We start from the raw sequence: 54,680 nt of genomic DNA on the forward strand, positions 1-54,680 counted from the left end.
CGCCAGTCGGTCGAGCCAGTCGGGCACTTGGGTCACGCATCCTCCAACACGCCGGGACACCGGGGACTTCCCGCGATCACGAGAAGGGGCCGGGCCTGACGAGCTTCTCGGCCTCGGCCGCCGCCGTGGGGCCGGTGCCGTACGACGGGCAGAGCGCGGCCAGCGGGCACACACCGCACGCGGGCCGCCGTGCGTGGCAGATGCGGCGGCCGTGCCAGATCACCCGATGGGAGAAGATCGTCCACTCGCGCTTGGGCAGCAGCTCCCCCACGACGTGCTCGATCTTGACGGGGTCGGTCTCCTCCGTCCAGCCGAACCGCCGCACCAGCCGCTGGAAGTGGGTGTCGACGGTGAGCCCCGGCACGTCGAACGCGTTGCCCAGCACCACGTTGGCGGTCTTGCGGCCCACGCCGGGCAGGGTGACCAGGTCCTTCAGCTTGCCGGGCACCTCGCCGCCGTACTTCTCGCACACCGCCTGCGCCATGCCGATGATGCTGTTGGTCTTCGCGCGGAAGAAGCCGGTCGAGCGGATGATCTCCTCCATCTCGGACCGGTCTGCGGCGGCGTAGTCCTCCACTGTCGGATATTTCGCGAAGAGGACGGGGGTGACCATGTTGACCCGCTTGTCCGTGCACTGGGCGGAGAGGATGGTCGCGACCAGAAGTTCTAACGGGTTGCCGAAGTCGAGCTCGCAGTGGGCCTCTGGATAGGTGTCCGCGAGGATGCGGTTCATCTTGCGGGCCCGCCGTACCAATGCGAGCCGGGTCTCCGGCTTGCGCCCCGCCGCGTTCGTGGCCATGTCGCAAGACTAGAAGCTTCCGCGAACCGTTGAACCCAGGACGGCCCCGCTCGCGTACAAGGGGGCGACACGGGAGGGCGGTGGCCATGAGCGGTCAGGGTGCGGTGCTGTCGGACTTCGTGCGTACATCGGGGCCTTTGCGGGGGCAGGCGCTGCATCGCCTGGCCCTGACCTGCGCCTCCGCGGTGGCCAAGCTGCACGCCCGCGGCAACGTGGGGCTCCGGCTCAGCCACGAGAGCGTCGCGCTCGGCGCCCACGGCCAGGTGCTGATCGGCTGGCAGCCCGGCGTCACGCCGGGCTCGGCGGCCGACGACGTGCTGGCCTGGGCCGACCTGGTGGTCTTCGCGGCCACGGGCCGCACGGACGGCGACCCCGCCGTCCTGCCTCCCGCGCTGCACCTGGCGGTACGGCAGTGCCGCCAGGCCGACCCCACGGCCCGCCCGCGCGCGGCCGACGTGCTCCGCGTGCTGCTCGGCCAGTCGGTGGCGGCCGCGGTGGCCTCCGTGGACGGTCTTCTCGCCTCCTGAGAGGGCGTTGCGCGAGTTGATGTCCTTTTCGTCGTTTGCGCTGGGCAGGGAAGGCTGGTCAGAATCTGCTGGCAGGACTGAAGGCGGCCCCGATGAGGGTCTCGGCGGCGGCGCGGGCGTGGGCAGCCGTGGCGGGGTCCCCGGTGATGGCGGCCGTGGTCTGGGCGCCTTCGGCGAGCAGGGCCAGCTGCGGGGCGAGGTAGCCGGGACCACCCGCCTCGCGGACCAGGTCGGCGACATGGCGCTGGAAAGAGGTCTTCTGCTCCCTGACCGCCTCGGCGACCCGGCTGCTGCCACCGGCCAGCTCGCCGAAGAAGTTGATGAAGGCGCAGCCCCGGAAGTCGTCCTCGCGGAACCATTCCGCCAGAAAGTCGAAGACGGCCAGCATCCGGTCGCGCGGCGTGCGGGCGGCGGCGAGGGCGCGGGCCACGCCGGTGTCCCACTGCTCGGTCCGGTGGCGGAGCACTGCCAGGACGAGGTCGTCCTTGGAGGGAAACAGGGCGTAGATGCGCTTCAGCGAGACACCCGCCTCGGTGCGGACGGCGTCCATGCCGACGGCCTGGACGCCGTGGGCGTAGAACAACCGGTCGGCGGTGGAGACGACCTGGTCACGTGCTGTTTCCTCATCGATCACGAGAGCTCCAGTTGCGCAGAGAACCAGCGTTCTCTACTGTAGTGGACATACGCGGAGAACGATCGTTCTCTAGCGAATGGAGGGAGATTTCTCATGGGCCACATCAAGGTAGGCACCGAGAACAGCACCGACGTCGAGCTGTACTACGAGGACCAGGGATCCGGTCAGCCGGTCGTCCTCATCCACGGCTACCCCCTGAACGGGCACAGCTGGGAGCGTCAGACGCGCGAGCTGCTCGCCGCCGGCTACCGGGTGATCACCTACGACCGCCGCGGCTTCGGCCAGTCGAGCAAGGTCGGGAGCGGGTACGACTACGACACCTTCGCAGCCGACCTGAACACGCTGCTGGAGACGCTCGACCTGCGCGAGGTCATTCTCGTCGGGTTCTCCATGGGCACCGGCGAACTCGCCCGCTACGTCAAGAACCACGGCCACGAGCGCGTCGCCAAGCTGGCCTTCCTGGCGTCGCTGGAGCCGTACCTGGTGGAGGCGGACGACAACCCCGCCGGAGTACCGCAGTCGGTGTTCGACGGCATCGTCGCCACTGCCCGCGCCGACCGATACGCCTGGTTCACGCAGTTCTACAAGGACTTCTACAACCTGGATGAGAATCTCGGCACGAGGATCAGCCAGGAGGTCGTCGCCGCCAACTGGAACACCGCCACGACCTCCGCCCCGGTCGCCGCGTACGCGGTGGTGGCGGCGTGGATCGAGGACTTCCGCCAGGACGTCGCGGCGGTGCGCGCGGCCGGAAAGCCGTCACTCATCCTGCACGGCACCAGGGACAACATCCTCCCGATCGACGCCACCGGGCGTCGTTTCCACGAGGCGTTCCCGGAGGCGCACTACGTCGAGGTCGAGGGCGCCCCGCACGGCCTGCTGTGGACGCACGCCGATGAGGTCAACGAGGCACTGCTGGCCTTCGCCGCCAAGTGACCCCGCCGCCGGGGTGGCACTACCCGCTACCCCGGCGGCTGCCTGGCCACGGCGTGCGGCTCGTCCCGGGTTGTTCGCTCAACCGCAGCCCTAGCCCGCCCGCGAAGTCCCTGACCAGCCTTCCCTGCCCAGCGCAAACGACGAAAAGGACATCAACTCACGCAACGCCCTCTGAGACTCTTCTGCGGCACAGGGGAGGGTCGATAGCCCCTGAAACCAGGGCATCAGGTACCTTTCCCCTGAATACGACTCATCCCAAAAGCGCAGAACACTCCAGCATTCCCATAACCTGTGTGTGCCACGCAGAGTGGGGTGAGTCACAATGGCAGCAGAGGAGGCAGAGTGAACACCGAAGACGTGCTGGGCAAGGCCCCCCTGTTCGCCGCGCTGGACCGCGAGAGCGCCGCGGCGCTGCGTACGAGCATCACGGAGGTCCAGCTCTCCAAGGGACAGACGCTCTTCCACGAGAACGAGACCGGCGACCGGCTCTACGTCGTGCTGGAAGGCAAGATCAAGCTGTCCCGCACCTCGCCCGACGGACGGGAAAACCTGCTGAGCGTGCTCGGGCCGAGCGAGATGTTCGGCGAGCTGTCGCTGTTCGACCCGCGACCGCGTACGGCCTCGGCGACGGCGCTGACCGACGTGCGGCTGGCCGGGCTCGGCCACGACGACCTGCGCCCCTGGCTGACCGGCCGCCCCGAGGTGGCGCTCCACCTGCTGCGCGCGCTCGCCCAGCGGCTGCGCCGCACCAACGACGTGCTGGCCGACCTGGTCTTCACCGACGTGCCCGGGCGCGTGGCCAAGCAGCTGCTCGACCTGGCCGAGCGGTTCGGCACCAAGACGGACGACGGCCTGCGGGTGCACCACGACCTGACGCAGGAAGAGCTGGCGCAGCTCGTCGGCGCCTCGCGCGAGACGGTCAACAAGGCGCTGGCCGACTTCGCCCAGCGCGGCTGGCTGCGGATCGAGGCCAAGGCCGTGGTGATCCTCGACATGGACCGCCTCTACAACCGGTCCAGGTAGTCGAGCTGGGCCACGACCGACATCTCGGCGGCGGCCCAGAGCGAGCGGTCGACGTCGGCGTACACGATCTTGACGATCTCCCGCGGCGTGCGCGCGCCCTGGGCGCGCGCCGCCCTGATCTGGTCGAGGCGCTGCCGCCGGTGCGCGATGTAGCCGTCGAGCGCGGCGATCGGGTCGGGCAGCACGGGACCGTGGCCGGGCAGCAGCGCCCGCGCCTCCAGGCCCTCCGCGGCCGCCCTGAGCCGGTCGAGGCTGCGGAGATAGTCGGCCAGGCCGCCGTCGCGGGCGATGATCGTGGTGCCCCGGCCGAGCACGGTGTCGCCGGTCAGCATCGCGCGGTCCTGCGGCAGCCAGAAGCAGAGCGAGTCGAACGAGTGGCCCGGCGTGCCGTACACGTGGATCTCCAGGCCCGCCACGCTCACCACGTCGCCGTCGGCCAGCCCCTCCTCGCCCAGCCGGTGCCGCGGATCGAGCGCCCGGACGGGGGCGCCCACCATCTCGGCGAAGCGCCTGGCGCCGCCGCTGTGGTCGAAGTGCCCGTGGGTGAGCAGGATCTCGGTGACGCGCCGCTCCCCGAGGTGATCGCGTACGCGGCGCAGATGCGACTCGTCCTCCGGCCCCGGATCGATCACCACCACCTCGTCCCCGCCGATGACCCAGGTGTTGGTGCCGTCGAGCGTCATGGCGGACGGGTTGGGCGCGAGCAGGTTCTCGGCGTGCTCGGTACGGGAGCCGTCGGGCGTCCCTATCGGGATGTGCAGCCCGCTCACCGGGTCACCAGCCGCATCTCGCCCTGGATCTCCACGGCCTTCGGCATGATCGGCACGATCTCCCTGGGCTCGGCCAGGATCCCCGCCATGCCGTCGTGGGCCGCCAGCTCGCTCAGCGTGTGGTACGTCGGCGGCATCAGGAAGATCTCCCCCCGGTGCGCCAGCTCGATCGCCTCCGCGGGGCGCTTCCAGGCCACCTGGTCGGCCTCACCGCCGACGTCACGGGTGCGCTGGCCCTCCGGGAGCACGGCGACGAAGAACCGCGTGTCGAAGCGCCTGTGCTCGATCTCCGGGGTGATCCAGTGGGCCCACGGTTTGAGCAGGTCGGACCGGAGCACCAGGCCGCGCCCGGCGAGGAAGTCGGCGAAGCCCAGGCTCCTGTCGATCAGCGCCAGCCGGTCGGACTCCCAGTCGTCGCCCGTCGTGTCGGCGACCACGGAATCGGGCCCGGGACCCGCCAGCAGCACGCCGGACTCCTCGAACGTCTCGCGTACGGCCGCGCACACCAGCCCGCGCGCGACCTGCTCGCTCGCGTTGAAGACCGTGCCCCACTCGGCCGGTGACGGGCCGGCCCAGGCCACGGCCTGGTCGGTGTCGCGGGCGTCCACCGAGCCGCCGGGGAACACGTACGCGCCCGCCGCGAAGGCCATCGTGGCCTTCCGCCGCAGCAGGTAGACCTCCGGCGAGGCGCTCCCTCGCAGGATCACCACGGTGGCGGCGTCGCGGGTCGGGACCGGCTCGACCCGCCCCTCGAGGAGGTCCCGCGCCCGCGCGGCTAGCTCGGCTGGAAGCGGCAATCCGGTCACATCGGTCATAGTGCCTCAGGGTATGAACTGTTTCTCATATTCGCCATGCAGGTCTGTAGTTCTGCCGCAATCCTTTGCCGCCCTCTTTGAGTCGGCGACGCAGGCGCATGGGGCGCGGTGCGTCGAGAGACGCGTTGGGTGTCCGGCAAATAAGCATCGCTCATACGTTCGACAGCGTACAAACTCTTGGTAGTATTGCGGTCACAAATTGTGGCGATGGGGTGGGTGAGGTGCAGGTCTCGCAATACACAGGTCGGTGCCGCCTCTCAGCCCAAGGAGCGGTGCATGGGTAAGCTCACCGCGACCGCGCCGTGCACCGCTCATACCGCGATGGTGGAGAAGACCGGCGAGGTCGTTGCTCAGCCGCTGCTGGTACGACGAGTGGCCTGGCTGACCTGCCTGGCGCGGGAGTTGGCCGCGCGTCTTGTCGCGGCCCGATGGAACGGGCCGGATCTGGATGCCCTGGCTTGCGGGGTTGGGCTGGACGGGCGGGCATTGCCGGCGAAGGGCTGGATGGCCGTGCGGAGGCTCGGCTGGGCGGTGGCTCCGGCTGTCGGCGTGTACGTCTGCGATCGGGTGCTGCGGTGCGCACAAGAGCAGGCCGCACGGGCGTTGCGGCTGGCGCTGCACCGGCGTCGCCTGGTGGCGGCGATCGTGACCACCTGGCCGCAGGATCCGCCGGAGCGTACCAGCGCCGAATGGGACGCGCTGCGCATGGCGTTGCCTGACGGGGTGAGCGCGGCGGAGGTGCGTAATCGGACCAGGCAGATCCGCGTCTACCACGGCGAGCACGGCGCACTGCCGGCCGATCTCACCGATCTGGAGGAGCCGCCGAAAGTCGCGGCGCAGATCGTGCTCGCCGCGGCCGATCGGCAACTGGTCACCCTGGAACGCGCCGGCAGCCGAGGCGCCCGTTTGCGGGTGCGGCTTCCCCTGGTCGCATCTCCCACTTCCGCCAAGGACTGGGCCTGGCACCTGCTGCCGATCTCTTTTCCACCGACCGTCCCGCCGCAAGGGACGTTGTGCACGCCCACTCTGCGGGTGGTCAAGGGTCGGGTGCGCGTCGATCTGCCGTTCCAGATCCCCGTCGATGTCGCACCCGCCACCGGTCATACGGTCGGCTGCGGGTTCGACTGGGGCGTCAACACGCTGCTGACCGGCACCGCCGCGCGGCTGGCGGACGGCCGGGTCCTGTCCGACGGACGGCCATTGACCTACGACGCAACCGGCATCTCCGCCAAGCTGCACCGGCTGCGGGCCGAACGTGCGCATCTGGCCACCAAACACCAGCACCAGCAGCGGCTCCTGGCCGGGATCACGCTCGCCGACCCCCGCCATGAGAAGCTGGCGGCGGCCTACCGTCGCGTCGAGGTCGAGCACGAGCGGGTGTGCGCACGCATCCGCAATCTGAACCGGGCGCTGGCCTGGTCGGCGGCACGCTGGGCGGTCGACCAGGCCAGAGCCGCCAAAGCTACGGTCATCTACCTGGAAGACCTGGCCACCCTGCAAGCGCGTGGGCGCAGAGGACGAGCGAACGCGAGGCTGTCGGGACAGGTGCGCGGGCAGATCGTTGCAGCGATCCGGCACCTGGCGGCCAAGCACACCATCGCCGTGGTCACCGTCCCAGCCCGCGGCACCTCCAAATACTGCCCCCGGTGCGGGAACGGCTCGTCGGTGCTCCGGCACTGCCCGGCCCCCGACCGGCTCACCGAGAAGGGCTGGACATGGGCGTACTGCCCGGCCTGCGGTCTTTCCTGTGATCGGGATTGGGGGGCGGCTGAGCGGATCGCCTCCCGTGGCCTGCTCGGCCAGCACGCCACCCGCACCCACCGCACCACCGGCGCCCGCACGATCCCCACGGCGGTGGAGGGCAACGTGGCCCGCGCCCGCCGGCCGCGCCGGCCCACTCGGGCGGCCCGGCGCGCCCGCCGCACCCAAACCGATCTGCACCCCCGACCGGCGGCACGCGACAGATCCAAGAACCGTCCCACCCCGAAACGGCCCAGACGCGCCCCGAACAACTCGGGGAACGATGCGATGGCCTCCAGCCGTGTGCCCGACCGGCGCACGGTGCCCGCCCCAACCCCCACAGGGAACGGACAGCGTCCGGCGGGCCGTGCACCTCAGCCGGAACGGCACCAGCCGTACCCGGCAGGGCATGTCAGGAATTCTCACCACCGGACCGGCTTCCACCACACCAAAGCCACCCCTGTGCTCGCACTTGCCGAACACGGGAGCGGCTCATGCTACGCCCGTCCGAGTTGCCTGATTCCTTCAGGGAGCTAAAGGGAATTCAAGACGCTACTTCGGCGATCAGCTCCACTTCCACAGGCGCGTCCAGCGGGAGGACGGCCACGCCCACGGCGCTGCGGGCATGCCTGCCCGGCTCACCCAGCACCTCGGCGAGCAGCTCGCTGGCGCCGTTGCCGACCTTGGGCTGCTCGGTGAAGGACGGATCGCTGGCCACGAACACCACGACCTTGACGATCCGCACGACCTTCTGCAGGTCACCGACCTCGGCCTTCAGGGCGGCAAGCGCGTTGAGCGCGCAGACGCGGGCCTGCTCCGCGCCCTCCTCGGTGGTCAGGTCGGCCCCGAGCTTGCCGGTCCGCAGCAGCTTGCCGTCCACGAACGGCACCTGGCCGGAGGTGTAGACGAGGTTGCCCGTGCGCACGGCCGGCACGTAGGCGCCCGCCGGCGCCGCCACCTCGGGCAGCGTCAGGCCGAGATCCGCGATCTTCTGCTCGGGGGTCACTGCTTCTCCCTCTTGAAGTAGGCGACGAGCTGCTCCGGCGAGGCACCCTGAACGATCTGGACCAGCTCCCAGCCGTCGGCGCCGAAGTTGTCCAGGATCATCTTGGTGTTGTGGATCAACACCGGGGCGGTGAGGTACTCCCATTTCTTCATGAAGGTCAGCTTCTCATAAGAAACCCGCCCGCCGGCCTGCCTTGTGCCTGCTCAAGACCGTGGTCGCCGTCAAGTTCCCGTCTGGGTGTGAGCAATCTCAAACGGTGGTCGTCGGCCTCCGGCAAGTGACCCTTCGGTAGCCTCGAATAGTGGACTCTCCGGACACGGATTGGGCCGGTGTGCGGCTGCACGTCGTCACCGGCAAGGGCGGCACCGGCAAGACGACCGTGGCCGCCGCTCTCGCGCTCGCGCTGGCCGCGGGCGGTCGCAAGGTGCTCCTCGTCGAGGTCGAGGGCAGGCAGGGCATCGCGCAGATCTTCGACCTGCCGCCGCTGCCCTACGAGGAGCGCAAGATCGCCGTGGCGCCCTCCGGCGGCGACGTGTACGCGCTGGCCGTCGATCCCGAGGAGGCCATGCTCGAGTACATGGAGATGTTCTACGGGATGCGCCGCGCGGGCCGGGCGCTGACCAAGATGGGCGTCGTCGACTTCGCCACCACCGTGGCCCCCGGCTTCCGCGACGTGCTCGTCACGGGCAAGACGACCGAGGCCGTGCGCAGGCGGGGCAAGAACGGCCGCAGGATCTACGACGCGGTCGTGCTCGACGCGCCGCCCACGGGCCGCATCACGCGCTTCCTGAACGTCACCCAGGAGGTGGCGGGCCTGGCCAAGGTCGGGCCGATCAAGAACCACTCCGACCTGGTCAACGGGGTCGTGAAATCTCCTGAGACGGCGGTGCACTTCGTGACGCTGCTGGAGGAGATGCCCGTGCAGGAGACGCTCGACGGCATCACCGAATTGCGTTCGGCCGGGCTCCCCGCAGGGGGAATTTTCGTCAATATGGTGCGCGAATCACTGATCCCACAGGCCGCTCTTGACACAGCTGTCAAGGGCCGCTTCGACCCCGGGGAGCTCGTGCTCGGGCTGAAGGCCGCCGGGGTGGCCGACGGGGCGGAGGCCTCGGCGATCGCCGAGGCGCTCGCGGAGGAGATCTCCGAGCACGCCCACCGCACCGAGCTGGAGCGCGCCGAGCGCGAGTCGCTGGGCGAGGCCGGGCTGAAGAGCTACGAGCTGCCGCTGCTGGCCGACGGCGTCGACCTGGCCGGCCTGTACGAGCTGGCAGAGAGCATGCGCACCCAAGGAGCAGCGTGAAGAAGCCCGCCGCACTCGACATCGATGCGATACTCGACGACCCCGGCACCAGGATCATCGTCTGCTGCGGAGCCGGCGGGGTGGGCAAGACCACGACCGCCGCGGCGCTCGGGCTGCGGGCCGCCGAACGCGGCAGGTGCGCCGTCGTGCTCACCGTGGACCCCGCGCGCCGGCTGGCCCAGTCGATGGGGCTGACCGAGCTCGACAACACCCCGCGCCTGGTCAGCTCGCCCGAGGGCGGCGGCCAGCTCTACGCGATGATGCTCGACATGAAGCGCACGTTCGACGAGATCATCGAGGCGCACGCCGATCCCGTGCGGGCCCGCCAGATCCTGTCGAACCCCTTCTACCAGTCCCTCTCCTCCAGCTTCGCCGGCACGCAGGAGTACATGGCCATGGAGAAGCTGGGCCAGCTGCGCCGGTCGGACGAGTGGGACCTGATCATCGTGGACACGCCGCCGTCGCGGTCCGCGCTCGACTTCCTCGACGCGCCCGAGCGGCTCGGGCGCTTCCTCGACGGACGGTTCATCCGGCTGCTGACGGCACCGGCCAAGGCCGGCGGACGCAGCGCCTTCCGGCTCCTCAACGCCGGGTTCGGGTTGATGGCCGGAGCGATGACCAAGCTGCTCGGCGCGCAGGTGATCAAGGATCTGCAGACGTTCGTGTCCGCGCTCGACGCCGTCTTCGGCGGCTTCAGGCAGCGGGCCGAGATGACGTACCAGCTGCTGCAGGCCCCCGGCACGGCCTTCCTCGTGGTGGCCGCGCCCGAGCGGGACGCCATGCGGGAGGCGTCCTACTTCGTCGAAAGGCTCGCCGAAGAGCGCATGCCACTGGCCGGCCTTGTGGTCAACCGTGTGCACATGTCACCCGCCTCGGTCCTCTCGGCCGCCCGTAGCGCCGCGGCCGCCGAAGACCTGGAGGCGCGGGGCGAGCATGAGCTGACCGCCGCCGTGCTGCGGCTGCACGCCGGGCGAATGCAGCTCACCGCTCGCGAGCATCGCGAGCAGGAGCATTTCGTCTCGGCCCACCCCACGGTGCCCGTGGTGCAGGTTCGCGCCATGTCCGAGGACGTCCACGATCTCACTGGTCTGCGGCAGATCGGGGACTTGCTGGCGAGCGCATGAAAGTACGGCCGGCGGACGGCGCCGGCCGTACTACGGCTCGCCGGGCTTGGATCAGCCCGCGATCAGCTCGTTGGTTCGTTCGTACTCTTCCTTGGCCGACTCGAGCAGGTCTCGCCACGAGTCCACGTCAGGCCGCCGTCGAAGCAGCGCACGCCGTTCGCGCTCGGTCATACCGCCCCACACCCCGAACTCGATGCGGTTGTCCAACGCATCGGCGAGGCATTCAGTACGAACCGGGCAACCCCGGCAGATGAGCTTGGCCCTGTTCTGCGCGGCGCCCTGCACGAACAGGGCATCCGGATCCGCACCCTTACAGGCGGCACGGGAGGTCCAATCCGTGATCCACATTGTTCGACCCCACTCCCCTTAGGTGGTCAGTCGTCATTTGGGGCCGACGGGCGCGGGCGCCGAGCCTCCGTATTCAGTTGCCGCAGAGGAGAACGTACGCAACTTCACGTTCGGGCCGACAGACCCCAGAGGACCAATTTCTCGCGGCCATCTTGACCGGGAATGACTAGTCACCCCCATCAGTCAAGGCGAAATGGTGTCGCGCTACCGATTCGGTCAGTCTTTCCACGTACTCTTGGTAGCGTGCAAGCGCAGCGCAAAGATCGCTCCAACCCCGTCCTCGCCATCCTGCGTCTGATCATCGCCGGATCGGTCGCCGGGGTGCTGGCCGCAGCCGTGGCCCTGCCTGCGGTCGGAGGGGCGGGGATCTCCACGAAGAGCGCTGTGGAAAGCCTCAACCTCAAGCCTGAAGAGCTCGACGAACCCCCTCTTCCCGAGCGCACCATCCTGAAGGACGCCAACGGCAAGCAGTTCGCGCAGTTCTACTTTGAAAACCGGCAGTCTGTCCGCCTTGACCAGGTCGCCCCGATCATGCAAACGGCGCTGATCGCGATCGAGGACTTCCGTTTCTACCAGCACGGGCCGATCGATGTTGAGGGAACGGCCAGAGCGCTAGTGAAGAATTTGTCGGGCGGCGGCGTGATGCAGGGCGGCTCGTCGATCACCCAGCAGTACGTCAAGCAGGTGCTGGTCAACGCGGCCGAGACTCCCGAGGAGCAGGCGGCGGCCATCGCCCCGACGCTCTCTCGCAAGCTGTCCGAGTTGCGTAACGCGATGGCGATCGAGAAGAAGTACTCGAAAGACCAGATTCTCGAGAAATATCTGAACATCGCCTACTTCGGCGCGGGCGCCCACGGCATCCAGGCCGCGGCCCGGCGCTTCTTCGACAAGCCCGCATCCGAGCTCAGCCTCGTCGAGAGCGCCACGCTGGCCGGCGCCGTCCAGAACCCCGCCCGCACCGACCCGAGCGTCGGCCCCGAGTCGCGGGCGCGGCTGCTGCAGCGGCGCAACATCGTGCTCGACCGGATGGCCGAGATCGGCAAGGTCTCGCGGCAGGAGGCCGACGAGGCCAAGGCGAAGAAGCTGGGCTGGAAGAACATCAAGGCGCCCGGCGGCTGCGAAGCCAGCAAATATCCGTACTTCTGCCTCTACGTCCAGTACGAGATCCTCAACAACGAGGACTTCGGCAAGAACCAGGACGAGCGCAAGAAGCTGCTCCAGCGGGGCGGTCTGACGATCAAGACCACGATCGACCCGAAGATGCAGGCCGCCGCCGACAAGGCGATCAAGAAGTACGTCTCCAAGAAGGACAAGCCCGTGGCCTCGCAGGCCATGGTCGTTCCCGGCACCGGCGAGATCAAGGCCATGGCCGCCTCGCGGAAGTTCGGCGGGAGCAAGAAGAAGAACGAGATGAGCTACAACATCGTGGCCGACGCGGCGCACGGTGGCGGTCGCGGGTTCCAGCAGGGCTCGACGGCCAAGGTCTACACGCTGGCCGCGGCGCTGGAGGAGGGCCTGAAGTACGGCGACGGCTTCCCGGCGCCGGCGGGCTACCAGGCCGGCGGCTACAGCACGTTCAAGAACTGCAAGGGCGACAACGTCGGCGACCCGTCCCACACCGTGCACAACTCCAGCGAGGGCGGCGGCGGCTTCAAGACGCTGCAGACCGGCACCTGGGGCTCGGTCAACACGTTCTTCCTCAAGCTCGAGGAGAAGGTCGGGCTCTGCAGCGTGGTCAAGATGGCCAAGAAGCTCGGGGTCAAGCGGGCCGACGGGCAGAAGCTGTCGGAGGTGGAGACGTTCACGCTGGGGGTCAACGAGGTCGACCCCGTGACGATCGCCAGCTCGTACGCCGTCTTCGCCTCGCGCGGGCAGTACTGCAAGCCGCTGGCGATCACGGAGATCAAGGACAGGAACGGCAAGGCGAAGCAGTACAAGCCGAAGTGCTCCCAGGTCCTGGAGGAGGAGGTCGCCGACGCGGTCAGCGGCATCCTGTCCGGCGTGTTCACCAAGGGCACGATGACGGAGGTGGGCGGCATCGGGCGCGACGCGGCCGGCAAGACCGGCACGACCGACAACTACGCGTCGGCCTGGTTCGCCGGTTACACCCCCAACATGTCGTCGGCCGTCAGCCTGGGCGACCCGCGCGGCACCAGGGGCAACGAGCTGATCGGGGTCACGATCGGGGGCCGCTACTACTCGTACGTGTATGGGGCCTCCATCTCCGGGCGGATCTGGAAGGACGCGATGCTGACCGCCCTGAAGGGGGTCGAGGCCGCGGAGTTCACGCCGGTGGACCAGTCGCGGTTCGGCGGGTGCACGGAGAACTGCGCGCCGAAGAAGCCCGAGAAGAAGGACAAGGACGAGGAAGGGCCGCCCACCGGGGACGGCGACCCGTTCGACATCTTCGACCCGCCGAACGGGGACCGTGGGGACGGGCCCGGCAACGGTCGCGGCGGCGACGGCCCGGGCAACGGCCGCGGCCGCTGACTCCACCACTTCGGGTCCCCGCCGTGTGACGGGCCTGAGGCTCGCTCCGGGCCCCGCCGCCTACCCGTGCGGCGGGGACCCGCCGCACGGCCCGCTGAGACCGCCTACAGGCCCTTCTGAGGGCCCAGCGGTCCGATGGCCCTCCAGGACCCCACGCAAGCCGCCAAGCCAAGCCCTGAGCCCTCTGGGGCGCCACGGGCCCCGGCGCCGAGCGGCGCGACGCCCGGCGGCGGGCGATGGAACACCCGGGAGGCTGCTCTACCCCGCCAGTCGGGCGCGGACGATGGCGGCCACGCGGCCACCCTCGGCCCGCCCGGCGATCTTCGGGTTGACCACCTTCATGACCTGCCCCATGGCCTGCGGCCCGGCGGCGCCCGTCTCCGCGATGGCGGCGTCGACGATGACGCCCAGCTCCTCGTCGCTGAGCTGCGCCGGCAGGTACTCCTCCAGCACCGCCTGCTCGTCCAGCTCGGCCTGCGCCTGCTCGGCCCGCCCCGCGTTACCGAACGCCTCGGCGGCCTCCTTGCGCTTCTTGGCCTCCTTGGTCAGCACCTTGATGACCTCGTCGTCGGTCAGCTGCCTGGCCTCCTTGCCGGAGACCTCCTCGACGTTCACCGCGGCCAGTGCCATCCGAATCGTCCGGAGACGCAGCTCGTCCCGGCTCTTAAGCGAGGCCGTCAGATCGGCCTTCAGCTTGTCCTTCAATGCGCTCATGCGCTCCATCTTGCCGTCTGCGCGGACTGTCCGGACGCCGCGCACCCGATGTCGGGCATCATGAGTAGGTGAGGAAAGCCGTCGCAGTGCCATTGTCCATGCTCGGTCTCGGCCTGGCCGGGCTGGGTTACGCCTCTGTGGTGGAGCGCAACTGGTTCCGCCTGCGCCGCTTCGACGTGCCGGTGCTGGAGCGCGGTCAGCGTCCCGTACGCATTCTCCATCTGTCGGACCTGCACCTGACGCCGCGCCGTACGATGCTGATCAACTGGGTCCGCTCCCTGGGCTCGCTGAAGCCGGACCTGGTGGTCAACACCGGCGACTCGATCGCGCACCTGGACGCCGTCCCCTCGCTCCTGCACGCCCTGGAGCCCCTGCTGTCCCGCCCGGGCCTGTTCGTCTACGGCTCCAACGACCTGTACGCCCCCAAGCCCAAAAACCCGGCCCGCTACCTCTGGCGCACCTCCAAGAACGACCGCCGCCAGCACGTGCCCTCCCTGCCCTGGGAGGAGCTGGGGGCCGGCATGGCGGCCGAGGGCTGGCTCGACATGAACAACACCACGGCCCGCATCAAGGTGGGCGACCTCGACGTGGCGGTGGCGGGCATCCACGACTCCCACATCAACCGCGACCGCTACGACCTCGTCGCCGGCCCGGCCCCCGCCGACGCCGACCTCCGGCTGGGCGTCATGCACTCCCCCGAGCCCCGCAACATGACGCGCTTCGCCGCGGACGGCTACCAGTTCCTGCTGGCCGGCCACACCCACGGCGGCCAGCTCTGCATCCCGTTCTACGGCGCCCTGGTGACCAACTGCGGCATCGACCGGGCCCGCGTGAAGGGTCTGAGCCGCCACGACAACGCCTGGCTCCACGTCTCGGCCGGCCTCGGCACCTCCCCTTACGCCCCCGCCCGCTTCGCCTGCTTCCCGGAGGCGTCACTGCTTACCCTTGTTCCTCGCCGTTGAGGCGGTCACAACTACCTCTGGAGTCCGCTAGACTTTTCCAAGCACGCGCAAGACCGGCGTGCACCGGGGTGTAGCGCAGCTTGGCAGCGCGCTTCGTTCGGGACGAAGAGGTCGTGGGTTCAAATCCCGCCACCCCGACCCAGGTAGAAGGCCGCTTCCGATTTTCGGAAGCGGCCTTTCTCGTTGGCCGGGTGCCTGGAGAGACATCCGGCCCTTTCTCTGGACGGCCTCGCCGCGACACGGATGTTGGTGAAACATGACCGAAAGCCCCATGTCCGCCGGCGAGCTGCTGGAGATCGCCGACGCCCTCCTCCCCGGCCACTCCCTCGGCTCCGCCCGGGTCACCGAGGGCAATCTCCATCACGTCGTGCTCCTCCCGGGAACCGCGGCCGTACGGGTGAGCAAGCGACCGTCGTCGGCGGAGGCGATGCCGCGCCGCATGGAGGTGTTGCGGGAGATCGCCGGCGCCGGGCTGCCCTTCGCGGTGCCGGAGCCGCTCACACCCGTGACCCGGTTCGGTGAGCGCGCGGCGGTCGCCGTTTCGTGGATCGACGGGGGGGAGCAGCCCGAGGGGCAGGGCGACCCGGATCAGATCGGAACGTTGCTGCGCGCCGTGCGGGAGGTGCCCGTCACGCCGCGGCTGAGGCAACTGCTCTACGCCCCCAGGGAGCAGGGCTGGGCCGAGGTTCTGGCGCAGCAGGTGGTGCCGCGCCTGCCGGACAGGTGGCGGGATGAGTGCCGCAGGCGCCTGGAGGCGGCATCGGCCCTGGAACCCGTACCGGATGCGCTGGTCCACGGCGACCTGGGCGGCGCCAACGTGCACTGGGGCCGGGACGGCAGGTTGGTCGGCGTTCTCGACTGGGACCAGGCCCATCTGTTCGACCCCGCCGTCGACGCGGCCCTGATGGCCTGGCACGGCTGGGACACGATCAGGCTAGCCGTGGACCCCGAGACCTACCGGCGCGCCCGCGCCTACGACGCCCCGTTCGGGGTCGGGCATCTCGTCGGGATCCTTGACGGCCGTCCGCTGGTGAACGTCGACGGGTACGTGCGCAGCATCGTCGCCTGGCTCGAGACGTCATCATAACGTTCTGTTATTTTGCGGTCACCATAGGGTCTCTTGGTACGGTGAGTACGTACAAGTCGTCCCCAAGGAGAACTCAAGTGCCGGCCGGATCCGACCCCCGCGCGTTGTACGAACGCGTCGCGGACACCCTGCGCACGTCGATAGAGCGAGGCGAACTGGCGCCAGGAGACACGGTGCCGCCAGAGCAGGAATTGGCAGAGAGACATGGTGTGTCGCGTCAGACGGTGCGACAGGCGTTGCAGCAGCTCACCAACGAGGGGCTGCTCAGCAGCGGGCGGGGCCGCGGCCGTACCGTGCGCTCGCAGGCGCGCCTGCGCTGGCACCTGTCCCACTTCGAGCACCGGGGAGGCCACAGTGCCGACGCGGACGCGTGGGCGACCGAGGTCCAGGACCAGGGCCGCGTCCCCCTGCAGGAGGTGAGCGTCGGCCTGGAGATCCCGCCGAAAGAGGTGGCCGAACGCCTCAGACTCGACGCCGAGAAGGACATCGTGGTGGTCCGGCGCAGGGTGCGGTACGTGGACGACGTTCCCTTCCAGGTGGCCGACAGCTACTTCCCGGAGGACCTGGCCAGGGGGACGGCGCTGATGCAGCCGAAGAGCGTGAGCGCCCCCGGTGGCCTGCTCGCGTCCATCGGTCACCCTCAGCAGCGGCTGGTGGACGAGATCCAGGTCCGGATGCCCACCAAGGACGAGTCCGCCCGGCTGGGGCTGCCTGCGGGCACGCCGGTGGCCGAGCACATGCGTACCGGCTACGACGCCGAAGGCAGGCCGGTGCGGGTGATGGTCACGGTCGCACCGGGAGACCGGCACACGCTCGTCTACGAACTCGATGCTTCATGACCGTGGCCGAGGCCGTGGACCTTTTCCACAGCGACCCCATGACGCAGCCGCTGACCTACCCGGGACACACCCCCGCCACCTCCGGCGTGCTGGTGGACGACACGTACCTGCAGCTGCGCTTAGAGGAGGCCGCCCCGGCGGACGACTGGCAGGCCGGAGACGAGACGCTGGGCGAGCTCCTGGCGCGCCTCGACCGCTCCCCGATGTCGGAGCGCCATCCGGTCGTCGCCGTGGGCTCCAATGCCTCGCCCGGTCAGATGCGCCGCAAGTTCGCCGGCCATGGGATCCCGCCGGTCATTCCCATGACACTCGCCGAGGTGGACGGCATCGCTCCGGGCTTCTCCGCGCACGTCAACCGGTGGGGTTACGTGCCGGCCGTGCCGGTGGAGGCCCAGGGCGAGACCTCGCGGCTCTTCGTGCTCTGGCTCGACGAACGCGAGCTCGCCGCGCTCGACCTCACCGAACCGAACTACTGGCGCCGCCGCCTGCCCGCCGAGCGCCATCCCGTGACGCTCGAATCCGGAGCTCTGCTCCCGCACTGCTTCGTCTACGTCGGCCGGCACGGGTGCCTGGTGGACGGGACCGGTGCGGCCAGACGGCTCACGGATCAGCGGGCGCTCATCCAGTGCCTTCTGGACGAGTCCCCTGAGCTGCGTCGTCTGTGCGGGAGCACGGCTGAGGAGTTCGTCGCGTCCGTACGGGACGAGGCGCTCCGTGACACGCTCTACCGGCTCTTCCCGGCAGAGCGACGCACGATGTCCCAGCCTGCCCTGGTGGACCTGCCGTCACGTTAGCCAGGAGGTGGTCTGTGCCCGAGCACTGTCGCCGCGACGGAGCCCGCCTTGGACATCGCCCCGGCCGCCACGGCGCTCAATGCCTACGCCGTGGCCGAACTTCGACGTACCCGTTCAGCGGTATGGGGCTCAGTCCTCCGGGGGGACCTCGTCGCGCATGCCGGGCAGGATCATCGGCAGCTGCTGCGTGCCGACGGCGCCAGGGAGTTTCTGGCTTTCTCGGAAGTCGCGCAGTCTGCGCCGGCGACGGTCGCGTTCGTGGGCGAGCCACTCCCTGCCCTCCGCGGACACCGCCTCCAGGATCCTGAGCGCTCCTGTCACGCCCGAGACGTCGAGCGCCAGGGCGTAGAGGTAGTTGATGTTCTCCTGCACGCGGTCGATCAGGCCTTCCTCGTAGTTGTCCACGAGGACCTCGATGGAGGAGGCATTGACAAGCGAGAGCTGGAAAGCCCGTCTGAAGACCAGGTTCGGCTGTTCGTACGGGCGGATCTTGTCTCGGACCAGCACGTGCCGGCGGCCGTGTTCGAAGCGCACGCTCGCCTCTACGACCCTTGCCGAGGCGATCATCTCGTACCTGAACGTGGTGCGCTCCTCGTTGTGCGTGGTGGCCGTGGCGAAGTCAAGTCTGACGGTGACCTGCCGCACGCCGCCCGCGGTAAGCAGGAAGAGCAGCACCTTGTAGGCCGAGTAGCGGGGTGGGCCGTATCGTACTCGAGCGCGCAGGCAGGGGTCGTCGGCCTCGGTCAGTGTGAGGTGCGCGATGACATCGCGGTTGCTCAGACCGTAGTCCTTCAGGGCCTGCGACTTGATCATCATCTTGTCGTAATCCAGCCACGCGGCCATCTCAATGTCGGTGGGCCGGTCGGCGAGCACGCCGGACCAGCGTTCGTACTCCTGCTGCTCGGCGATGAACCGCCGGTGCGACTCCTCGTTGTCACGCGGATGGCGGATGACCGCCGCAAGATAGTCGAACGTGTCGGACCAGGCCGTAGCCGCGGCCAGGCCCAGCAGAAGACCGACTCCGAGCATGCCGAGGAAGCTGGCGGTCGCCGTGCCGACGAGCGCGATCAGCCCGGCGAGCACCAGTGCTGCGTTGCCGGCCACGACGGCGGCCGGTGGGCCGCTGGGAGTCAGCTGGACGCCGGTGCGGAATTGTTGCGCGGCGTTACTGGCGTACCACCTGATGAGCCACCTGATCGGCCCCACCGACTGCTGGTCGCCGCCGTACAGGTGAAGCAGGTCGGCCTTCAGCGCCGCCCGTACCGGTGTGCTGGCCCACTGCCACTGCCGTGCCGCAACAGGATCGGACGGCCCTGACTTGTCGAACCAGTGGTCGACGCTGGCCGAGACCGCCTCGCCGAAGCCTGCGTGCCGCCACGTCGGCTGTGGACGCTGGTCCGTGGAGCGCTGCGGCAGGCCGATCTTGAAGGTGGCGATCAACCAGGCCCCGACCAGCACGAGCACGACGGCCAGGGCGATCGGGCTGTCCGCTGCCATGAGGCCGACCATCCAGAGAGCTCCCAGCCCGCCGAGCACGACGCCGGTGATGACCTTGAACCGCTTGCTGGGATCCAGGACGGGCCTGGGCCGCATGGTCTTCCTGGGCGGCTCGGGGACGGGTTCGAAGAACTTCCAGACACGGTGCCGGCGATTACCGCTGACGCGCATCTCCTTCACATGGTCTCTCTCCAGGGCCTCGATCCGGTCCTGGATCCACCCTCCCATGATCATTTCGAGGTGGCGGTGAATCTCGTCCTGCCGTTCCCTCGGCAGGGCCTGATACGCCTCGATCGCGGCAGCCATGCGCTTGTCGTCGAGCGCCTCGGAATCGTCCTCGGCGATACAGTGGGTGAGTTCCATCACCGCCTCGAACGCCTGCCGCCATGGGTCGCGCGGGAACCTCGCGGCCATCGCACCGGCCGCCGCCAGGTGGGCGAACTCGGTCTCCCCGAGATGGTCGAGCGTGCGATCGCTCAGCGTCGCCAGGACCCAGTAATAGGCCACTTCATTGGACTCGTGGCCGCACATCGCCGCTTCCTCGATCAGCTGCTCTGCCCTCCGGGGCATGTCTCCGTTGAGATACGCGAGCCCGACCTCGTATTTACGCTGTGGAGGATCACTGGAAGCCACGGTATATATGGTGACATTTCCATTTAAATAGCCTATTTGCGCATCAACATGCGCGTCGTCCATGGCGACGTTGGTGGCGCCGTGCCAGCCGCCGTTCATCGGTTCAGCCCCTGACCCGCCGCGAGGACGACGGCGGCGATCGACGCGACGTCGGCGACGTCGCCGAGCAGGCCCCGCACTTTCTTCAGCGCGAGCACCATTTTCCCGCGGCGTTCATCGCCACCGCTCTTGAGATAGGAGTCGACCTCGGCCAATTCGGCCTCCGCCGCTCTGTGGACCTCGGCCTCGAGCGCTCCCGACGCGACCGATCGGCGCATCGCCGCACGCAGCTCGGCCACCCGGGCCCGCAGATCATCCTCACGGGGTGGCGCGGATCCGACGGTGACGTTCCCCACGACCTTGCCGATCTGTGCGCCGACGCGAGCGTTGCCCTCGGCGACATTCTTATACCGCTCCGACATCGGCTACCTCCCAGCCTCGTTCATCGACTCTGTATGTCGATGAACCCATCAAACAAAAGGAGCTGTACGGGGCCTTGCACACTAGTTACGAGGAATCCCAGCCACTTGTTCATGGCGTCAGAGGCACTCGTCGGAGGCCTCAAAGCGCGGCGATGACGGACGACACGTGCGAGGCCAGATGAGACACGTCCGCCAGCAAACCGCGCAGTCTCTTGAGCGCGATCGTTGCTTTTCGCGGGCCGTGTCCGGTGCGCTCTGACAGAAATGCGGTGGCGATGGCGATCTCTTCCTCCGCCGCGGCGAAGGTGACCTCGTCCAACTCGTGGGTCTTCAATGCCCTTCTGAGCTTGTCGCGAAGCTCCATGAGCTGGGCCGCAGGATCGAGAACACCTCCTGACGCCTGCGGTATCAAGATGTCGCCGTAGATGTTCGCTGCCTGCACGCCCACGTGCGCATGGCCGCGGGCGATGATCCGCACGCTCTCGGCCCTCCCGTTCCCCGCCGCATCGGCAGATCGCCCGTGGTGCGGCTCCAGAGCCAATTCCTGCGCGAGGGCGATGGCGAACGCCGCCGCGTTGGCCACCGCCCTCACCTGCCAGTCGGCTCCGTCGCTGGTCACTTTGGTGCCGTCCGCCCGATCACTGATGCCCCGCACCACGACCGTCGGCAGCGACCTGTTGAGGTGGCCGGCCTGCGACACACCGGCGGCTTCCATCTCGATGGCGAGCGCGTCGTTGTACGTCTGGCGAACCCAGTGGGCGTGCGCGGAGATCCTGGAGTCCTGCACGACCTCGCCGGCCGCGATGGGCCCGAAGCGCACCTTCGGCACGGCTGCCCCTTCGGGCAGGCACCGGCTCCAGGATCCGCTCCTGTAGAGATGGCGGGCGATCTGATCCGGCTCGTGGGAGATCTCCCAGACGCGCGGGCGCGCTTTGAACCCGTCGTCCTCGCTGGTGCCACCGTGATAGGCGTACACGTGGGTCGCAACCACCACGTCGCCCAGGCCGATGTCGGGCCAGAGGGCCCCGGCCACGCCCACGAACAGTAGGGCGTACGGGGCAAACTCCGCGATCGCCCGCTCGGCGAGCACCGCGGCGGGATGGTTTCCCTTGCCGACCAGTCCCAAGGCCACCCGGCATCCGCCATCCGCGATCCTGCCGACCTCGAACCGCGTGCCAGCGGAATGGCGATGCGGCCGCGGATCGGCCACGTGCTTCAGGACGGCCTGATACTCCAGGTCCAGTGCGGTGAGGATCACGATGGGACGCTCGTTCATGCCTGCCCGCCTTCCTCGGCTGCGGTCTGAACCGCCGATCCGCTCTGCGGCATGACATGGACCGAACGGACCATGGGGGGATTCAGCATCTGGACCGGACCCGCTCTGAAGAGCCGGGCGGGGCGGCCGTTCGCCGTGCGCCGCATCGGGCCGTCCGCGACGATGAAGCCACGTGAGCCCTGCACCTTGCGGTAGAAGTTCCGGGGATCCAGCCGGACCCCCCACACTGCCTCGTACACCTGCTGGAGCTCCGAGATGGTGAACGTCTCGCCGCAGAACGCGGTGGCGAGCGCGGTGTACTCGAGCTTGGTGCGCGCGCGTTCGACGCCGTCGGCGATGATCCGCCTGTGGTCGAACGCCAGTTCCACGCCGGAGGACAAGGCGTCCTCCACCGGAGTCCAGCAGGCGCCGGCCGCGTCGGTCCCGGCGACGGGCTCCGGCAGGCGCGGCGCGATGGCCAGGTGGGCGACGGACACGACGCGACCTCTGGGATCGCGCCCCGGCTCGCCGTACACCCCCAGCGTCTCCAGATGCACGTCGACCAGCCCGGCCTCCTCGGACAGCTCCCGCCGCGCCGCCGCCTCGATGCCCTCGTGCTCGTCGCGGAGAAATCCTCCCGGCAGGGCGAGCGCGCCCCTGTAGGGCTCGATCCCGCGTTCGACGAGCAGTACATGCAGGCGTGCGTCACGGAGGGTCAAGATCACCAGATCGACCGCGAGCAGGACGGCCGGCGGTTCCCATTGGTCGGCGCGCATGAGGACACCATAGCTTTTTGTCAGATCGACAGGAAGCCTCGCAAACCTCCGGCTCGAACGGGTTCCGGAGTCCGTGAGGGAGCTGACCGGCATCACTCGGCTGCGCTTACCCTTCAATCAGATCGCGGAAGTCCCGGATTGGCTGGGAGAGCTGCGCTCCTTGCGCGAGCTCAACCTGACCGGAAACCGGCTCCGCGACCTTCCCGAACCACTCGCGAGCCTCGCCTCCCTGCGAGAGCTCAGTCTGGCCGGGAACGCCTTCGCATCCGTCCCGCCCTGCCTGCGGAGCTTCGGCTCGCTCAACGTGCTCGACCTGAGCGACAACCACATCACCCTGGTTCCTGAATGGCTCGGCGAGTATCCGTCCCTCACGCTGCTCGACCTCCACGGGAACCTCCTGGAAAGCCTCCCGGCCTCCCTCGGCGGCCTGGCGACGCTGACGCGCCTGGACGTCGCGGACAACGAGCTGGGGGAACTGCCGGAAAGCCTGGCGGGCCTGACTTCGCTGGAGGAGTTGGACGCCTCCGGCAACAACCTGGACGAGGTCCCGGAATGGGCGCTGCACCTGGTCGGGGACGACTGGGACAAGGACGACGAAGAGGAGGACTAGGGAGCGTCGACTCGCCAGGCGAGCACGCGGCCGTAGTGGGACTGGCCGTACACGTGCAGGCTCCCCCGGATGGTCGTCGCCGCGACGGAGCGGACCGGGCGGGCGAACGCGCCCAGGATCGCGAGGCGGCGCTGGGAGGCGGCGTCCCAGAGGGTCACCGTGCCGTCCTCGGTCCCGGTCACCAGCAGGAGCCGGTCCCCATGCTCGGCGAGGCTCAGGCAGGTGACGGTCGAGGTGTGCGATATCCACTCGCGGCGTTCCCAGGCGGTGGTGTCCCACAGGTGCACGTACCTGCCGCTGGCGACGGCGAGCACGTCGCGGTCGGCGATCCGGCCCATGGCCAGCCCCTCGCCGGTGTCGTCCACGTCGAGCACCTGGAGATGGCGGCCGGTCAGCGGATCCCAGAGATCCACCTCGTTGTCGCGCCGGGTGGCCAGCACCGGCTGGTCCCCGGCCCTGCCGAAGGCGCTCTCGCTCAGCGCGAACCCCCACCTGGGCAGCCTGGCCACGCACTCCTGCGTGACCGGGTCCCACACCTCGGCCCCGGCTGCGAGCAGCACGCGGCCGTCGACCTCGCCGAAGGCGAGAGCGGTGGGTGAGGCGTGGCCGCCGGTGCCGAAGGTGACCCGGCCGCCCGTGGCGTCGTCCTTCCGCGCGATCCCGCGGATCTTGCTCAGCGGCTGCCACAGCATGGTGCCGTACGCGGCGCAGCCGCTGCTCGCGAGGTACGGCCGACCGGCCGCGTTCCCGGCCGCGAGCCCTCGGCAGCAGTGGTCGTACGGCGAGAGGTCGCAGTCGTGGCCGCGGCCGCTCTGGCGGCAGCCCACCGAGCCGATCTTCTCTCCGCTCACCGCGTCCACGACGAGCACGGTGTCACTGTGCGTGCCGACGGCCAGGGCGGGCGCGCCCTGCGCCGTGGTGAACAGCGCCAGCCCCGACCCGCCGTAGCCGATCCGCCGGTGCCGGTGCGGCGTCTGCGCGTCCCAGAGCTGCACCGTTCCGTCGAGCCCGGCCGTGGCCAGGCAGAGGCCGCCCTCCAGGCTCCCGAACGCGGCGGCCGTGATCAGGCGGGTGTCGGCGTCCAGATGGACGTCCGTCCCGTCGCCCAGGTACGTGATCACTGCCTTCGCGGGCCGTTCCCACGCCCGGCCGGTGTCGGTGTGGTTCGCCACGAGCATCACGTTCTGCCTGGCGTGGGTCGTCATGGCCACCGGACCCTGGTCGCGGTCGAACCCCCGGCCGCGGGCCCGATCGCCGAGGTTCTCCAGTTTCAGGTAGACCGACTCGCGGCTCTGCACCGTGTAGTCCGGCGGGTGTTCGATCCGGACCACCACGCCGATCTCGGGCCGCCCGTTCCACATGCCCACGAGCAGGGGCGGAGCGAACCCGTCGTTCTCCAGGTCCGGCCAGACATCGTTCAGTCCGGCGGTGCCCAACCGCTCGCCGGTGGCCGGGTCCCACACGTACAGCGTGTCGTAGCCCAGGGAGGCCAGCACCGTACGCTCGCCCAGCTTCGCCACCGCGAGGTCGAGCACCGTTTCGTCCCACTCCGCACGCAGCTCGCGTACGAGCTCGCCGGTGACGGGGTCCAGCAGGTCGACGCGCCCGTCGTGGTCGGCGGCCAGGATCTCGTCATCGTCGTACCCGATCGCCACGGCGAGCAGCACCCGCCCGCTCTCGGCGGCGACGAAGGCCAGGGCCGACGGGTGGCCCGCGGTCGTCTCTCGGGCGAACCCGCGCGCTCCGGTGAGCGGGTCCCACGTACGGATGGTGCCGTCGTGATCGCCACCGGCCAGCACCGGGCGGCCGTTCACCACGCCGAACGCCAAGGCGCGGACGCTCGCCGTAAGGCCCTCCAGGTCCGGCCCCGACTGGTCGAACGCGTCGCGCAGCCGCACCACGTGGTCGTCGCCGCCGCTGGCCACGAACGTACGGCCCCCGAACTCGCCCACCGCCACCGCCCGGACCGGGCCGTCGTGCCGGGCCGGGCACACGTGGAAGGCCGTGGGCCGCTCGCCGGTCTCCCACGCCAGGGCCCACGTCCCCGGCCCTGCCGCGGCCAATGCCGCCAGGGCCTCCGGCTCCTCGGCCGCGGCGGTCGCGCGCAGGAACTCGAGCCGTTCGGGGCCGGGGAGAGCGAGGAGGCGCGGGAGCGCCCGGCGGCAGGCGCGGAGGACGGCCGGTGGCCATGGCCCGCGGAGCGCGCCGCGCAGGAGCTCCGCCTCGTGCAGTGCGGTGAGATCGAGCGGCATCGGGCGCTGTTCCTCTCCTCGCGCTCGGTCAGAAACTAGTGATCGTGATCACTGAGGCGCGGCGCGCTTCGCCAAATCGTGATCTGGCCGGCCGGGAGTGAAGGGGATATTCTAAAATTCCTTAGAACATGAGAAGGAGTGGACATGTCTTACCCCGAGCCCCGATACCTGGCAGAGTCCGGCGAGCACAGTGGTGTCCTGCGCACGGCGGACACCCCGCCCGACCTGTCGATGGCCAGCGGCACGCAGGTGCACTACCTCGGCACGGGCGGCTCGACGAACGGCGCGTTCGGCCTGTACCGGTGGGAGATGGGCCCGCGCCCGTCCGGTCCCGGCGCGCACTTCCACCGCACGATGACCGAGTCGTTCTACGTGTTGTCCGGCACCATCAGGCTCTTCAACGGCGAGAAGTGGGCCGAGGGTAAGACCGGCGACTTCCTGTACGTGCCCGAGGGCGGCGTGCACGCCTTCCGCAACGAATCGGGCGAGCCGGCCTCCATGTTGATCCTCTTCACCCCGGGCGCGCCCCGCGAGGCGTACTTCGAGGAGCTCGCCGACATCTCCAACACCGGCCGCGAGCTCGGCCCCGAGGAGTGGACCGAGCTGTACCTGCGTCACGACCAGTACATGGTCTGATGTCCGAGTCCCCGGAGGAGCCGATCTACCAGCAGCTGGCCCGCATCGGCAAGGCCCTGGCCAGCCCGGTGCGGCTGCGCCTGCTGGACGTGCTCGGCCAGCGCGAGCACACGGTCGAGGAGCTGGCCCAGGCGGCGGGGGTGGCGCTCAAGAACACCTCCGCCCAGCTCCAGCAGCTGCGGGCCGTCCATCTGGTGACCAGCAGGAAGGACGGCCAGCGGGTCTACTACCGGCTGGCGGACGAGCGGGTGTCGCGGTTCCTGGCGGAGTTGCGGGGGTTCGCGGAGGGGCGGCTGGCCGAGCTGCGCGACGCCGTACGGACCCGGCTCGGGCCCCTTGAGGGGGTGACCGCCGACGAGCTGGCCTCCCGCCTGGCCGACCCCGGCACGCTGGTCGTGGACGTGCGCCCGGCCGCCGACTACGCGGCCGGGCACGTGCCGGGGGCGATCTCCCTGCCCATGGCCGAGCTGCGCGAACGCCTGGACGAGCTGCCCAGGGAGAGGGAGATCGTGGCGTACTGCGGCGGGCCGTACTGCGCGGTGTCCTCGGAGGCCGTACGCGTCCTGAGCGAGCACGGCTACGCGGCCCGCGCCCTCGACGGCGGCTACCCCAGCTGGCAATGGCGGTGAGGCGTGGTGAGCGTGTGGTGAGTACGCGGTGAGGCGGTGCCGCCAGGGTTGAGCCATCGCCGGATCCGCACCGAGGACCGGCCGCTGGCAAGGAGCAGAAGATGGGCGTTCTGGCGGGCAAGACGGCGCTGGTCACGGGCGGGTCGCGAGGCATCGGGCGGGCGGTGGCGCTGCGGCTGGCCGCCGAGGGCGCTCTGATCGCCGTCCACTACGGCGGGAACGACGTGGCGGCCAAGGAGACCGTGGGCCGGATCGAGGAGGCGGGCGGCCAGGCGTTCGCCGTCCGCGCCCGGTTCGGCGAGGCGGGCGCGGTGGACGAGCTGTTCGAGGGGCTGGCCGCCGGGCTCGCGGGACGGGGGCTGGACGTCCTGGTCAACAACGCGGGCATCGGCTCGGCCAAGCCGATCTCGCAGACCACCCCGGAGGAGCTGGACCGGGTGCTGGCGATCAACGTCAGCACGCCGTTCTTCGTGATCCAGCGCGCGCTGCCGCTGCTGAACGACGGCGGCCGCATCATCAACATGGGCTCGACGGCCAGCCGCTTCGCGGTCACCACGCAGATCGGCTACACCATCAGCAAGGCGGCGCTCGCGTCGATGGCCCCGACCCTGGCCAACGAGCTCGGCAGGCGCGGGATCACGGTGAACACGGTCGCCCCCGGCGCGGTGCGGACCGACATGACCGCGGGCTACACCTCGATCCCCGAGGTGGTGGCCGGGCTGGAGTCGATCACGGCGCTCGGGCGGCTCGGCGAGCCGGAGGACGTCGCCGACGTCGTCGGCTTCCTGGCGGGGCCGCAGGGCCGGTGGGTGACCGGCCAGACCATCGACGTGTCCGGCGGCACGTACCTCGGCCCTCTCACCTGACCTGGCGTTTCAACCACAGGAGTTCTCATGAGCCAGAACATCACGCCCCCGCTGGGCCGCCGCTACGAGGTCGGAGGCAGGCGGCTGTTCCTCGACCGCGCCGGCGCCGGCGGTCCCGCCGTCGTCATCCTGCCCGGCGCGGCCGCCATGGGCCTGGACTACCTCAACCTCCACCAGCAGGTCGGCACGTTCACCACCAGCGTGATCTACGACCGCGGCGGCACCGGCTGGAGCGACCCCACCCGGCTGCCGCGCACCGCCGCCGAGGCCGCCGACGAGCTGTACGACCTGCTGCGGGTCGCCGGCGTTCCGGGGCCGTACGTGCTGGTGGGGCATTCCCTGGGCGGGCTGCACGCGCGCCGCTTCGCCCAGCTCCACCCCGACGAGGTGGCCGGGCTGGTCGCCCTGGACATCCTTTACGAGGAGTGGGACGCCTACGTGCCCGAGCCGTTCCGGCTCACGCAGGCGCAGGCGCTCGACGAGACCGTCACCGAGATCCCGGCCGAGCTGGTCGAAGGCGCGCGGGCCCTGCTCAACGGCATGTTCGCGAGCTGGCCTTCTGACATCCGCGAGGCCCTCGTCGCCCGGCACCTGGACCCCGCCGCGTTCGCCGACGGCATGCGGGAGCGCGCGAACCTCGCCGAGCTGGCCGAGGAGGTCAGGAACGGCGGCCAGGTGCCCGACGTGCCGCTGATCGCCTTCACCGCCCAGGGCATCGACCCCGGCCAGGAGCTGTACCTGCCGGCCGAGATGCTGCGCCGCCAGAACGAGGCCAAGCGCGCCATGTACACCGACCTGGCCGCCTCGGTCTCCCGCGGCGAGAACCGCGTGCTGGAGAACGCCTCGCACAGCTGGATCCACATCGAAGGGGCCGACGCCGTCCTGAAGGGCATCCAGGACCTGATCGAGAAGGTCTGAACCGTCACTGCGCCTCGTGCGGCAGCTCCTCGGGACGCCCGTGTAATCGCCCGAGGATCACGGGGGCACGACGGAGGTCCGCCCGCATCAGGCGGTGCCGGCGGCGGGCACCGCACACGTATCCCCAGGCGCAGCCCACGAGCGCCACGGCGGTGAACGCGGCCAGCCGGAGCAGGTCGTCGGTTCCGAAGGCCAATTGGCCTTGGGGATGCGCCAGAAAGCCCGTTGCGAAACACCACGACATCGCGCCCGTCGCCAGTGCGGCGAAATAGCGCCGCACCCAGGCGCCGAACACGCCGACCGCCACCGCCATGACGACGATGCGTGCCGTGGCCTCGGAGAAAGCCAGCGCGGCGACGACGCAAGCGCCGACCGCCCACACGAACCCGGCCGGAAGCAGCATCTCCACAGGACGCCCGCGCATCGACCATCCTTTCTGTGGGAGCAATTTCATAAAACCCGCCCGGGCCCGCGGGGGCGATATCTTCTACGGCATTACTTCGCGCACGCCACGGCCGTTGACGCGTTATTCACGCGGTGCGGCGGCCGGTCAGGCACGCGCTTCGCGGGCCTGAACATCGTGCCCGCCGGGTCGATGACGACGCCGATGCCCTCCGCGGGCAGCGCGGTCTTGTACTGCTTGTGCACGGTGCGCCGGGAAGTCTGGTCGGCATGAGCGACGGCTGGGCGCGACTCGCGCGCCGAGTACGTACGCGGGCGCCGCAAGCCGGCGAGTACGTACGCGGGCGCCGCAAGCGAGCCGGCCGTGACGTACCTGGACGAGCTGGCGGACCTGGAGGCCGCCGCCCCATGGTCAGCCCACGTGGACGCGCGGCCGCCGCTCCGGGTCCGGCTCGGCCTGGCGCAGCACCTCCCTGGTCACCGGCGGCACGTCGCCGCCGCCGAAGACCAGGTACCGCAGCATCGCGACGGCCGGATTGCCCTCGGTCCAGTGGAAGTAGATGTGCGGCACGGAGCCGGTCCGGTCGCGCAGATGCAGCAGCAGCGCGGCCAGCGCGTTCGGCACCGCGGAGGTCTCGACCGACAGGATCTTGTGGCCGTACCGCTCCTCCCCCTTGACGTGCAGCTCCGACTCGAACTCGGAGGCGTCCGGCACCGTCGCCTCCACGAACAGGACAGGCTCCGCGGGACGCAGCCGGTGGGTGACCCACGCCTCGCGCAACTTGTCGTTGTACTCGGCCTGGTCCCGCTCGTGCGGCTCGTTGGCGATCACGTGGATCTCGCCGCACGCCGCCTCGTTGACGAACTGCTCGGCCAGCGGGTCCAGGTGGACCGCCGTGACCCGCAGCTCGGTGGAGCGGGTGGCGCGGGAGATCAGCGAGAGGCCGACGATGCTCGCGATGAAGAACGAGGCGATCTTGACGCCGTCCGGCCGCTCGAAGACGTTGTCGATCAGGGTGTAGGCCAGGACGAACGAGATGAGCGCGAACCCGGCCATGGCCCTGCGCTGGCCCTGCTTCCCGGCCGACAGCGTCACCGCGACCGCGGCCGAGAGCATGAGTACGAGCACGCCGGTGGCGTACGCGCCGCCCTGGGCGTCCACGTCGGCGTCGAAGATGATCGTGATGGCGAACGCGATGACCGAGAACACCAGCACCAGCGGCCGGATCGCGCCCGTCCACTCCGGCGCCATGCCGTACCGGGGCAGGTAGCGCGGCACCAGGTTGATCAGCCCGGCCATCGCCGAGGCCCCGGCGAACCACAGGATCGCGATCGTGGAGATGTCGTACACGGTGCCGAACCAGTTGCCCAGATATTCGTGCGCCAGGTAGGCCAGCGCCCGGCCGTTCGCCTTGCCGCCGGGCTCGAACTCCTGGTGCGGGATGAGCACGGTGGTGACGAAGCTGGAGAAGATCAGGAAGACGCTCATGATCAGCGCGGCGGTGGTGAGCATCCGCCTGGTGCCCTTGATCCGCTCCTGGATCTCGCCCTTGACCACCGGCATCACCGCCACACCGGTCTCGAACCCGGACAGGCCCAGCGCCAGCTTCGGCATGACCACGAGAGACAGGCCGATCATGGCCAGCGGGCTGGAGAAGTCCAGGCTCAGCGCGCGTTTCCAGTCGACGACCACCTGAGGGGCCTCCAGCACGTGCACGATGGCCGTCGCGACCACGACCGCGTTCAGGGCCAGGTAGACGAAGACGAGCACCACGGCGATGCCGATCGCCTCGGTGAAGCCCATCAGGAACACGCCGCCGAGCAGGGCCAGCAGCACGAGCGTCACGATGACCCGCTCCCCGGCCAGGAAGCCCGGCACGAACGGGTTCTCCAGGATGTGGGCGGTCGCGTCCGCCGCCGACAGCGTCATCGTGATCACGAAGTCGGTGGCCGCGAAGCCGAGCAGGACCAGCACGAACAGCTTGCCCCACCACTGCGGCGCCAGCTTCTCCAGCATCGCGATCGAGCCCTGCCCGTACGGGCTCTCGACCGCGACCCGGCGGTAGACCGGCAGCGCGCCCAGCAACGTGAGCGCCACCAGGAACAACGTGGCCAGCGGCGAGAGCAGCCCGGCCGCCAGCGCCGCGATGCCCGGCTGGTAGCCCAGCGTGGAGAAGTAGTCCACGCCGGTCAGGCACATCACCCGCCACCACGGGTGCTTCACATGAGGACCGTGCTCGATCTGCTTCCGGTCGGTCTGCAAACCCTCCAGCAACCAGGAACGCAGCGTCCCTTCCGTGGGGGCCGGCCTTTTCGCCAGCACCATAACGGTCACCCCTCCGAAATGGCCGCATAAATACGCATCGCACACTATCCAGGCCAAAGAGGTGATTAGCCTGGTCAGGGCGTCAAGAAAACGTATAAATCGGAGACTGACCAGTACAGTCTCGGCACTATCGGCCCGGCCGTAACAAGATGCCCGGTTCGTGACGAGGTCATGCCTGGCCGGTGATCACGTCTCTGGTTGGGCAGGCCGCTGACCAGCAGAGTTGCACTCAGTCGATGTGAAGGAGTCGTCATGGGTGCCCTGCTGCAGCGCCGGGACTTTCGCAAGGCCACGTCCGCGTGGCATGGTCCGCTCAGCTACTGCGCGGCGGCGATGGCGGTGCTGGCCGTCGGCTGCGCGATCGGGCTCGCGGTGGACGGGCGGACGCTGATGGGCCAGGGGGTGTGGCTCAAGCCGATCAAGTTCGCGATCTCCCTCGGGCTCTACGCGCTCACGCTGGCCTGGATGATCGGCCAGGCCCGGCGGTGGCGGCGGACGTTGTGGTGGCTGGGCACGGTGACCGTGGGCGGCTTCCTCCTCCCGGAGATCACGGCCATCACCTTCCAGGCGGCACGGGGCGTGCGCAGCCACTTCAACTTCGCCACCGGGCCGGACGAGACGGTGTTCATGATCATGGGTGGCGCCGCGTATCTGGGCTGGCTGCTGACCTTCGCGATGGGGATCCTCCTGATGGCGCAGCGCCGCCTGGACCGGGCGATGGCGTGGGCGATCCCGCTGGGGCTGGCCATCTCGCTCGCGGGCATGTCCGTCGGCTACCTGATGACCGCTCCCACCCCCGGTCAGGCGGAGGGGCTGGCCAGGGGGCTGAGCCTGACCACGATCGGCGCGCACAGCGTCGGCGCGCCCGACGGCGGCGCCGGCATGGCGGTCACCGGGTGGGAGACCGGCGCGGGCGACCTGCGGGTGGCGCACTTCGTCGGCCTGCACGCCCTGCAGGTGCTCCCGCTGGTCGCGATCGGCCTGCGCCTGCTCGCCCGGCGCTTCCCGGTCCTCGCGGGCGCCGGCACCCGTACCGCGCTGGTGGTCGTCGCCGCGCTCGGGTACGCGGGGCTCACGGGGCTGGTGCTGTGGCAGGCGCAGCGCGGGCAGGCTCTCGTCCACCCCGACGCGTCGACGCTCGGCGCCGCCGCCGCTCTCGCCGGGCTGGTCTCGGTCTGCGCGGCCGCCGTCCTGGCCGTCTCCGCCCGCAGGCCAAGGGCGTCGGCCGGGCGGCGCGTCCCCGCCGCCGCGGTCGGGACCTCCGCCTGATCCCCGGCACCCGGCGTCTCCTAGGCTGCTCGGGTGCACAAGCGGGCGATGCTGATCGTTGTCGTGGTGTTCGCGGGCTTCGCGAGCATCTACGTGGCCGCCGGTTCGCCCCTGGCGCTGGCCGTGTTCGGGGTGCAGGTCGCCTTCGCCCGGTGGCGGTCGTGGTGGCTGGTCCCCCTCCAGGCCGTCCTGGCGTACGGGTCGGTCCTGCTGTCCGGCTCCTCCGTCGGCGTGCTCGGCTTCGTCGGCGGGACGTTGCTGCTGACCCGGCTGTGGCCGCTCGCCCTGGCGGTGGCGGCGAGCGCCGCGCTGCTCGGCCCCGCCGACCCGGTGATCAGCATGGTGCTGATCTCCCTGGTCGTCTACGGCCTGACGAAGATGATCGACCGGATCGACGAGGTGAACGCGGCCAGGCTCGCGCTGGCGGTGACGGCGGCGGCCGAGGAGCGGCTGCGCATCGCCGCCGAGCTGAGCGCGGGCCTGGGCAGGGCGCTGGCCGCGATCGCCGACGGCGCCCGGACGGGCGAGCCCGACGTGGAGACCGCCCGCCGCTCGCTGGCCGAGGCCAGGGCCGCGGCGGCGAGCTACCGGGCCATGTCCCTGGCCCCCGAGACCACCACCGCAAAGGCCATGCTGACCGCCGCGGGCGTCACCGTGGACGTGCGCGTCGGGCACGCCGAGCCGCTGGGTCCCGCGGGAGCGCTCCTGGCGGCGGTGCTCCGGGAGGCCGTGACGGAGATCGTACGGCGGCGCACGGCCACCACCTGCCGCATCGAGACCTTCACGGAGGCGGGCACGGTACGGCTGCGCGTCTCCCACGACGGCGCGCGCACGGCCGGCGACGAGAGCCTGGGCGACCTGCCGGCCCAGGTCGAGGAGGCAGGCGGCACGCTCACCGTCGGGCTCACCGACGAGGCCCTGGTGACGGTGGAGGCGAGGCTGCCCGCCACGGTCACCGAGCCCGTGCCCGACCCGGGTGGCAGCGTGCTGCCGATGGCGCTGCTGGCGGCCGTGCTGGTGGGGTTCTCGGCCAAGGCGCTGCTGGTGGCCGGCTCGCCGTGGCCGGCGATCCCGCTGGCCGTCATCGTCTTCATGCAGCTGCGATCGGTCGAGGGGCGGCACCCGGTGGCGCTGTCGATCATGGCGGTGCTGACGTTCGCGCCGATCCCGCTGTTCGGGCAGGCGTGGCTGGGTGTGGCGGGGTTCCTGGCGGGGCCGATCCTGCTGGCCTTCCCGTGGGCGGCGGCGCTGCCGCTGGTGGCGGCCATCGTCGCGGTGGTCGCGGCGGCCGGCGTGCTGCTCGGCCTGCCGGTCCCGCTGATCGTCAACTACCCGATCAGCACGGTCGTGACCGGCCTGGTCGTGTACGGGCTGCTCAAGCTCGCCCAGCTGGCCAGGGAGCTGCACGAGTCGCAGGACGGCCCGGCCCGCGCGGCCGTCGTCGAGGAACGCCTGCGCGCCGCCCGTGACCTGCACGACCTCCTCGGGCACACCCTGGCGGCGATCCTGCTCAAGAGCGAGCTCGCCCGCCGCCTCGACGCCGAGCGGGCGCGCAAGGAGCTGGACGACGTCCTGTCGATGACCGAGCAGGCGATGCGGGACCTGCGGACGGTGTCGGGCGGGCACCGGGAGCTGTCCCTGGCCACCGAGGCGGAGTCGGCCCGTTCGCTGCTGGCGACCGCGGGCATCGACGTCCTGCTCGACCTGGGCCACGACACCCTCGCCGGGGAGGCCGACACCACGCTCGGCATCGTGCTCAGGGAGGCCGTCACCAACGTCCTGCGGCACAGCTCGGCCCGCCGGTGCACGATCACGACGTCCGTACGGGACGGCGCCGTACGGCTGAGCGTGCGCAACGACGGGGCACGGGCCGCGGAGGGACGCCGCGGCTCGGCCGGGATCGGCAACCTCACCACCCGGCTGACGGCCCTCGACGGGCGGCTGGCCGTGTCCCAGGAGGACGGCTGCTTCGAGCTGACCGCCACGGTCCCGATCTAGATCCAGCCCGCCTCGGTGGCGATGCGTACGGCGTCGGTGCGGTTGCGGGCGTTGAGCTTGGCGACGATCGCGGTGATGTAGTTGCGGACGGTCCCCGCGGTCAGGAAGAGCTGGCCCGCGATCTCGGTCGCCTCGGCGCCCGCCGCGACCAGCCGCAGGACGTCGGCCTCGCGCGAGGTGAGCGGGTTGTCGGCCAGGTTCCACGCGGTGCTGGCGAGCGACGGGTCGAGGACCCGTTCGCCCCGCGCCACCTTCCTGATCGCGCCCGTCAGCTCCTCCGGCGAGGCGGTCTTCAGGATGAAGCCGTCCACCTGGGAGGCGAGCGCGCGGCGGAGGTGGCCCGGCTTGCCGTGGCCGGTGAGCATGAGCGTGCGGCAGCCCGGCAGCTTCGCGCGCAGCTCGCCGGCGGCGTCGAGGCCGTCGATCGCGCCGGGCATGTCGACGTCCAGGACGGCCACGTCCGGCTTGTGCACCAGGGCGGCGGAGACCACCGCGTCCCCGGACTCGACCGCCTGGACCACCTCGATGTCGGGCTCGATGCTGATCAGGGCCACGAGCGCCTCCCTGATGACGTGCTGGTCCTCGGCCAGGAGAATGCGGATCACCTGACCATTATGTCCGGATCATGATGAGGTCATGGCGGGGTGGTGACCGGCTCTCTGGTGGCTGAAAGCGCAGATCAGCAGGCTTGAGGCATGACAGAGGCAGTGCGGTTGGACGCGGTGAGCAAGGTGTACGGCAGGGGCCGGAGCGCGGTGGCGGCCCTGCGCGAGGTGTCGATCGCCATCCCCCGGGGCACCTTCACCGCCGTCATGGGCCCCTCGGGCTCGGGCAAGAGCACGTTCCTGCACTGTGCGGCCGGGCTCGACGTCCCCAGCTCGGGATCGGTACGGCTGGGCGGCACCGACCTGGCGGGCATGGACGAGAACGCGCTGACCGAGCTCCGCCGGCAGCGCGTCGGCTTCGTGTTCCAGGCCTTCAACCTGGTCTCCGCGCTGACCGTGACGGAGAACATCACGTTGCCGCTCATGCTGGCCGGCGCCCGGGTCGACCAGGGCTGGCTGCGGGAGGTCGTGCACCGGGTGGGCCTCGACGGCCGTGCCGGGCACCGCCCGGCCGAGCTCTCCGGCGGCCAGCAGCAGCGCGTGGCGATCGCCAGGGCGCTGGTGACCAGGCCGGAGGTGGTGTTCGGCGACGAGCCGACCGGCGCGCTGGACACGATGACCGCCCGCGACGTGCTGACCCTCCTGCGGGAGGTGGTCTCCGGGCTGGGCCAGACCGTGGTGATGGTCACCCACGACCCGGTGGCGGCCTCGTACGCCGACAACGTGCTGTTCCTGGCCGACGGCCGGATCGTGGACGCGATGGCGGCTCCCACCGCCGAGAAGGTGGCCGGGCGCATGACCGGGCTGGGGGCGTGGAACTGATGATCTCCTTCGCGTTGAGGATGCTCCGCCACCGCAAGGCCGGGTTCGCCGGCGCGTTCGTGGCCCTGCTGTGCGCGGCGGCTCTGGTGACGGCGTGCGGGATGCTGCTGGACACGGGCCTGCGCGGCGGGGTGGCGCCCGAGCGGTACGCCGGCGCCCCCGTGATCGTGGCGGGCGACCAGTATGTCCGGCAGGCCAAGGAGAGCGGCAAGGAGAAGGCCAAGCTCCTGTCCGAGCGCAGGTGGATCCCGGCCTCCCTGGCGCAGGATCTCGCCCGCGAGCCCGCAGTGACGAAGGTGGTCACCGAGGTGACCTTCCCCTACGCCGGGTTCACCGCCCACGGCTGGGAGTCGGCCGCGCTCACCCCGTTCACGCTCGCCGAGGGGCGCGCTCCCAAGGCCGCGGACGAGGTGGTCGTGGACGCCCGCCACGCCGGCCGGGCGATCCCCGGCCACCGCGTGGTGGGGGTGACCGCGCAGGCGCTGCCCGGCCAGGACACGATCTTCTTCGCCACCGGCGAGGCCCGCCGCCTGGCCGGACGTGAGGGCCTGGTGACGGCGATCGGCGTCTGGCCCGGGGTCGAGGTCGCCGTCAAGGGCGCCGTGGCCTACACCGGCGACGAGCGCGGCGCGGTCGAGTTCCCCGAGGCGGAGAACGCCCGGGTCAAGCTCATCAGCCTGGGCGGCGCGCTCGGCGGCACCTCGCTGCTGGTGGCGATCCTCGTCGTGGTGGGCACGTTCGCGCTGTCCATGCAGCAGCGCCGGCGCGAGATCGCCCTGCTGCGGGCCGTCGGCGCCCTCCCCGGGCAGGTCAGAAGGCTTGTCGGCGGCGAGGCCCTGCTCATCGGCGCGGTCGCCGGGGCGCTCGGCTCCGGGGCCGGGATCCTGCTCGGGTTCTGGCTGCGGTCCAGGTTCGTCGACCTGGGCGCGATGCCGGCGAACCTGCGGCTGGTGGTCAGCCCGTTCCCCCCGATCGTCGCGGTCCTGACCACGCTGGTGGCCGCGTGGGTGGCGGCGCGCGTCTCCGCCCGCCGTACGGCGCGGATCAGGCCGGTGGAGGCGCTGGGAGAGACGGCGATGCCCGCCGCCGGGATCCCGCCGGTGCGGCTGGTCGCGGGCCTGCTCGCTCTGGCCGGCGGCGTGGTCCTGACGATCGTGCTGTCCGGCCTGAACACGGAGGCGGCCTCCAGCTCGGTCACCATGCTGACCGCGCTGGTGTGGACGATCGCGGTCGCCCTGCTCGGGCCGGTGGTCGCGCGGGCGGTGACGGCGCTGCCGCTGCGCGCGCCCGGCGTGGCCGGCTATCTCGCGCGCAAGAGCCTGCGTGCCGGCACCGGACGGCTGGCCTCGGTGATCGTGCCGCTGACTCTGATGACGGCGATGACGTGCACGATCCTGTTCGTGCAGACCACCATGGGACACGCCGCGCAGGGCGAGCTGAGCGCGGGCGTCAGGGCCGACCGCGTGCTCGGGCCCGGCGCCTCGGCCGCCGCCGCGCGCCAGGTGCCCGGCGTGCGTGCCGTCACGGAGGTGCTGCGCACGTCGGTAAGGATCGACCTCGAGAAGTACGCCGTCCAGGCCGTCACGCCCGTCGGCCTGGACCGGACGATGGATCTGGACGTGGTGGCGGGCTCGCTGGACGGGCTCGGCAACACGTCGGCGGCGATCAGCCGCACCGCCGCCGACCGCCTGGACGCCGCCCTGGGAGACCGGCTCAAGCTGGTGCTCGGCGACGGCACCCCCGCCGAGGTGCGGGTCGTCGCGATCTACGCCCGCGGTCTCGGCTTCGGCGACCTGACCCTTTCCCGGGAGCTCGTCGCGGGCCACGTGGACGACCCGCGGGGCACCGTCCTGGTCTCCGGCGGGGACCGGGAAGCGCTCCGGCGGGCGTCCGGCGTGCCGGTGCTCGACGGGGCCGGGGCGGCGCAGGTGGAGAGCCCCAACGCGGCGGTCACGTACGTCGCCATGGGCCTGATCATCGCCTTCTGCGCGATCGCCGTGGTCAACACGCTGGCCATGTCCACCCTGGCCAGGTCCAGGGAGCTCGCCCTGCTGCGGGTGGTGGGCACGACGCGGCGGCAGGCGGCGCGGATGCTGCGCGCGGAGACGCTGACGGCGACGGTCGTGGCGGTGGCCCTCGGGACGGCGATCTCGCTGGTGACGCTGGCCGCCTTCAGCGCGGGGATGACGGGCTCGGCGCTGCCGTACGTGCCGCCGGTCGCGTACCTCGCGGTGGTCGCCGCCGTGGCGGCCCTGGCGCTGGTGGCCACGGCCGTCCCGGGCAGGTTCGCGCTGAGCTCCCGCCCGGCGGACACGCTCGCGTCGCGCGAGTGAGGGCCAGGTCTCAGGCGGGCAGCCAGCGGAGCCAGCCGCCGTGCATCGCGGAGAACGCGACGGGACGCCCGTCGAGCGCGAGCGCGTAGGTGAGGACGTCCGTCGGCGGCCGCTCGCGGAGCTGGGCGTCCACGCCGGGTAGGACGCCCGGGTCCTCCTGGGCGATCCAGTGGCCGGCGAGCCGTTGGACCTGCTCCACGAACGTGGCGCGCCCGTCGTCCGGCACGTAGTAGAGGACCGCGGTGTGGTAGACGACGAGCGTGGCGTGCTCGGGCGCCTGGGCGGCCACCTCGCCGACCAGCGCGTTGAGGTCTCCCCGCACGATGCGGGGCGGATCCCGGCGCGCCACGTCGAGGGCGGTGTCCAGGCGCCGCAGGCGGTCGTCCTGGCCGGGCCAGACCAGCGTCCGGAGCCACCGGACGTCGTCGGGGTCGGTGACGTCGAGGGGGTTGAGGTCGATGCCGGCCCGCCAGGCGACGGTCACCTCGCCGAGCGGATCGGCGAAGGGCGACTCGCCCTCGGTGTGGCAGCGCAGCCGCAACGGGCTGTCCACGTCCCCCGCCAGGCGTCCGTCGTAGTCGTAGCCGTAGCGGTCGGGCAGCAGGCACAGCCCGGCCGACGCGCCGACCTCCAGCAGCGCCAGCGGCTGCGGGAGCGAGGCGAGCAGCGGGTAGAGACCGGCGCACCGGGCCGCCTCGTTGGTCTGGGTACGGCGGGCGAGCATCGTGGCGACGACCGCGTCGCGGTGGTCGAGCACGGACCGGCGGAACTCCTGGTAGCCGGCGGGCGTCCCCGCGACATACCGGGCGGCGGCGAACAGCAGGTTGGGCTGCCGCTTGGCGGGCGGGAGGCCGGACAGCAGCGCGATCAGGTCGGGGTCGTCGGCCACCCCGGAGGCGAGCTGCTCGTACAGCGGCGACGAGCCGCGGGCCTCCCTCGACGCGAAGCGCCGGTACTGTTCCGCGGTCGTCGGCTCCATGATCGGCACTCTAACGAGGCGGCCCGCCCCTGGGAACGGAGCGGGCCGACCGGGTGTCACTTGCGATAGGTGTGGATGTTCTTGAGGTAGTTGTCGCTGCGCGCCGACATCCCTGCCCGGCCGTAGAGGCCGGCCTTGAAGTAGTGGGTGGCCGCCCCGCGGTCGTTGAAGCTGGTGCGGTACTGGCGGTTGACGAAGATGTGGATCTTGCCGATGCCGGTCTCGTGGACGACGTTGAGCCGGATGTACTTGTCGTACACCGGGGCGTAGATCTGCGTCGTGGAGTCGTAGTAGTTGATGCTGTCGGTGTTCATGGCCAGCGTCATGAACGCCGTCGCCGACGTCGCGCCGCCGAAGACCTGCATGACGCACATCCGGTGCGTGCCCGCCCCGATCTTCATGTCGCACTCGAACTGCGCGTCCCCCGAGGTGTAGTCGTTGTGGAAGCGCAGCTCGCTACGCGGGCCCGAGTCCTGGCCGGGGAAGGTGCTGGGGTCGGTGTCGTACACCCAGAAGTGGTGCTCGCCGGTGGCGGCGTCGTACGTGTGGCGGGTCCTGTCGGGCGGCTGGTGGACGGAGTAGCTGGGGAAGATCTCCGTCCAGCCGGAGCCGATGGGGCCCGCCGCCTGGGCGGCGGCGGCCCGGGCGGGGGCGCCGCCGAGGAGCGGGACGGCGAGGCCGGCCATCGTGCCGCCGAGCAGCGCGCGGCGGCTGGGTGCGTGATCCATGCGTTCCTCCTAGGTGTGGAGCCGGAGTACGGCGGAGTGGGTGTGACCGCGGGTGCCGCCGACCGCGACGGAGACGGCCCACCGGGCGGGCCCGTCGGCCGTCCGGACCAGCCGTACGGTGTCGTCGCCGCTCTCGACCGACTTGACCGGCCAGGGCAGCGTGACGGACACGGTCTGCGCGGTGCGCGAGGGATCGGACAGCGCGACGCGCAGGGTCGGGCCGTGGCGGCGGATCAGCAGCGAGCACGGGCCGTCCGCGGTGATCGGGCCGTCGGGGGTCCGGACCGTGCCCGCCTGCCAGAAGTTGACCGCGTGCAGCCGCAGCCGCCCGCACCGGACGGCCTGTGCCTGAGCGGTGTTGGCCAGCACCTCGACGGCCGGCCCGGCGGCGTAGCGGGCGGTGGCGGCGGCCGAGGCGCCCGGCAGCACCGCGTAGGCGTAGCCGGCGTCCACCGGGTTCGTGCCGTGGTCGAGGAGGATGGTCGTGTACGTGCGGGTCCGCGGCGTGGTGTCGCCCTTGGTGGTCGGCCCCTGGTCGATGTCCCACCAGGTCCCGGTGCGCGTCTCACGCAGCACCTCGGCCCTGGCGCGGTCGAGCAGCACGTAGCCGCCGGTCCCGCCGAGATGCGCCCAGCCCCTGCCCTGGGCGGGCGTGGCCTCGCTGTTGCGGTTCTTCCACGACCGTCTCGATCCGCCGCCCGTCGGAGGCGGTGATGCCGGCGCCGAGCGCGATCACCGAGTCGTCCAGCAGGAACCAGGACTTCTTCGCCCGCAGCGTGCTCCCGTCGGCGACCAGGTCCATGCCCGCGGCGCCGAGGCCGTCGAGCGCCACGCCGCCGGTCCATTTGGCGGGCGGCAGGTAGTTCCTGCCGTGCGGGATGTCCTCGCGCCGCCGGGTGTCGACGGTGGTGCCGGGCATCCGGTACGGATCGACCGTCGGCCAGTGGTCGGCGTTCCAGTGCGACAGGTCCTCGGTGTAGAGGTAGGTCATGCCGTCGCCGGTGTACCAGCCGTGCAGGTTCTCCAGGTTGATCCCCTCGGCGGCGCCGATCCGCTCCGAGCACATCGAGATCGCGTACGCCCAGGTGGGCCGCCGGTGCACGACGCGGTCCATGTCGGCGAAGACGTACGTGCCCTCCGTGCGCGGCCCCGTCGGGACGGCGGCGTCGCCCAGGATGGCCTTGGCCTGCCGCACGGCGGGCAGTCCCGCCCTGGCCAGGAACGGGTGCACGGTGTTGCGCGTCACCCAGCCCTTGATGACCGGCCGCCACCGCTCGGCGTAGGCGCGCGGGGCGCCCTCCAGCAGGATCAGGATGCCTTCCAGCGCCTTCTGCCCGGCGTCCGTGTCGCGCCAGCCCTGCACGCTGATCTGCCGGCCGCGGACCATGTCCATCATCAGCCCGTCGTAGATCACCGGGATGAACGACCGGTCCACGATGTCGAAGACGTTGACCACGTCGGGGTCGGCGATGTCCCACGGGGAGCCGGCGTAGAGGGTGATCAGCCGGGCGACGCCGTCGAGGTGGTCGGTGCCGTACGCGCCGGTGTACGGGTAGAACTCGTGCTGGATGAACGAGCCGTCGCGGTAGAAACCGTCCCGCGGGCCCTCGGTCAGCTTGAGCAGGCTCCACCTGCCGCCGCCGAGCTTGTCCGAGATGCCGTCCCTGGCCAGCTCGATCGCGGTCGCGTCCCTGGTGAGCACGCCGCGCATGGCCACGGCCATGGCCTTGTTCGTGCGGTTCGCCCCGGTCTCGGTGATCGTCGCGTTGCTGATGCGGTGGTCGGCGTCCGGGCACCAGCGCAGCAGCGGCCTGAACCAGACGTCCAGCCGGCCGGCCGGGATGCCCTCGTGGAGGAGCGCGCAGGTGTCGGTCAGCGAGCGCGGCACGCCGATCTCCCACCAGAACCAGTTGCTGTTCTGCCGTTCGAGCCGCTCGTTGTAGGCGTGCTCGTACAGGAAGTCCAGCGCGCTCACCACGTCGGCGGCGAACGCGGGATCGCGGTGCATCCGCGTGCCGGGCGTCGCCCAGCCCAGGGCCATGCCGCGCACCTGGCTGTAGGCCCGGCTGAAGTTCCCGGTACGCGGGTCGTCGAGCGGCAGGCCCGGCCACAGGCTCGGGCGGGCCGGATCCGGACTCATCGACGCCCGCAGCGAGGCGGCGGCCGAGTCGACGGCGGCCACCTTCGCGGCGAAGTCGGGGTCGCCCGGGTCGAACGCGCCTCCCGCGATCATGCCGGTCCACCGCAGGCGGGCCGCGTCGAAGGCGTCCTCCGCGCGTGCCGGGGCCACCAGGCCCAGGGTGGCCGCGGCAGTGGCGGCGGTGAGGAAGGTGCGGCGGGTGAGGGCCATGTAGAGTCCCCCAAAGGGTTTGCGAAAGGTTGCGAAACATCAACCTGCCGGAAACGTAGGCGAAACGTCGGATGTCGTCAAGGGCTTGCCGGAGACGGCAGACTTAGGGGACGGGAGGATGTGAACAGTGGACGACATCACGACGGAGCGGCGGAGCACGATGGCCGACATCGCGGCTCAGGCCGGCGTCTCGGTCTCGACCGTGTCCAAGGTGCTGCACGGGAGGTCGGATGTCTCCGCGAAGACCAGGGGCAAGGTCCAGCGGCTGCTCGGCCAGCACGGCTACACGCTGCCCGGCCGCTACGAGCACCCCGGCGGCCTGATCGAGTTCGTCATCAACGAGCTGGACAACCCCTGGGCGGTGGAGCTGATCCGCGGCGCCGAGGAGGCGCTGCAGGCCGAGGGCATGGGCCTGGTCGTCTCGGCCGTGCACAAGCGGAGCAACCTGGCCCGCCAGTGGCTCGACGACCTCGGCACGCGCGGCTCGCTCGGCGCGATCCTGGTCATCTCCGAGCTCTCGGCCGACCAGGAGCGCGAGCTGCGGCGGCTGGGCATCCCGTTCGTGGTGGTGCAGCCGTCCGTGGACGAGGGCCCCGACGTGCCGTCGGTCGGCTCGACCAGCTGGAACGGCGGCTTCACCGCGACCAGGCACCTGATCGAGCTCGGCCACCGGCGGATCGCGATGATCACCGGTCCCGCGCACCGGCTGACCTCGCGGGCCCGGCTCGACGGCTACCGCGCCGCGCTCGACCAGGTGGGCATCGAGGTCGACCCCGCCCTGATCCGGCACGGCGACTACAGCCACGAGCCGGCCTACCACCACGCCATGGAGCTGCTGGACCTGCCCGACCGCCCCACGGCCGTCTTCGCGGGCAACGACATCCAGGCGCTGGCGACGTACCGGGCGGCCCACGCGCGCGGCCTGCGCGTGCCGGAGGACCTGAGCGTGGTCGGGTTCGACGACCTGTCCTTCGCGCAGTGGATCGCCCCCACGCTCACCACCGTGCGCCAGCCCCTGGCCAACATGGCGGCCATGGCCGCCCGCATGCTGATCCAGCTCATCAACGGCCAGGAGCCCGACACGCCGCGGGTCGAGCTGGCGACCAGCCTGGTGATCCGCGAGAGCACCGCGCCGGCGCCTGGTTAGCGGCCTGCGGGTGGCGCGTCAGAAAAAAAGCGAAAATCCGGTGTCCGGTCTGTCGATCCGGCCCAGGGGAGTTCGACGCGTTGGCGAGAGACCTCGTAGGAAGGAAACGCCATGCAGAAGATCACCACGTTCCTCTGGTTCCACGACCAGGCCGAGGAGGCCGCCGGGTTCTACACCTCGCTCTTCAAGGACTCGCGCGTCCTCGAGGTCACGCCCGGGCCCACCGGGGCGGCCATGGTGGTGACGTTCGAGCTGGCCGGGCAGCGGTTCATCGCGCTGAACGGCGGCCCGGAGTTCACGTTCACCGAGGCCGTCTCGCTCTACGTCGACTGCGACTCGCAGGAGGAGGTCGACGAGCTGTGGGCGAAGCTCACCGAGGGCGGCGAGGAGTCGCAGTGCGGCTGGCTCAAGGACAAGTACGGCCTGTCCTGGCAGATCATCCCGCGCCGCCTCCAGGAGCTGATCGGCGACCCCGACCCCGAGCGGGCGCAGCGCGCCGCCAAGGCCATGATGGGCATGAGGAAGATCGACGTCCAGGGCCTGGAGGACGCGGCCAACGGCTAGGCGCGGATGGGCGGGCCGTCCCGGCCCGCCCATCGCCGGGAAAATGCCGTGCGGGCAGGGCGATCACTGAAGTAGCGTCGGCGGCCATGAGCCTCCCGCGCGTACGCCCTCCCGCCGTCGCAGACGAACGTACCCAGCTCATCGGCTGGCTCGACCTGCAGCGCGCGCTCGTGCGGTGGAAATGCGAGGGCCTGTCGGAGGAGGACGCCCACCGGCCGGTCCTGCCGACCTCGCCGCTCATGACGGTGGCGGGCCTGGTCTCCCACATGCGCTGGACCGAGCACTGCTGGTTCGAGGTCCTCTTCCTGGGCCGCGACTCGGCCCCCAATCCGCAGTTCGACGAGACGGCGGAGGACCTCGACATGCGGGTCGAGGGCGTCCCGCTGGCCCGGCTCCTCGACGAGTTCGAGCAGCAGTGCGCGGTCTCCAACGAGATCGTCGCCGCCCACTCGTTCGACGACGTGGGCGAGTTCCCCGGCTTCAGCTCCAACGCCGCCACCCTGCGCTGGATCCTGATCCACATGGTCGAGGAGACCGCCAGGCACGTCGGCCACCTCGACACGGTCAGGGAGCTGCTCGACGGCGCCAAGGGCTACTACTGAGCCAGCGGCTTCTCGTAGCAGCGGGTCAGCGGGGCGTCCACGTACTTCCCGTACGGCTCGATCGGCCGGTACGCGCACCGCTCGTACAGCGCGATGGCCTCGGGCTGCCGCAGCCCGGTCGCCAGCCGCAGCCGCCGGTAGCCCAGGTCCCAGGCCAGCCCCTCCAGCGCGCCCAGGATCGACGTGGCGATGCCGCGCCCGCGATACTCGGGCAGCACGAACATCCGCTTGAGCTCCCCGGTGAGGTCGTCCACGGGCTGCACGGCGCCGCAGCCGACGGCCCGGCCGTCCACCGACGCCACGAGGAACCTCGCGCCGTCCTTGACCTGCGAGCGCCCCTCGGGCCCGTAACGCGCCACCAGCTCCGCGAACGCCGCGTCGAGCAGTTCGGTCAGCTCGCCGTCCTCGGCGGCCCGCTCTTCGATCAGCATGCCGATATGGTAGAGATCGCCCCTTACAGGCCGAGCATCTGGGCGGGCTCGGCGATGACCTGCTGGATGATCAGCCCCGCCGCGCCCAGCACGGCGGCGTCCGCGCCGATGCCGGAGACCACGAGAGCGGGCGGCGTGCCCCGCATGTGGCCCAGCCGGGTGCCCAGCCCCTCCGCCACCGGCCCTTCGAGCCAGGGGAAGAGCGGCGCGTAGATCCCGCCGAGCACGATCCGGCCCGGGTCGAGCAGGTGCACGGCCGAGGTGAGCGCCACGCCGAGCGCGTGCCCGGCCCGCCCGCACGCCTCCAGCGCCCGGCGCTCCCCCGACTCCAGCCGCGTGACCAGCTCGGACACCGAGGGAAGTGGCCCCAGCAGGGCGTCCTGACCGGCGTACACCTCCAGGCAGCCCCGCCCGCCGCACCTGCAGGCGGGCCCGTCGGGCACCACGACCACGTGGCCGAGCTCGCCCGCCAGCCCGAACGTCCCCCTGAACACGGTGCCGTCCACCACGAGCCCGGCCCCGATGCCGATCTCGCCGGACACGTAGAGGAAGTCCGTCTCCCGCGAGCCGAACCACAGCTCGCCGAGCGCCGCCAGGTTCGCCTCGTTGTCGATGACGAAGGGCAGGTCGACGAGGTCCGGCACGCGTACGTCCCGCCAGCCCAGATGCGGCGCGTTGCGCAGCACCTCGCCCTCGACCGTCCCGGGCACGGCCAGGGCGGCGCCGATGACCCGCAGCCCGGCCAGCTCGGCCTCGGCCGTGGTCTCCTTCACCAGGTCGCGCAGGCTCCCGAGGATGTCCACGGGGTCGGAGTTGCGGTTGTCGGCCGGCCGGGTACGGCGCAGCCGCACCTCCCGGGTCAGATCGACGACGCACGCGGCCAGGTAATCGATGTTGATCTCCAGCCCCAGCGTGGCGACCCGGTCGCCGCTCAGGCTCACGGCCACGCCCGGCCGCCCCCGCTCGCCGCCCCGCACGGCCCCGCCCTCGGCCACCGCTCCCGCCTCGATCAGGTCGGACACGAGGCTGGACACGGTGGTCTTGGTGAGCCCCGTCATCTCGGCGAGCGCCGCCCGGGTGTGCGGTCCTGATCGGTGGATGGCGCCCAGGACTACGGCCAGGTTACGGGCGCGCATGGAATCATGCCGGACCCCTCTTGACGCCGCCATGCCTGCCTCCTCAGGATTATGTACAGATTATGGACTAATCCCGAGGAGCGCACACAAATGACTGATTTCATCCCCACCCCGACCGACCAGTTCACCTTCGGCCTCTGGACGGTCGGCTGGCAGGCGCGCGACCCCTTCGGCGACGCCTCGCGGGCGCCGCTCGACCCGGTGGAGACCGTCCACAAGCTCTCGGAGCTGGGCGCGTACGGCGTCACGTTCCACGACGACGACCTGCTCGCCGTCGAGCCCGACCGGGACAAGGCCATCGCCGCGTTCAGGAAGGCCCTGGACGAGACCGGCATGAAGGTCCCGATGGCCACCACGAACCTCTTCACCCACCCGGTCTTCAAGGACGGCGCGTTCACCAGCAACGACCGCGACGTCCGCCGGTACGCGCTGCGCAAGGTGATCAGGAACATCGACCTGGCCGCCTCGCTCGGCGCCAAGACGTACGTGTGCTGGGGCGGCCGCGAGGGCTCGGAATCGGACTCGGCCAAGGACGTCAAGGCCGCGCTCGACCGCTACAAGGAGGGCCTGGACATGCTGTGCTCGTACGTACGCGAGCGCGGCTACGACCTCCGCTTCGCCCTCGAGCCCAAGCCGAACGAGCCCCGCGGCGACATCCTCCTGCCCACGATCGGCCACGCCCTGGCGCTGATCAACGAGCTGGAGCACCCTGAGATGGTGGGCCTCAACCCCGAGGTCGGCCACGAGCAGATGGCCGGGCTCAACTTCGTGCACGGCATCGCCCAGGCGCTGTGGCACGGCAAGCTCTTCCACATCGACCTCAACGGCCAGCACGGCCCCAAGTACGACCAGGACCTGATCTTCGGCCACGGCGACCTCAAGAGCGCCTTCTTCCTGGTCGACCTGCTGGAGAACGGCGGCTACGACGGCCCCCGCCACTTCGACTACAAGCCGCTGCGCACCGAGGACGCCCAGGACGTGTGGGACTCGGCGGCCGCGAACATGCGCACCTACCTGATCCTCAAGGAGAAGTCGCGGGCCTTCCGCGCCGACCCCGAAGTGCAGGAGGCCCTGAGTGCCTCCCGCGTGGACGAACTCGCCCAGCCCACGCTTGCGCCGGGCGAGACCTGGGCAGACCTGGCCAAGGACGACTTCGACCCCGAGGTGGCCGCCGCCCGCGGCTTCCACTTCACCCGGCTCAACCAGCTCGCACTCGAGCACCTCCTGGGGGTACGCGGATGACGAAACCGATCAGTGTCCAGCTCTACACCGTCAGGGACGCGCTGGCGGCCGACCGCGACACGGTGCTGAGCCGGATCGCCGAGATCGGCTACCGGTCCGTCGAGCCCTACGACCCCACGACGGACCCCAAAGGCTTCCGCGAGGTCGTGGACGACCTGGGGCTGACGGTGTCGAGCACGCACGCGTACGCGCTGCTCAGCAAGGACCCGTCGGAGGTCTTCGACGCCATCGCCACGGTCGGCACCGACCTGGTGATCATCCCCGGCGGCATCGAGCACGAGGAGTTCACCACGCGCGACGGCCTGTCGCGCACGGCCGATCTGCTGAACGGCTTCGCCGAGCAGGCGGCCCGGTACGGGATGCGGATCGGCTACCACAACCACTGGTGGGAGATCGAGCCCGAGATCGACGGCCGGCACGCCATCGAGGCGCTGGCCGACCTGCTCGCTCCCGAGGTGTTCCTGGAGATCGACACCTACTGGGCGGCGGTGGGCGGCGCGGACGTGCCGGCGCTGCTCGGCCGCCTCTCCGACCGCGTCCTGGCGCTGCACGTCAAGGACGGCCCGGTGGTCAAGGGCGAGCCGCACACCGCGGTGGGCCGCGGCGTCATGGCGGTGCCCGAGATCCTCGACGCCGCACCCGACGCCTGGCGCATCGTCGAGCTCGACGAGTGCGCGACCGACATCTTCGCCGCTCTCGCGGACAGCCACGCCTACCTCACCTCCCTGGAGGGCTCTTGAGCAACGGCCCCATCGGCGTCGCCCTCATCGGCGCCGGGAACATCAGTGGCCAATACCTTCGAAACCTCACCTCCTTCCCCGACGTCCGCGTGCTCGGCCTCGCGGACATCGACACCGAGCGGGCCGCCGCGGTCGCGGCCGAGTACGGCGTCCCCGTGTCAGGCACCCTCGCCACCGTCCTGGCGGTGCCCGAGGTCGAGATCGTCGTCAACCTCACCGTCCCGTCCGCGCACGCGGCCGTCGCGCTGGAGTCGCTGCGCGCCGGCAAGCACGTGTACGGCGAGAAGCCGCTGGCCATGAGCGTGGACGAGGCCGCCAAGGTCGTGGCCGAGGCCGACAACCTGGGCCTGCGGGTCGGCGGCGCCCCCGACACGTTCCTGGGCGCCGGGCTCCAGTCGGCCCTGCACGCCCTACGCTCCGGCCTCATCGGCGAGCCGGTCGCCGTCACGTCCGCCATCCAGAACCTGGGGCCGGAGTCCTGGCACCCCAACCCCGAGTTCTTCTACCAGCCGGGCGGCGGCCCGCTCTTCGACCTCGGCCCCTACTACCTGACGGCCCTGGTGTCGCTGCTCGGGCCCGTCACCCGGGTGGCGGCCGACACGCGCAAGGCGCGGCCGCACCGCGTCGTCGGCTCGGGGCCCAAGGAGGGCCTGGTCTTCCCCGTGGACGTCCCGACGCACGTCAACGCGCTGCTCGATTTCCCGGGGACGGCGACGGCCGCGGCCACGTTCAGCTTCGACTCGCCGGTCCCCCGCCGGATGATCGAGATCATCGGCACCGAGGGCGCGCTGTCGCTCCCCGACCCCAACACCTTCGAGGGCCCGTTACTGGCCCGGGGACCGCGCGATGCGGACTGGCGCAAGCTGCCGGTGTCGGGCACCACGGCCGGGCGCGGCATCGGCGTGCTCGACCTGGCCAGGTCGCTCCGGGCGGGCACGGGGCACCGGGCGTCGGGGGAGCTGGCGTACCACGTGCTCGAGCTCATGTGCGCCATCTCGGAGTCGGGCGAGCGCGGTGAGTTCCTGCCCATCGCCTCCACCTTGACCGCTCCGGACCCGCTCCCCGCCGACTGGGACCCGCACGCGGCGACCCTCTAGCGACCCTGCCCACCCGCCGCCCCGCCGCTCGTCGGCGGTGGGGCGCGGGCCGTCCGGGACTGGCGACACGGAGGGTTTGGTTGGTAACGCGTTGGCTTGGGTGACGCGGAGCCGCAAGAATGGCGCGATGGCGGAAAGTGCCGAGACCGACTGGGTCTCCAGGTTCGCGGACGAGGTCATCACCGAGGCGGAGCGGCGCGCGCCCGGCAAACCGATCGTCTGCGCCTCGGGCCTGAGCCCGTCGGGCCCCATCCATCTGGGCAACCTGCGCGAGGTCATGACCCCCCACCTGGTCGCCGACGAGATCCGGCGGCGCGGGGTCGAGTGCGTGCACCTGCTGTCCTGGGACGACTACGACCGCTTCCGCAGGGTGCCCGCGGGCGTCGACCCGTCGTGGGCCGAGCACATCGGCAAGCCGCTGACCTCGGTGCCCGCCCCTCCCGGGAGCTCGTACGCCAACTGGGCCGAGCACTTCAAGGCGCCCATGATCCAGGCCTTGGAGGAGCTGGGCGTCGAATACCGCGGCATCAGCCAGACCGAGCAGTACACGCGCGGGGCCTACCGCGAGCAGATCCTGCTGGCCGTGCGCGAGCGCGCGAAGATCGACGCCGTGCTCTCCCGCTACCGGTCGAAGCAGGTGGAGTCGAAGCAGGTGGAGGAGTACTTCCCGTACAAGCCGTACTGCGACCTGTGCGAGCGCGACCTGACGACGGTCACCGCGTACGACGACGCGACCACCGAGCTGGCCTACACCTGCGAGTGCGGCTTCGGCGAGACCGTGCGCCTGGCCGAGCACGACCGCGGCAAGCTCGTCTGGAAGGTCGACTGGCCGATGCGCTGGGCCTACGAGGGCGTGGTCTTCGAGCCGTCCGGGGTCGATCACCACTCTCCCGGCTCGGCGTGGATCGTCGGCGACCAGATCGTGGGCGAGGTGTTCGGCGGCCGGCAGCCGATCGGCCCCATGTACGCCTTCGTCGGCATCACCGGCATGGCCAAGATGAGCAGCTCCAAGGGCGACGTGCCGACTCCCGCCGACGCGCTGGAGATCATGGAGGCGCCGGTGCTGCGCTGGCTGTACGCCCGCCGCAAGCCCGCCCAGTCCTTCAAGATCGCCTTCGACCAGGAGATCCAGCGGCTCTACGACGAGTGGGACGCCCTGGGCCGCAAGATCGCGGATGGACAGGGGCAGCCCGCCGAGCTGGCCGCGTACAGAAGGGCGGTGGGCACGGCCGCGGGCCCGCTGCCCGCCACCCCGCACCCGGTCCCGTACCGGACGCTGGCCTCCATCGTGGACGTCACGACCGGCGACGCCGAGCAGACCCTGCGGATCCTGCGCGATCTCGACGCGATCGAGACGCTCGACGAGGCCCGCCCCCGCCTGGACCGGGCGCAGCGCTGGGTCGATGCCCACGTGCCCGCCGGCGAGCGCACGCGCGTGCGCGAGGAGCCGGACGAGGAGCTGCTCGACTCGCTCGGCCAGACCGAGCGCGAGTCGCTGCGGCTGCTGTCCGACGGCCTGGACGACTGGTCGCTGGACAGCCTCACCACGCTCGTGTACGGCGTGCCGAAGCTCCAGGCGGGCCTGCCGGCCGACGCCAAGGCGACACCCGAGCTGAAGGCGGCGCAGCGGGCCTTCTTCGCCCTGCTCTACAGGCTGCTGGTCGGCCGCGACACCGGCCCCAGGCTGCCCACGCTGCTGCTGTCCATAGGCGCCGACCGGGTGCGGAAGCTCGTCGGCACGTGAACGGCGCCGTCCTGATCACCGGCGTCTCGGCCGCCGGCAAGTCCACCGTGGCGCAGGCACTGGCGGAGCGGCTGCCGCGCTCCGCCCACGTGCGCGGCGACACCTTCCGGCGCATGGTCGTGGGCGGCCGCGCCGAGATGACCCCCGACCTCGACGGCGAGGCGCTCCGCCAGCTGCACCTGCGTCACCGGATAGCGGCGAACACCGCGGACCTGTATTTCGATGCCGGATTCACGCCAATAGTCCAGGACGTTATTCTTGGCCCGGACTTGGAACGGTTTACGAAATTGATTCATACTCGTCCTCTTCATGTAATCGTCCTGGCACCCGATCCGGATGAAGTGGATCGCCGCGAACGTGCCCGCCCCAAGGTCGGGTACGGCTCCGACTGGACGATTGCCCAGCTAGACGAGTCGCTGCGGACCGAGACCCCGCGCATTGGTCTATGGTTGGACACCACGCGCCAGACCCCCGAGGAGACCGTCGACGAGATCATCGAGAGGGCCGCGGAGGCGCAGGTCCGATAAATGACGGACCAATGCAAGGCAGTGTCAAGTGACTTGCATGCGTGGGGAGTCATCTTGATTCCATGAACAAGCAGCCTTTCGCCGCCAGCGTCAGTGTCAGTGTCATCGTCCCCGCGATGAACGAGGCCGAGAACCTTCCCCACGTCTTCGCGACGCTGCCCGACTGGATCGACGAGGTGATCCTGGTCGACGGCAACTCGACCGACGACACCATCGCCGTAGCGCGCAGGCTGCGCCCCGACCTCCGGGTCGTCGTGCAGAGCCGGCGCGGTAAGGGCAACGCCCTCATCGAGGGCTTCCAGGCCGCCCGCGGCGACATTATCGTCATGATCGACGCCGACGGCTCGACCGACGGCCGGGAGATCCGCTCCTTCGTCTCCACCCTCCTCAACGGCGCCGACTTCGCCAAGGGCTCCAGGTACGCCCCTGGTGGCGGCTCGGACGACCTCAGTCCGATCCGCTCGCTCGGCAACAAGGTCCTCACCGGGATGACCAACCTGCTCTACGGCACCCGCTACACGGACCTCTGCTACGGCTACAACGCCTTCTGGGCCCGTCACCTCGACTCCCTCGAGCTCGACTGCGACGGCTTCGAGATCGAGACCCTGATGAACGTCCGCGCCGCCCAGGCCGGCCTCATCATCCACGAGGTCCCCAGCCACGAGCGCTCCCGCATCCACGGCGTGAGCAACCTGAACGCGGTGCGCGACGGCTGGCGCGTACTCAAGACGATCATGCGGGAGCGTATGCGGGGGGCCGGCGTGCCGGCGCAGACCCAGGTCGCCCTCGCAAAGTGACATCCTTGGACAATGCGTTACATAGTGATCGGGGCCGGAGCAGTCGGCGGAACCATCGGTGCCCGCCTCCACCAAGGCGGGCACGACGTTCTCCTCGTCGCGAGAGGTGCCCACTACGAGGCACTCAAGCGTGACGGCCTGCGCCTGATCACCCCCGAATCCACCGAGACCCTCGACATCCCCGTCGCCGACGGCCCTGTCCCCGCGCGTGACGACGACGTGCTGATCCTGGCCACCAAGTCCCAGGACACCGTCTCCGCGCTGGCCGGCTGGCCCTCCGACCTGCCCGTGGCCTGCGCCCAGAACGGCGTCGCCAACGAGCGCATGGTCCTGCGGCGGTTCGACCGCGTTTACGGCATCTGCGTGTGGCTGCCGGCCCAGCATCTGGAGCCCGGCGTCGTCGCCGCCCACGGGCACCCGTACTCGGGCCTGCTCCACGTCGGACGTTATCCCCAGGGTGTGGACGACCTCGCCGAGCGGATCGCCGGCGACCTCGGCAAGCACGGCCTGGTGGGCCTGACCCAGACCGACGTCATGCGCTGGAAGCACGGCAAGCTGCTCAGCAACCTGGGCAACGCCGTGGAGGCGCTCGTGGGCCACGTCCCCGGAAGGGACAAGGTCGTCGAGGCGGCCAGGACCGAGGCCAAAGCCTTGCTCGACCGGGCCGGGATCACGTACTCCACGCCGGAGGAAGAGGCGAGCCTGCGCGGCCACCAGGTGGACGTCCGGCCCATCGAGGGCATCGTCCGCGGCGGCGGGTCGTCGTGGCAGAGCCTGGCCAGGAGCAGCGGCTCCATCGAGGCCGACTACCTCAACGGCGAGATCGTGCTGCTCGGCCGCCTGCACGGCGTGCCCACCCCGGTCAACGAGGTGCTGCGGCGCGAGGCCAACAAGTTCGCGCAGGAGAAGCGGCCGCCCGGCTCGATGCCGCTGGAGACCCTGCAGGCCCTCATCGACGGGCGTTGCGCAGCCTGATCCCGCTGAACTCCAGCGTGCTGGCGATCACCTCGTCCCAGAACGGCCACAGGCTGGGCAGCACCCTGAGCTGGATCCCCGCCTCCTCGTGCAGCTCGAACAGGTCGCCCACGCGTTCCGGCGGGCCGAGCGGCGTCACGGCGACCGTGGACACCACGGCGGTCGGCGGGTCGCCGATGGGCGCGAAGCCGTCCGCCGGCAGCCGGTACGCGTACAGCCGGACGTCTTTGACCGCCTGGAGCCAGCCGTACTCGATGGCGTGCACGCGATCGCCGCACCCCGCGCCGACGATCCGGGCCGTGTCCTCCTCGGTGGTGCGCGGCCCGACCCAGGCCATGGCCCGCGGGCAGGCGCGCGGGAACCAGTAGTCGGGGCAGCGGTCGCGATCGACGGCCCACACGTACGACTCCGTAAAGATCGAGGTCGGCGCCACATGCGGGACGAACCGCTCGATCGTCGGGTCCTCGGAGAAGTGGAGCACCTGCCCCGGCTCGGGTCTCATGATTGCAATCTTGGCGCATACCTCATCCCCGACAGGGCAGTGGAAACGGGCTCTTACGACAAGGGGTGAGTTGGATGATTCTGCTTGGAGTGCTCTTGGTCCTCCTCGCCGGCAGCGCCGTGGCCCTCGTCCTGACCGAGGAGAGCGCCAGGTACATCCTGTTCGGGTACACCTTCGAGCCCAATCAGGTGGAGATGTTCCTCGCCGGGGCGGCGGCCATGGCCGTCCTGGCGCTGGGCCTCTGGCTGATCGGCTCGGGCTCGCGCAGGTCCGCCAGGCGCCGCCGCCGGTTGCAGGGCGCCAGGGCCGAGGCCTCCGACCGGGTGGCCCGGCTGGAGGACGAGAAGCGCGAGCTGGAGAAGCGCCTGCGACACTCCCCCGAGCCGGGCGACCGACTGGTCGCGCGCGACTCGGAGGAGGCCAGGCCGTGAGTCACTGGCGCGAGGGCACCAGCTTGCCCTCGCGCCAGAGCGCGAATCCCGTGATGAGCGCGCCGAGCCCTTCCCAGAGCCCGACGCCGAAGAACTTGGCCGGCGCGGCCCCGGTCAGCACCAGCGTGGTGAAGACCGCGAACGTCACGAGCCTGAACGGCACCGTCCACCGGAAAAACGGCGTGTAGTCGTGAGAAGCCGCGAAAACGTAATAAACGCCCATGTTCACCGCCGCCATTGACGAGGCGGCCATATAGACCAGCGTGTAGTCACCGGCGGGACGGACATCGAGCACCTCGAAACCCAGCATGGCCAGCAGCGAGTCGGGTGAGACCAACCCGAGCAGGCCGAGCGCGAAGGCGAGGAATCCGAAGACCGCGATGGTCCAGCCGGAGAAAGAACGCGGAAGACGCACAGAAATCCTTCCAAAGGGGGGTGTACTCTGCGAGGCGATCTCATCTTGCACCCGGAGGTCGCATGCCCCCCACG

Annotated in this window: 57 protein-coding genes, 1 tRNA gene and 1 pseudogene (2 of these 59 only partly in view); 33 read left to right on the forward strand and 26 right to left on the reverse strand. The window is 70.6% G+C overall.

All coding sequences use genetic code 11. From position 1 onward, the window contains the following. Together AB0J87_RS44710 and nth are read right to left on the reverse strand one after the other, a co-directional pair. Positions 1-6: the start of a CoA pyrophosphatase gene (locus tag AB0J87_RS44710; protein WP_363977568.1), read on the reverse strand. The gene continues 612 nt to the left of window position 1, outside the view; only the first 6 of its 618 coding nucleotides appear in the window; its start codon is at positions 4-6; its stop codon lies off the left edge, out of view. A gap of 70 nt (positions 7-76) precedes the next feature. Continuing rightward, complete coding sequence (gene nth, locus AB0J87_RS44715; RefSeq protein ID WP_350732715.1) at positions 77-799, reverse strand: endonuclease III; 723 nt, start codon at positions 797-799, stop codon at positions 77-79. A gap of 86 nt (positions 800-885) precedes the next feature. Between nth and AB0J87_RS44720 the strand changes: the two genes are divergently transcribed. Further along, positions 886-1,326 carry a hypothetical protein gene (locus tag AB0J87_RS44720; RefSeq protein ID WP_350732713.1) on the forward strand — a complete coding sequence of 147 codons (441 nt, stop codon included), beginning with the start codon at positions 886-888 and terminating at the stop codon, positions 1,324-1,326. Positions 1,327-1,384: 58 nt separating this feature from the next. Here the strand turns inward: AB0J87_RS44720 and AB0J87_RS44725 are convergent, their stop codons facing one another. Then, a complete protein-coding gene (locus AB0J87_RS44725) occupies positions 1,385-1,960 on the reverse strand; it encodes a TetR/AcrR family transcriptional regulator (RefSeq protein WP_363976945.1) in 576 nt (191 codons plus the stop codon). A gap of 93 nt (positions 1,961-2,053) precedes the next feature. On the opposite strand from AB0J87_RS44725, the gene AB0J87_RS44730 reads away from it, so the two are divergent. Beyond that, positions 2,054-2,896 (forward strand): alpha/beta hydrolase, encoded by an 843-nt coding sequence (locus tag AB0J87_RS44730; RefSeq protein WP_355200551.1) that lies wholly within the window; start codon positions 2,054-2,056, stop codon positions 2,894-2,896. 387 nt (positions 2,897-3,283) lie between these two features. After that, positions 3,284-3,919 carry a Crp/Fnr family transcriptional regulator gene (locus AB0J87_RS44735; protein ID WP_225965682.1) on the forward strand — a complete coding sequence of 212 codons (636 nt, stop codon included), beginning with the start codon at positions 3,284-3,286 and terminating at the stop codon, positions 3,917-3,919. Here the strand turns inward: AB0J87_RS44735 and AB0J87_RS44740 are convergent. Both AB0J87_RS44740 and AB0J87_RS44745 read right to left on the reverse strand, forming a co-directional pair. Then, positions 3,901-4,689 (reverse strand): MBL fold metallo-hydrolase, encoded by a 789-nt coding sequence (locus AB0J87_RS44740; protein ID WP_363976949.1) that lies wholly within the window; start codon positions 4,687-4,689, stop codon positions 3,901-3,903. The genes AB0J87_RS44735 and AB0J87_RS44740 overlap by 19 nt on opposite strands. After that, positions 4,686-5,504, reverse strand: coding sequence for an NUDIX hydrolase (locus tag AB0J87_RS44745; protein WP_363976952.1), 819 nt, complete (start codon positions 5,502-5,504; stop codon positions 4,686-4,688). Before AB0J87_RS44745 ends, AB0J87_RS44740 begins: the two co-directional genes overlap by 4 nt. A 276-nt stretch (positions 5,505-5,780) precedes the next feature. Here AB0J87_RS44745 and AB0J87_RS44750 point away from each other — a divergent pair, with 276 nt between their 5' ends. After that, a complete protein-coding gene (locus AB0J87_RS44750) occupies positions 5,781-7,781 on the forward strand; it encodes a transposase (protein ID WP_363976955.1) in 2,001 nt (666 codons plus the stop codon). 7 nt (positions 7,782-7,788) lie between these two features. Here the strand turns inward: AB0J87_RS44750 and AB0J87_RS44755 are convergent, their stop codons facing one another. Together AB0J87_RS44755 and AB0J87_RS44760 are read right to left on the reverse strand one after the other, a co-directional pair. Beyond that, on the reverse strand, positions 7,789-8,250 hold the full coding sequence (locus AB0J87_RS44755; RefSeq protein ID WP_363976958.1) for a RidA family protein: 462 nt from the start codon (positions 8,248-8,250) through the stop codon (positions 7,789-7,791). Beyond that, positions 8,247-8,402, reverse strand: a complete 156-nt coding sequence (locus AB0J87_RS44760; protein ID WP_217708645.1) for a DUF4177 domain-containing protein — start codon at positions 8,400-8,402, stop codon at positions 8,247-8,249. Before AB0J87_RS44760 ends, AB0J87_RS44755 begins: the two co-directional genes overlap by 4 nt. A gap of 149 nt (positions 8,403-8,551) precedes the next feature. On the opposite strand from AB0J87_RS44760, the gene AB0J87_RS44765 reads away from it, so the two are divergent. Beyond that, entirely contained in the window at positions 8,552-9,553 is a 1,002-nt protein-coding gene (locus tag AB0J87_RS44765; RefSeq protein WP_350732703.1) for an ArsA-related P-loop ATPase, read from the forward strand. Beyond that, positions 9,550-10,677: an ArsA family ATPase gene (locus AB0J87_RS44770; RefSeq protein ID WP_363976962.1), complete on the forward strand. Its 1,128-nt coding sequence runs from the start codon at positions 9,550-9,552 to the stop codon at positions 10,675-10,677. The genes AB0J87_RS44765 and AB0J87_RS44770 overlap by 4 nt, the downstream gene beginning before the upstream one ends. Positions 10,678-10,728: 51 nt before the next feature. Here the strand turns inward: AB0J87_RS44770 and AB0J87_RS44775 are convergent, their stop codons facing one another. Continuing rightward, complete coding sequence (locus AB0J87_RS44775; protein ID WP_090771382.1) at positions 10,729-11,025, reverse strand: WhiB family transcriptional regulator; 297 nt, start codon at positions 11,023-11,025, stop codon at positions 10,729-10,731. 243 nt (positions 11,026-11,268) lie between these two features. Here AB0J87_RS44775 and AB0J87_RS44780 point away from each other — a divergent pair, with 243 nt between their 5' ends. Beyond that, positions 11,269-13,515 (forward strand): transglycosylase domain-containing protein, encoded by a 2,247-nt coding sequence (locus AB0J87_RS44780; RefSeq protein WP_363976966.1) that lies wholly within the window; start codon positions 11,269-11,271, stop codon positions 13,513-13,515. 258 nt (positions 13,516-13,773) lie between these two features. Here AB0J87_RS44780 and AB0J87_RS44785 read toward each other — a convergent pair whose 3' ends face one another. Next, complete coding sequence (locus tag AB0J87_RS44785) at positions 13,774-14,229, reverse strand: GatB/YqeY domain-containing protein (RefSeq protein ID WP_363976969.1); 456 nt, start codon at positions 14,227-14,229, stop codon at positions 13,774-13,776. A gap of 98 nt (positions 14,230-14,327) precedes the next feature. On the opposite strand from AB0J87_RS44785, the gene AB0J87_RS44790 reads away from it, so the two are divergent. The 5 genes from AB0J87_RS44790 to AB0J87_RS44810 all read left to right on the forward strand — a co-directional run bounded on the left by AB0J87_RS44790 (position 14,328) and on the right by AB0J87_RS44810 (position 17,911). Further along, a complete protein-coding gene (locus tag AB0J87_RS44790; protein WP_350732739.1) occupies positions 14,328-15,191 on the forward strand; it encodes a metallophosphoesterase in 864 nt (287 codons plus the stop codon). Positions 15,192-15,255: 64 nt separating this feature from the next. Then, positions 15,256-15,329: transfer RNA gene (locus AB0J87_RS44795), tRNA-Pro, on the forward strand. A 118-nt stretch (positions 15,330-15,447) separates the two neighbouring features. Next, positions 15,448-16,278 (forward strand): phosphotransferase, encoded by an 831-nt coding sequence (locus AB0J87_RS44800; RefSeq protein WP_363976972.1) that lies wholly within the window; start codon positions 15,448-15,450, stop codon positions 16,276-16,278. Between the two features lie 77 nt (positions 16,279-16,355). Beyond that, complete coding sequence (locus AB0J87_RS44805) at positions 16,356-17,117, forward strand: GntR family transcriptional regulator (protein ID WP_363976975.1); 762 nt, start codon at positions 16,356-16,358, stop codon at positions 17,115-17,117. After that, positions 17,114-17,911, forward strand: a complete 798-nt coding sequence (locus tag AB0J87_RS44810; protein WP_363976978.1) for a hypothetical protein — start codon at positions 17,114-17,116, stop codon at positions 17,909-17,911. The genes AB0J87_RS44805 and AB0J87_RS44810 overlap by 4 nt, the downstream gene beginning before the upstream one ends. Positions 17,912-18,040: 129 nt before the next feature. On the opposite strand, the gene AB0J87_RS44815 is transcribed toward AB0J87_RS44810, so the two are convergent. From AB0J87_RS44815 to AB0J87_RS44830, 4 genes are all read right to left on the reverse strand, one after another. Continuing rightward, on the reverse strand, positions 18,041-20,140 hold the full coding sequence (locus AB0J87_RS44815; protein WP_363976981.1) for a hypothetical protein: 2,100 nt from the start codon (positions 20,138-20,140) through the stop codon (positions 18,041-18,043). Then, positions 20,137-20,502 (reverse strand): hypothetical protein, encoded by a 366-nt coding sequence (locus AB0J87_RS44820; RefSeq protein WP_363976984.1) that lies wholly within the window; start codon positions 20,500-20,502, stop codon positions 20,137-20,139. The genes AB0J87_RS44815 and AB0J87_RS44820 overlap by 4 nt, the downstream gene beginning before the upstream one ends. Positions 20,503-20,641: 139 nt before the next feature. Beyond that, positions 20,642-21,778: a 5'-methylthioadenosine/S-adenosylhomocysteine nucleosidase gene (locus AB0J87_RS44825; RefSeq protein ID WP_363976987.1), complete on the reverse strand. Its 1,137-nt coding sequence runs from the start codon at positions 21,776-21,778 to the stop codon at positions 20,642-20,644. Continuing rightward, positions 21,775-22,533: an NUDIX hydrolase gene (locus AB0J87_RS44830; protein ID WP_363976989.1), complete on the reverse strand. Its 759-nt coding sequence runs from the start codon at positions 22,531-22,533 to the stop codon at positions 21,775-21,777. The genes AB0J87_RS44825 and AB0J87_RS44830 overlap by 4 nt, the downstream gene beginning before the upstream one ends. Before the next feature lie 73 nt (positions 22,534-22,606). Between AB0J87_RS44830 and AB0J87_RS44835 the strand changes: the two genes are divergently transcribed. Continuing rightward, positions 22,607-23,143 carry a leucine-rich repeat domain-containing protein gene (locus AB0J87_RS44835; protein ID WP_363976992.1) on the forward strand — a complete coding sequence of 179 codons (537 nt, stop codon included), beginning with the start codon at positions 22,607-22,609 and terminating at the stop codon, positions 23,141-23,143. Here the strand turns inward: AB0J87_RS44835 and AB0J87_RS44840 are convergent. Next, positions 23,140-25,395 (reverse strand): hypothetical protein, encoded by a 2,256-nt coding sequence (locus AB0J87_RS44840; protein ID WP_363976995.1) that lies wholly within the window; start codon positions 25,393-25,395, stop codon positions 23,140-23,142. The genes AB0J87_RS44835 and AB0J87_RS44840 overlap by 4 nt on opposite strands. Before the next feature lie 144 nt (positions 25,396-25,539). On the opposite strand from AB0J87_RS44840, the gene AB0J87_RS44845 reads away from it, so the two are divergent. The 4 genes from AB0J87_RS44845 to AB0J87_RS44860 all read left to right on the forward strand — a co-directional run bounded on the left by AB0J87_RS44845 (position 25,540) and on the right by AB0J87_RS44860 (position 28,444). Further along, a complete protein-coding gene (locus AB0J87_RS44845) occupies positions 25,540-26,031 on the forward strand; it encodes a cupin domain-containing protein (protein ID WP_363976998.1) in 492 nt (163 codons plus the stop codon). After that, a complete protein-coding gene (locus AB0J87_RS44850; RefSeq protein ID WP_363977001.1) occupies positions 26,031-26,660 on the forward strand; it encodes a metalloregulator ArsR/SmtB family transcription factor in 630 nt (209 codons plus the stop codon). The genes AB0J87_RS44845 and AB0J87_RS44850 overlap by 1 nt, the downstream gene beginning before the upstream one ends. Before the next feature lie 101 nt (positions 26,661-26,761). After that, positions 26,762-27,526, forward strand: coding sequence for an SDR family oxidoreductase (locus AB0J87_RS44855; protein WP_363977004.1), 765 nt, complete (start codon positions 26,762-26,764; stop codon positions 27,524-27,526). Positions 27,527-27,553: 27 nt separating this feature from the next. Further along, on the forward strand, positions 27,554-28,444 hold the full coding sequence (locus AB0J87_RS44860; RefSeq protein WP_363977007.1) for an alpha/beta hydrolase: 891 nt from the start codon (positions 27,554-27,556) through the stop codon (positions 28,442-28,444). 4 nt (positions 28,445-28,448) lie between these two features. On the opposite strand, the gene AB0J87_RS44865 is transcribed toward AB0J87_RS44860, so the two are convergent. The 3 genes from AB0J87_RS44865 to AB0J87_RS44875 form a co-directional block, all read right to left on the reverse strand. Then, the gene (locus AB0J87_RS44865) at positions 28,449-28,868 is read right to left on the reverse strand and encodes a hypothetical protein (protein ID WP_363977010.1); all 420 of its coding nucleotides are present in this window, start codon (positions 28,866-28,868) and stop codon (positions 28,449-28,451) included. Positions 28,869-28,939: 71 nt separating this feature from the next. Further along, complete coding sequence (locus AB0J87_RS44870) at positions 28,940-29,170, reverse strand: hypothetical protein (RefSeq protein ID WP_363977013.1); 231 nt, start codon at positions 29,168-29,170, stop codon at positions 28,940-28,942. Between the two features lie 88 nt (positions 29,171-29,258). Then, positions 29,259-31,070 (reverse strand): amino acid transporter, encoded by a 1,812-nt coding sequence (locus AB0J87_RS44875; protein ID WP_363977016.1) that lies wholly within the window; start codon positions 31,068-31,070, stop codon positions 29,259-29,261. Positions 31,071-31,424: 354 nt separating this feature from the next. Between AB0J87_RS44875 and AB0J87_RS44880 the strand changes: the two genes are divergently transcribed. Beyond that, positions 31,425-32,441, forward strand: coding sequence for a hypothetical protein (locus AB0J87_RS44880; protein WP_363977019.1), 1,017 nt, complete (start codon positions 31,425-31,427; stop codon positions 32,439-32,441). A gap of 48 nt (positions 32,442-32,489) precedes the next feature. Next, entirely contained in the window at positions 32,490-34,439 is a 1,950-nt protein-coding gene (locus AB0J87_RS44885; protein WP_363977022.1) for a histidine kinase, read from the forward strand. On the opposite strand, the gene AB0J87_RS44890 is transcribed toward AB0J87_RS44885, so the two are convergent. Next, on the reverse strand, positions 34,436-35,044 hold the full coding sequence (locus tag AB0J87_RS44890) for a response regulator transcription factor (protein ID WP_363977025.1): 609 nt from the start codon (positions 35,042-35,044) through the stop codon (positions 34,436-34,438). The two genes, AB0J87_RS44885 and AB0J87_RS44890, sit on opposite strands and share 4 nt — an antisense overlap. A 90-nt stretch (positions 35,045-35,134) precedes the next feature. Between AB0J87_RS44890 and AB0J87_RS44895 the strand changes: the two genes are divergently transcribed. Next, the gene (locus tag AB0J87_RS44895) at positions 35,135-35,866 is read left to right on the forward strand and encodes an ABC transporter ATP-binding protein (RefSeq protein ID WP_363977028.1); all 732 of its coding nucleotides are present in this window, start codon (positions 35,135-35,137) and stop codon (positions 35,864-35,866) included. Beyond that, on the forward strand, positions 35,866-38,199 hold the full coding sequence (locus AB0J87_RS44900) for an FtsX-like permease family protein (protein ID WP_363977572.1): 2,334 nt from the start codon (positions 35,866-35,868) through the stop codon (positions 38,197-38,199). Before AB0J87_RS44895 ends, AB0J87_RS44900 begins: the two co-directional genes overlap by 1 nt. A gap of 10 nt (positions 38,200-38,209) precedes the next feature. Here AB0J87_RS44900 and AB0J87_RS44905 read toward each other — a convergent pair whose 3' ends face one another. The 4 genes and pseudogenes from AB0J87_RS44905 to AB0J87_RS44920 all read right to left on the reverse strand — a co-directional run. Further along, positions 38,210-39,178, reverse strand: a complete 969-nt coding sequence (locus AB0J87_RS44905) for a DUF2332 domain-containing protein (protein ID WP_363977031.1) — start codon at positions 39,176-39,178, stop codon at positions 38,210-38,212. 56 nt (positions 39,179-39,234) lie between these two features. Next, complete coding sequence (locus AB0J87_RS44910; RefSeq protein WP_363977034.1) at positions 39,235-39,906, reverse strand: polysaccharide lyase family 7 protein; 672 nt, start codon at positions 39,904-39,906, stop codon at positions 39,235-39,237. A 9-nt stretch (positions 39,907-39,915) separates the two neighbouring features. Next, positions 39,916-40,359, reverse strand: coding sequence for a polysaccharide lyase beta-sandwich domain-containing protein (locus AB0J87_RS44915; RefSeq protein WP_363977575.1), 444 nt, complete (start codon positions 40,357-40,359; stop codon positions 39,916-39,918). A gap of 18 nt (positions 40,360-40,377) precedes the next feature. Beyond that, positions 40,378-42,256 (reverse strand): annotated as a pseudogene (locus AB0J87_RS44920) (polysaccharide lyase 8 family protein); the annotation flags it as partial. A gap of 127 nt (positions 42,257-42,383) precedes the next feature. Here AB0J87_RS44920 and AB0J87_RS44925 point away from each other — a divergent pair. The 3 genes from AB0J87_RS44925 to AB0J87_RS44935 all read left to right on the forward strand — a co-directional run bounded on the left by AB0J87_RS44925 (position 42,384) and on the right by AB0J87_RS44935 (position 44,569). Continuing rightward, on the forward strand, positions 42,384-43,403 hold the full coding sequence (locus AB0J87_RS44925) for a LacI family DNA-binding transcriptional regulator (RefSeq protein WP_363977037.1): 1,020 nt from the start codon (positions 42,384-42,386) through the stop codon (positions 43,401-43,403). 111 nt (positions 43,404-43,514) lie between these two features. After that, entirely contained in the window at positions 43,515-43,967 is a 453-nt protein-coding gene (locus AB0J87_RS44930; protein ID WP_363977040.1) for a VOC family protein, read from the forward strand. A gap of 86 nt (positions 43,968-44,053) precedes the next feature. After that, positions 44,054-44,569, forward strand: coding sequence for a DinB family protein (locus AB0J87_RS44935; RefSeq protein ID WP_363977043.1), 516 nt, complete (start codon positions 44,054-44,056; stop codon positions 44,567-44,569). On the opposite strand, the gene AB0J87_RS44940 is transcribed toward AB0J87_RS44935, so the two are convergent. Both AB0J87_RS44940 and AB0J87_RS44945 read right to left on the reverse strand, forming a co-directional pair. After that, on the reverse strand, positions 44,563-45,000 hold the full coding sequence (locus AB0J87_RS44940; protein ID WP_363977046.1) for a GNAT family N-acetyltransferase: 438 nt from the start codon (positions 44,998-45,000) through the stop codon (positions 44,563-44,565). The genes AB0J87_RS44935 and AB0J87_RS44940 overlap by 7 nt on opposite strands. A 23-nt stretch (positions 45,001-45,023) precedes the next feature. Further along, positions 45,024-46,136 (reverse strand): ROK family transcriptional regulator, encoded by a 1,113-nt coding sequence (locus AB0J87_RS44945; RefSeq protein WP_363977049.1) that lies wholly within the window; start codon positions 46,134-46,136, stop codon positions 45,024-45,026. Positions 46,137-46,226: 90 nt separating this feature from the next. Between AB0J87_RS44945 and xylA the strand changes: the two genes are divergently transcribed. The 7 genes from xylA (at position 46,227) to AB0J87_RS44980 (ending at position 53,258) form a co-directional block, all read left to right on the forward strand. Then, a complete protein-coding gene (gene xylA, locus AB0J87_RS44950; protein ID WP_350732653.1) occupies positions 46,227-47,378 on the forward strand; it encodes a xylose isomerase in 1,152 nt (383 codons plus the stop codon). Next, positions 47,375-48,118, forward strand: a complete 744-nt coding sequence (locus AB0J87_RS44955) for a sugar phosphate isomerase/epimerase (protein WP_363977052.1) — start codon at positions 47,375-47,377, stop codon at positions 48,116-48,118. The genes xylA and AB0J87_RS44955 overlap by 4 nt, the downstream gene beginning before the upstream one ends. Continuing rightward, positions 48,115-49,215 carry a Gfo/Idh/MocA family oxidoreductase gene (locus AB0J87_RS44960; RefSeq protein WP_363977055.1) on the forward strand — a complete coding sequence of 367 codons (1,101 nt, stop codon included), beginning with the start codon at positions 48,115-48,117 and terminating at the stop codon, positions 49,213-49,215. Before AB0J87_RS44955 ends, AB0J87_RS44960 begins: the two co-directional genes overlap by 4 nt. 127 nt (positions 49,216-49,342) lie before the next feature. Then, positions 49,343-50,959, forward strand: coding sequence for a lysine--tRNA ligase (gene lysS, locus AB0J87_RS44965; RefSeq protein WP_363977057.1), 1,617 nt, complete (start codon positions 49,343-49,345; stop codon positions 50,957-50,959). Continuing rightward, on the forward strand, positions 50,956-51,486 hold the full coding sequence (locus AB0J87_RS44970) for an AAA family ATPase (protein WP_363977060.1): 531 nt from the start codon (positions 50,956-50,958) through the stop codon (positions 51,484-51,486). The genes lysS and AB0J87_RS44970 overlap by 4 nt, the downstream gene beginning before the upstream one ends. A 62-nt stretch (positions 51,487-51,548) precedes the next feature. Further along, entirely contained in the window at positions 51,549-52,283 is a 735-nt protein-coding gene (locus tag AB0J87_RS44975; protein WP_363977063.1) for a glycosyltransferase family 2 protein, read from the forward strand. A gap of 12 nt (positions 52,284-52,295) precedes the next feature. Beyond that, on the forward strand, positions 52,296-53,258 hold the full coding sequence (locus AB0J87_RS44980) for a 2-dehydropantoate 2-reductase N-terminal domain-containing protein (protein ID WP_350732643.1): 963 nt from the start codon (positions 52,296-52,298) through the stop codon (positions 53,256-53,258). Here the strand turns inward: AB0J87_RS44980 and AB0J87_RS44985 are convergent. Then, positions 53,233-53,760: a DUF6886 family protein gene (locus AB0J87_RS44985; RefSeq protein WP_363977066.1), complete on the reverse strand. Its 528-nt coding sequence runs from the start codon at positions 53,758-53,760 to the stop codon at positions 53,233-53,235. The two genes, AB0J87_RS44980 and AB0J87_RS44985, sit on opposite strands and share 26 nt — an antisense overlap. Before the next feature lie 74 nt (positions 53,761-53,834). On the opposite strand from AB0J87_RS44985, the gene AB0J87_RS44990 reads away from it, so the two are divergent. Then, entirely contained in the window at positions 53,835-54,191 is a 357-nt protein-coding gene (locus AB0J87_RS44990) for a hypothetical protein (RefSeq protein ID WP_350732641.1), read from the forward strand. A gap of 1 nt (position 54,192) precedes the next feature. Here AB0J87_RS44990 and AB0J87_RS44995 read toward each other — a convergent pair whose 3' ends face one another. Further along, positions 54,193-54,606, reverse strand: coding sequence for a hypothetical protein (locus AB0J87_RS44995; RefSeq protein WP_313044104.1), 414 nt, complete (start codon positions 54,604-54,606; stop codon positions 54,193-54,195). Between the two features lie 62 nt (positions 54,607-54,668). Here AB0J87_RS44995 and AB0J87_RS45000 point away from each other — a divergent pair, with 62 nt between their 5' ends. Continuing rightward, positions 54,669-54,680, forward strand: partial view of a nitrate- and nitrite sensing domain-containing protein gene (locus tag AB0J87_RS45000; RefSeq protein ID WP_363977071.1) — the 5' portion only. It continues 1,890 nt past the right edge of the window; the window shows 12 of its 1,902 coding nt (coding positions 1-12); it begins with the start codon at positions 54,669-54,671; its stop codon lies beyond the right edge, outside the window.

This window comes from Nonomuraea sp. NPDC049625, from assembly GCF_040675285.1.
Classification (GTDB): Bacteria; Actinomycetota; Actinomycetes; order Streptosporangiales; family Streptosporangiaceae; genus Nonomuraea; species Nonomuraea angiospora_A.

Excerpts from the sequence above, each read along its gene's own strand:
- AB0J87_RS44940 (WP_363977046.1), bottom strand. The coding sequence starts at position 45,000 with ATGCTGATCGAAGAGCGGGCCGCCGAGGACGGCGAGCTGACCGAACTG.
- AB0J87_RS44760 (WP_217708645.1), bottom strand. The coding sequence starts at position 8,402 with ATGAAGAAATGGGAGTACCTCACCGCCCCGGTGTTGATCCACAACACC.
- AB0J87_RS44935 (WP_363977043.1), top strand. The coding sequence starts at position 44,054 with ATGAGCCTCCCGCGCGTACGCCCTCCCGCCGTCGCAGACGAACGTACC.
- AB0J87_RS44910 (WP_363977034.1), bottom strand. The coding sequence starts at position 39,906 with ATGGATCACGCACCCAGCCGCCGCGCGCTGCTCGGCGGCACGATGGCC.
- AB0J87_RS44885 (WP_363977022.1), top strand. The coding sequence starts at position 32,490 with ATGCTGATCGTTGTCGTGGTGTTCGCGGGCTTCGCGAGCATCTACGTG.
- nth (WP_350732715.1), bottom strand. The coding sequence starts at position 799 with ATGGCCACGAACGCGGCGGGGCGCAAGCCGGAGACCCGGCTCGCATTG.
- AB0J87_RS44975 (WP_363977063.1), top strand. The coding sequence starts at position 51,549 with ATGAACAAGCAGCCTTTCGCCGCCAGCGTCAGTGTCAGTGTCATCGTC.
- AB0J87_RS44815 (WP_363976981.1), bottom strand. The coding sequence starts at position 20,140 with ATGAACGGCGGCTGGCACGGCGCCACCAACGTCGCCATGGACGACGCG.
- AB0J87_RS44785 (WP_363976969.1), bottom strand. The coding sequence starts at position 14,229 with ATGAGCGCATTGAAGGACAAGCTGAAGGCCGATCTGACGGCCTCGCTT.
- AB0J87_RS44840 (WP_363976995.1), bottom strand. The coding sequence starts at position 25,395 with ATGCCGCTCGATCTCACCGCACTGCACGAGGCGGAGCTCCTGCGCGGC.
- AB0J87_RS44880 (WP_363977019.1), top strand. The coding sequence starts at position 31,425 with ATGGGTGCCCTGCTGCAGCGCCGGGACTTTCGCAAGGCCACGTCCGCG.
- AB0J87_RS44790 (WP_350732739.1), top strand. The coding sequence starts at position 14,328 with ATGCTCGGTCTCGGCCTGGCCGGGCTGGGTTACGCCTCTGTGGTGGAG.
- AB0J87_RS44775 (WP_090771382.1), bottom strand. The coding sequence starts at position 11,025 with ATGTGGATCACGGATTGGACCTCCCGTGCCGCCTGTAAGGGTGCGGAT.
- xylA (WP_350732653.1), top strand. The coding sequence starts at position 46,227 with ATGACTGATTTCATCCCCACCCCGACCGACCAGTTCACCTTCGGCCTC.
- AB0J87_RS44850 (WP_363977001.1), top strand. The coding sequence starts at position 26,031 with ATGTCCGAGTCCCCGGAGGAGCCGATCTACCAGCAGCTGGCCCGCATC.
- AB0J87_RS44720 (WP_350732713.1), top strand. The coding sequence starts at position 886 with ATGAGCGGTCAGGGTGCGGTGCTGTCGGACTTCGTGCGTACATCGGGG.
- AB0J87_RS44800 (WP_363976972.1), top strand. The coding sequence starts at position 15,448 with ATGACCGAAAGCCCCATGTCCGCCGGCGAGCTGCTGGAGATCGCCGAC.
- AB0J87_RS44750 (WP_363976955.1), top strand. The coding sequence starts at position 5,781 with ATGGGTAAGCTCACCGCGACCGCGCCGTGCACCGCTCATACCGCGATG.
- AB0J87_RS44980 (WP_350732643.1), top strand. The coding sequence starts at position 52,296 with ATGCGTTACATAGTGATCGGGGCCGGAGCAGTCGGCGGAACCATCGGT.
- AB0J87_RS44745 (WP_363976952.1), bottom strand. The coding sequence starts at position 5,504 with ATGACCGATGTGACCGGATTGCCGCTTCCAGCCGAGCTAGCCGCGCGG.
- AB0J87_RS44830 (WP_363976989.1), bottom strand. The coding sequence starts at position 22,533 with ATGCGCGCCGACCAATGGGAACCGCCGGCCGTCCTGCTCGCGGTCGAT.
- AB0J87_RS44810 (WP_363976978.1), top strand. The coding sequence starts at position 17,114 with ATGACCGTGGCCGAGGCCGTGGACCTTTTCCACAGCGACCCCATGACG.
- AB0J87_RS44900 (WP_363977572.1), top strand. The coding sequence starts at position 35,866 with ATGATCTCCTTCGCGTTGAGGATGCTCCGCCACCGCAAGGCCGGGTTC.
- AB0J87_RS44905 (WP_363977031.1), bottom strand. The coding sequence starts at position 39,178 with ATGGAGCCGACGACCGCGGAACAGTACCGGCGCTTCGCGTCGAGGGAG.
- AB0J87_RS44895 (WP_363977028.1), top strand. The coding sequence starts at position 35,135 with ATGACAGAGGCAGTGCGGTTGGACGCGGTGAGCAAGGTGTACGGCAGG.
- AB0J87_RS44730 (WP_355200551.1), top strand. The coding sequence starts at position 2,054 with ATGGGCCACATCAAGGTAGGCACCGAGAACAGCACCGACGTCGAGCTG.
- AB0J87_RS44865 (WP_363977010.1), bottom strand. The coding sequence starts at position 28,868 with ATGCGCGGGCGTCCTGTGGAGATGCTGCTTCCGGCCGGGTTCGTGTGG.
- lysS (WP_363977057.1), top strand. The coding sequence starts at position 49,343 with ATGGCGGAAAGTGCCGAGACCGACTGGGTCTCCAGGTTCGCGGACGAG.
- AB0J87_RS44825 (WP_363976987.1), bottom strand. The coding sequence starts at position 21,778 with ATGAACGAGCGTCCCATCGTGATCCTCACCGCACTGGACCTGGAGTAT.
- AB0J87_RS44955 (WP_363977052.1), top strand. The coding sequence starts at position 47,375 with ATGACGAAACCGATCAGTGTCCAGCTCTACACCGTCAGGGACGCGCTG.
- AB0J87_RS44945 (WP_363977049.1), bottom strand. The coding sequence starts at position 46,136 with ATGCGCGCCCGTAACCTGGCCGTAGTCCTGGGCGCCATCCACCGATCA.
- AB0J87_RS44860 (WP_363977007.1), top strand. The coding sequence starts at position 27,554 with ATGAGCCAGAACATCACGCCCCCGCTGGGCCGCCGCTACGAGGTCGGA.
- AB0J87_RS44820 (WP_363976984.1), bottom strand. The coding sequence starts at position 20,502 with ATGTCGGAGCGGTATAAGAATGTCGCCGAGGGCAACGCTCGCGTCGGC.
- AB0J87_RS44930 (WP_363977040.1), top strand. The coding sequence starts at position 43,515 with ATGCAGAAGATCACCACGTTCCTCTGGTTCCACGACCAGGCCGAGGAG.
- AB0J87_RS44855 (WP_363977004.1), top strand. The coding sequence starts at position 26,762 with ATGGGCGTTCTGGCGGGCAAGACGGCGCTGGTCACGGGCGGGTCGCGA.
- AB0J87_RS44990 (WP_350732641.1), top strand. The coding sequence starts at position 53,835 with ATGATTCTGCTTGGAGTGCTCTTGGTCCTCCTCGCCGGCAGCGCCGTG.
- AB0J87_RS44845 (WP_363976998.1), top strand. The coding sequence starts at position 25,540 with ATGTCTTACCCCGAGCCCCGATACCTGGCAGAGTCCGGCGAGCACAGT.
- AB0J87_RS44985 (WP_363977066.1), bottom strand. The coding sequence starts at position 53,760 with ATGAGACCCGAGCCGGGGCAGGTGCTCCACTTCTCCGAGGACCCGACG.